This window comes from Micromonospora sp. AKA38 (assembly GCF_027925725.1).
In the GTDB taxonomy this organism is placed as follows: Bacteria; Actinomycetota; Actinomycetes; order Mycobacteriales; family Micromonosporaceae; genus Micromonospora.
Genome location: NZ_BNEI01000010.1, coordinates 57,672 through 115,342, shown reverse-complemented (window position 1 = coordinate 115,342; position 57,671 = coordinate 57,672). Strand labels below are relative to the sequence as shown.

Sequence of the window (57,671 nt, the reverse complement as noted above, 5' to 3'; positions counted from 1 at the left end):
AGCCGGACCATGTCCCGGAGCCGTTCCCGCACCGCCTCGGCGTAGCGGCCCTCGGCGGCCAGCCGGTCGGCCGTCGCCGGGCCGCCGACGGGTGCCGGCGGCGCGGCCCGGGGCGCGGGGACGCGCACCGGCGGGTCGGGCCGCCGCCGGCGGGCGGGACGGCGCAGGCGCATCCGCGGTCGTCGGAGCCGGGGCAGTCGGAGCCGGGGCAGTCGCAGCCGGGGCAGTCGCAGCCGGGGCAGTCGCAGCCGGGGCAGCCTGATCCGGGGCAGCCGGCGGGGCACCCAGGCCGGGAAGGAGTGCCAGGCCAGCGCCGTCAGCAGCGCGGCGGCCAGCAGGAGCAGCGCGACCAGCGGCAGCGGCACCACGTCGCCCAGCGCGGCGACCGTCTCGGTCCACCAGCGGCTCACCGCTCGACCGCCAGCAGCACCGGCTCCGGGACGCCGGCCGGCGCCCGGGAGAGTCGGATGTCCAGCCCTTCGGTGCGCATCCTGGTCTCCAGGTGCAGCACCGCGTCCAGGCAGGCCAGCGCCGGGTACGCGAGCGCGTTCACCGCCGCCTGCGCGACGACGGCGACCGGCAGCGCCCAGGCCGACACGTCGAACAGGTCGAGCAGCCCGAGACCATAGGGGACGCCCAGCCCGATGCCGACCCGGACCAGCCACCAGCCCAGGTAGCCGAGCAGCCGGACGGCGGCGGCCCGCCCGCCCACCCGGCCGGCCAGCCGGATCGCCCGTCCCGGTGCCCGGTGCGTCGGCACCCCGTCCAGCACGAGCACCGGCACCACGAGGCCGAGCAGCCCGTACGCGACGAACCAGGCGGGCCCGGCCAGCCCGGCGACGCCGACGGCGAGCCCGACCGCGCCCGCGGCCAGCAGGGTCGCGCCCGGACGGGCCTCGTGGAGCAGCTCCGACGGTGCGCGGCGGCGGCCGAGCAGCGCCGCCGCGCCGCCCCGCGCGGCCGGGTTGCCCAGCAGCGCGATGATCGCCGCCTCGGTGCCGGCGCCGGCCGCGAGCAGCAGCCAGTACCAGCCGAACGACTCACCGCCGGTGGGCCACCAGCCGGGCGGGTGCGCGCCGGCCAGCAGCCGTACCGGGTACAGCACGGCCTGCTCGGCGAGGGCCAGCGCGACGGCGAGCGGCAGCAGCACCCGGGCCTGGTCGCGCAGCAGCAGCACGGCGGCGTCGAGCAGCTCACCGACGGTCAGCGGACGGCGCGGGAGCACCGCGGTCGGGCCGACGTCGGACACGCGTACTCCTGGGCGGGCAGGGCAGCAGAGGTGGCGGGCGGCGGGGCACCCGGGGGATCATGGTTGCACGGCGGGTCCGCATCCGGTGGACCCGTCCGTCGCGGCGCGCCACGCTGGTGACCACGCCGTCAGCTGTGGTGCGGGGGCGCGCTCGGCGCTACCGTGCCGGGAAAGACTCCGACCCTCCAGATGAACGGGGATGGAACGATAAACCCCATGAGAGCCCGCGTACTCGTGGTCGACGACGACCCCGCCCTTGCCGAGATGCTCGGCATCGTGTTGCGCAGCGAGGGCTTCGTGCCGTCCTTCGTCGCCGACGGAGAACGGGCATTGGCCGCGTTCCGCGACAGCCGGCCCGACATCGTCCTGCTCGACCTGATGTTGCCGGGGATGAGCGGCATCGACGTGGCCCGGGCGATCCGCGCCGAGTCCGGGGTGCCGATCGTGATGCTGACCGCCAAGAGCGACACGGTCGACGTGGTGCTGGGGCTGGAGTCCGGCGCCGACGACTACGTGGTCAAGCCGTTCAAGCCCAAGGAGCTGGTGGCCCGGATGCGGGCCCGGCTGCGTCGCGGCGAGGACGTCGCGCCGGAGCTGCTCACCATCGGCCCGCCCGGCAACCAGATCACCATCGACGTGCCGGCGCACACGGTCAGCCGGGACGCCGAGGAGGTCAAGCTGACGCCGCTGGAGTTCGACCTGCTGGTCGCGCTCGCCCGCAAGCCCCGCCAGGTGTTCACCCGGGAGGTGCTGCTGGAGCAGGTGTGGGGCTACCGGCACGCCGCCGACACCCGGCTGGTCAACGTGCACGTGCAGCGGCTGCGGGCCAAGATCGAGCCGGATCCGGAGCGACCCGAAATCATCCTCACCGTCCGGGGCGTGGGCTACAAGGCGGGCACCGGATAACCTGGTCAGCACTGTGCTGACCGCCCCGCTGCCCGACCCGCCGACCGCCTCGCCCCGCCGGCTCCGTGCCGCGCGGGCGCTCTGGCGCGCGTTGGCCGGCCGGTCGACGCGGTTCGCCGCCGGCGTGCGCCAGGCCTGGCGGCGGTCGCTCCAGGTCCGCGTGGTCACCATCACACTTGTGGCGTCGAGTCTGCTGGTGGGCGGTTTCGCCTACCTGATCGCCGACAAGATCACCAACATCCTGCTGGAGAACGCCGAGACCGACGTACGGATGCGGCTGAGCAACGGCAGCGAGTACGCGGCGAAGCAGTTCAACCTCTACAGCCAGCCGCAGGAGGCCCAACTCCAGGACACCATCGACGGCACGGTCAACTACCTGGCCGGCGGGGACCCGGCGCAGACCAGCGGCGTGGTGGTGGCGATCACCGCCGACAACTTCGCCGAGTTCATCGAGCCCCGCGTCTCCCCGGACGTGCCGGTGCGCACGGTGATCGGCGACGAGCTGCGGGCCACCGTGGCGTCCGGCAAGGTGGCCCATCAGATCCGCACCGGCACGCTCGGCGGCGACCGCACGAAGTACCTGGTCTACGGCTCCCCGGTGCGCACCCGGTTCGGGCAGGTCGAGCTCTACTACCTCGTGCCCCTGGCCCGGCAGGACGCCACCGCGGCCGACGCCCGGGCCACCGTGGTCGCCACCGGCGTCGCGCTGGTGCTCCTGCTCGGCCTGCTGGCCGCGCTGGTGACCCGGCTGGTGGTGACGCCGGTCCGGGTGGCCGCGCGCACCGCCCAGCGGCTCTCCGCCGGCCTGCTCGACCAGCGCATGGTGGTCTCCGGTGAGGACGACCTGGCCCTGCTCGCCGCCTCGTTCAACCAGATGGCGACCAACCTGCAACGGCAGATCCTCCGGCTGGAGGAGATGTCCCGGCTGCAACGCCGGTTCACCTCGGACGTCTCGCACGAGCTGCGGACGCCGCTGACCACGGTCCGGATGGCGGCCGACCTGATCTTCGCGGAGCGGGACGAGTTCGATCCGGCGGTGGCGCGCAGCGCCGAGCTGCTCCAGGCCGAGCTGGACCGGTTCGAGGAGCTGCTCACCGACCTGTTGGAGATCAGCCGGTTCGACGCCGGTTTCGCCGTGCTGGACAGCGAGCCGACCGATCTGGTGCCGGTGGTGCACCGGGTGGTCGAGCGCCTGGCCGGGCTGGCCGAGCGGGTCGGGGTGACCATCGACCTGGATCTGCCGGACGCTCCGGTGATCGCCGAGGTGGACCCGCGCCGGGTCGAGCGGGTGCTGCGCAACCTGGTCGGCAACGCGGTCGAGCACGGCGAGGCCAAGCCGGTGCGGGTCACGCTGGGCGTCGACCAGAGCGCGGTGGCGATCACCGTGCGGGACCACGGCGTCGGGCTCAAGCCGGGGGAGGAGAAGTTGGTCTTCAACCGGTTCTGGCGGGCCGACCCGTCCCGGGCCCGGCAGACCGGCGGCACCGGCCTGGGCCTGTCGATCAGCGTGGAGGACGCCCGGTTGCACGGCGGCTGGCTGGAGGCGTGGGGAGCACCGGGGCAGGGCGCGCAGTTCCGGCTCACGCTGCCGGCGCGGGCCGGCGACCGACTGACCACCTCGCCGTTGCGGCTGGTGCCGGCCGACGCGGCCCTGCCGTTCGGCGGTCCCCGCGACGGTGGCCTGCTCGCCATCGGTCCGGGCAGCGGCGCCGGTGCGCTGGCCGTCGGCCCCGCCGACGACTCCGCGCGGATGGAGGTGGGGCCGTGAACGTGCCGCGGCGGCTGCTGGCCGTGCTGCTGGCCGGCGTCCTGCTGCCGGCCGGGTGCGGCATTCCGGCCCAGACGGACGTCCAGGTCGACGGTTCGGTGCCGGCCGGCGAGGCCGGCTCGCTCAACGGCCCGCCGGCCTCGCCGCCCGCGCCGACCGACAGCGACGAGCCGGTGCCGTTCATCGAGAACTACCTGAGCGCGGCCGCTGCCGGGGAGCGCGACCAGGCGTACACCCGGGCCCAGAAGTTCCTCGCCCCGGAGGCCCGGGAACTGCTGCCCGGCAAGCCGCAGACCAGCGAGGTCGAACTCACCGTGGTCCGGCTGCGGGCGAAGGAGAGCACCCCGCCGAACAACCAGGGCACCAGCCGGGTCACGATCAAGGTGCAGCAGGTCGGAGTGCTGCGGGCCGACGGCACCCTCGGCCCGCCGGGGGCCACCGAGACCGAGTACGTCTTCCAGTTGCGGCGGGCCGAGCCGGCCGGGACCGGGCTGCTGATCACCAGCCTGCCGAACGTGCTGCTGACCAGCGACACGGCGCTGCGCCAGTACTACCGCTCGCGCACCGTCTACTTCTGGAACTCCGACCTGACCCGGCTGGTGCCCGACCTGCGCTACCTGCCGTCGTCGGTGTCGGCGGAGCGGCGCGTCACCGAGGTGGTGAAGTGGCTGGCCGGTGGCCCGTCCGACTGGCTGGCGCCGGGTGTCACCGGGCTCCCGGACGGCACCCGCCCGATCAACAACGCCACCGGCGCGGACTCCCAGTGGGAGGTCAACCTGACCATGCCGGGCGCCAACGAGGGGCGGTTGGCCCGGCTCGGCACCCAGCTCGCCTGGTCGTTGCCGGAGTTGACCGGGCAGCTCGAGCTGAAGATCCAGAACCAGAAGCGGTTCAGCGTCGACCTGGAGCGGGAGCGCGACACCCATCTCGCGTACCCGAGGGGCGCGAATCCCACCCGGTTCAGCGTCTACGACGGGGTCCTCCATCCGCTCGCCATCGGCACCGAGCAGCGGGCCGTCGTCCCGTTGCCGGCCGCGGAGAACCGGAACGTGGTCTCGGCGACCCTCGCCCGCGCCGAGGACCAGGTGCTGGCCGCGCTGGTGGTGACCGGGGCGGACCGGCGGCTCCGGCTCAAGGTGGGCACCGGGCCGGAACCGGTGGCGGTGTTCAACACCAGCGACCCGAAGGCCGGGTTCCAGACGATGAGCCGGCCCACCTGGCTGCGCTCGCTGGCCACCGACCATCCGGCGGGTCTGGTGGCGGCCGACGGCAAGCTCTACCGGTTCGACGGGACGGCCACGCTGAGCCCCGTCCCGCTGAACGTCTCCGGAAGCGTCGTGGCGGTCGCCGCTTCCCTCGACGGCCACCGGATCGCGCTGGTCAGCGGCGGCGCGGTCTACGTGGCGCCGGTGAGCGTGGAGGGCGGCGTGGTCACCCTGGGCCAGCCCCGCCGGCTGCCCACGCTGCTCACCGGCGTGACGGCGGTCGACTGGATCGCGGAGGACCAACTGGTGATCGCCGGCAACGACCCGGACCGACGTTCGGCCATCCACCAGCTCAGCATCGACGGCGGCCTGGGCTCCACACTGAAGTCCGGGATCGGCGCCGCGGTGACCCAGTTGGCGGGATACCCGGGCGGCGGGGGAGGCGGGTTGCCCGCGCTCTCGTTCATGTTCGAGACCGCCGGCAGCGCCTGGCGGAACAACCCGTTCGACCTCGTCACGCCGGAGCAGGTGCTAGACCTGCCGGCGGGCGGCAAGACGGCCAACCCGACCGCACCGTTCTTCTTCTACTGAGATGCCGGTGCCGGACCTGGGCGGCCTCTGGTCGGACCTGACCGATCTGGTGCTGCCGACCGGGTGCGCCGGGTGCGCGGTCCGCTCCCCGGCGCTGCGGCAGGGCTTCTGCCCGCGCTGCGTGGCCGAGCTTCAGGCGCTGCGGCCCGCGTCGACCCGGCCCGATCCGGCCCCACCCGGCCTGCCGCCCTGCGTGGCCCTCGGCCCGTACGGCGGGGCGTTGCGTGAGGGGCTGCTGGCGTACAAGGAACGGGGCCGACACGGGTTGGCCCGGCCGTTGGGCGCGTTGCTGGCCGAGGTGGTGGCCGTGGCGGTGGGCCGGCCCGGCCCGGTGACGCTGGTGGCGGTGCCGGACACCACCCGCGCGGCCCGGGCCCGGTACGGCGACCACCTGGAGCGGCTGGCCCGGCCCGCCGCGGCCCGGCTGCGCGCGGCCGGCTGGCCGGTTCGCGTGCTGCGACCGCTGCGGGCGCTGCCCCGGCCGGACTCGGTGGTGCTGGACAGCGCCGGCCGGGCCGCGGCGGCGGAGGCGGCGTTCCGGTTGCGCCGGCCGGGGACGGCGGCGCCGGCCGGGACCGTGGTGCTGCTCGACGACATCGTCACCACCGGTGCCACGCTGGCGGCGGTGAGCCGGAAATTGCACCGCGCGGGAATGACGCCAAAGGTCGCGGCGGTGCTCGCCGCAACGCAAAAGCGGCGGCCTCGGTGACGCTTCGTGGTTCCGTTTCACCCCATGGTGTATGAGGTGTTAATTTTCGCGACCGCTCTCGACAACCGGGGGTGACTGGTGACCGAACAGGAGTTAGCGTTTCCGTGTCGGGGGTAGTGAGGATGCCAATCTTCCCCGGCACTGGAAGGAGGCGTAGCCGTACATCACCGGTCGACGCCGAGCGGGGCCGTCCCAGGCGCGTCGACCGGAAGATCCGGACCGAACGACCGTCCGAACAAGGGAGGTCACGTGGACATCGTGGTCAAGGGCCGTAACGTCGAAGTGCCGGACCATTACCGGGTGCACGTAGCCGAAAAACTCGCGAAGATCGAACGCTACGACCACAAACTCATTCGCGTGGATGTCGAGTTGTTCCACGAGCGCAATCCGCGCCAGGCCGACCACTGCCAGCGGGTGGAGATCACCTGCGTGTCGCGGGGCCCGGTGATCCGGGCCGAGGCCTGCACGAACGACTTCTACAGCGCGCTCGACGCCGCCATCGCCAAGCTGGACACCCGGTTCCGCCGCGCGGCCGACCGCCGCCGGGTGCACCGCGGGCGGCACGCGCCGCTCTCGGTGGCCGCCGCGACCGCCGGGCTGCCGGTGGCCGACCTCGACGGGCCCGGGTTGGCGTCGCTGAACGGGCACGCCACGGCCACCGCCGTGGCGGAACGCCCCGACACCGACGGCTACGCCGAACCCGACGACCAGCCGTGGCACATCGCCCGGGAGAAGGTCCACCCCGCCGAACCGATGACCGTCGACGACGCGCTGTTCCAGATGGAGCTGGTCGGCCACGACTTCTACCTGTTCCTGGACAAGGAGTCCGGCCGTCCGAGCGTGGTCTACCGTCGACGCGCGTACGACTACGGGATCATCTCGCTCGACACCTGACCCTCGGCCACGACCCGGAGCCCCCGCCCGCCGCGGGGGCTCCGCTCATTCCCCGTCCGACGCCAGCCGACCGAAGATCACCGTGTCGGTGCGGGTGCCGACCAGGCCGGGCAGCCGCCCCCGCAGCAGGCCCTCCCGCCGGAAGCCGGCCCGCTCCAGCACCCGCTGGGAGGCGACGTTCTCCGGTCGGGTGCCGGCCCAGAGGCGGGCCACCCCGACGCCGAAGGCCCAGCCGGCGACGAGCCGGACCGTCCCGCTGGCCAGGCCCCGGCCGCGGGCCTCGGGCAGCAGGCTGTAGCCCAGCATCGCCTGACCGGTGGCCGGCTCGTCGTACGCCAGCAGGCAACCGCCCACGGGCGTGCCGGTGGCCGCGTCGACGACGGCCAGGTCGGCGGCGTCGCCGGCCAGCCAGTGACTCGCCGCGAGCCGGCACCGGCGGGCGATCGACGCCCGCTCCGGCGGCATCGGCGGCACCCGGCTCGCCACCACCTCCGGCAGCGTGTGCAGCCGGTACATCATGTCCTCGTCCGCCGGTTCGACGCGGCGCAGCGTCACCACGCCGTCGGTGAGCCGGCCGCCGGGCAGGTCCGGCAGCAGCCGGGCGGTCGGCCCGGGCGGGTCGTCGGCCAGCCGCGCCCAGACGACCAGGTCGGGGCGGACGCCGTCGCGTGGCGTGCCGGCGCCCCGCCGCACGCCCTCACGCCGGTAGCCGCAGGTCAGCGCCGTTCGCTGACACGGCACGTTCTCCTGGTGGGTGAGCAGTTCCAGCCGGGCCGCGCCGGCGGCGAAGGCCCGCTCGGTCAGCAGCCGGGTGGCGGCGGTCGCCACGCCCCGGCCGCGCGCCGACGGCCCCACCCAGTAGCCGATCTCGTAGGTCGCCCGCTCGGCGCTGAGCCGGGTCAGGCCGATGCTGCCGAGCAGCCGGTCGGTGGCCGGGTCGGCGATCGTGTACGCGGCCCCGCCCGCCGCCCGGGCGGCCGGCGCCCCTTCGGTGATCCACCAGCGCGCGCTGTCCGCGTCGTACGGGTCGGGCAGCAGCGGGATGAACCGCCGGGTCTCCGGGTCGGCGCAGCCGGCCACCGTCCCGGGCACGTCCGCCGGGTCGCAGGGGCGCAGCCGGACCCCGTACCCCTCGATCGTCTCCGGGGTCACACCAGGTCCTGGGGCAGCAGGCCGCCGATCCACACGTCCTGCCGCTCGCCGCGGTGCTGGACCCCGCCGCGCAGCGTGCCCTCGACGGTGAATCCGGCCTTCTCGGCCGCCCGCCGGGACGCGGTGTTGCCCACGTTGGCCCGCCACTCGACCCGGGCCAGGCCGAGCGTGGTGAACCCCCAGGCGCAGAGCGCGGTGAGCGCGGCCGGCAGGTAGCCCCGCCCCCGGGCTTCCGGGGCGGTCATGAAGCCGACGTCGGCGACCAGCGGGTCGGTGGGCAGGATGCGCAGGTCGATCGAGGCGACGTAGTGGTCGTCCGGGTCGGCCACCGCGAACATCGCGGCGGTGCCCCGGGCCCAGGCCGGTCGCACCAGGTCCCGCAGGTAGCCCTCGGCGTCCTCCGGCCGGTAGGGGTGCGGCACCGTGGTCCAGCGCACCGTCTGCTCGTCCTGACAGGTGCGGGTGATGTCGGGGAGGTCGCGTTCCTCGAGCGGGCGCAGCCGCAGTTCGGTGCCGCCGGCGGTGGCGAACAGGACGGGCTGCGGCCGGCCGAAGACGGCCGCCCGGCGGGCCTGGAGCGTGGTCGGACCGTACGGGACCGGGTCGCCCGGCGCGGCCAGCCCGGCCGGGAGCAGCGAGCCGATCCACCCCTCCGGCCGGCCCCCGTCGGCCGGGTGGGCCAGCCGCAGCTCCCCCTCGACCCGGAATCCGGCCCGCAGCGCGACCAGCCGGGACGCGTGGTTGCCGATCTCGGCCTGCCAGGTCAGCCGGCGCAGGCCGAGCGCGTCGAACGCCCAGCGGGCGACCGCGCGGACGGCGCGGACCGCGACGCCCCGGCCCCGCGCCCAGGGCGCGGTCCAGTAGCCGATCTCGGCCGAGTCGAGCGCGCGGTCGACGGAGACCAGGCCGCACGAGGCGAGCAGCTCGCCGCTGTCGGCGTCGCAGACCGCGAACAGCGCGCCGGCACCCGTCGACCAGGCCGTCGCGGCGACCGTGGTCACGAACGCGAGGGCGTGTTCGGGCCGGTACGGGCGAGGTACGGTGGTCCAGCGCTGGATGTCCGGGTCCTGGCAGGCGCGGTGCACCGCTTCGGCGTCCGCCGCCCGCCAGGGGCGCAGCAACAGCCCGTCCTCGACGATCTCCACAGGCTCCATCCGAGCCATGGTGCCGGATCGTTCGCGGACGGCGTAACCCGATTAGCGGTTGCTGCCCGCGTGCCCGCGGCGTTATGTCGGGTTCCCGGGTTCGGACCGCCGCCACCAGTGACCATCGCCGCGTCGGAGCGCCTACGATGGTTCGAGACCGTCTAGGGGAGCGTTGATCCGTGTCGATTCTGGAAAAGGTCCTTCGCGCCGGCGAGGGCCGCATGGTGCGTCGGCTGAAGGCCATCGCGGCCGCCGTCAACTCGATCGAGGACGACTACGTCAACCTCGACGACGACGAGCTGCGCGGCATGACCGACCAGTTCAAGGAGCGGCTCGCCGACGGCGAGACCCTCGACGACCTGTTGCCCGAGGCGTTCGCGGTGTGCCGTGAGGCCGCCTCGCGGGTGCTCGGTCAGCGCCCCTACGACGTCCAGGTGATGGGCGGCGCGGCGCTGCACTTCGGCAACATCGCCGAGATGAAGACCGGTGAGGGCAAGACGCTGACCTCGGTCATGCCGGTCTACCTGAACGCGCTCGCCGGCAAGGGCGTGCACGTGATCACCGTGAACGACTACCTGGCCGAGCGCGACGCCGCGTGGATGGGCCGGGTGCACGAGTTCCTCGGGCTCACCGTCGGGGTGGTGCTGCCGAACCGGCCCTCCACCGAGCACCGCGCGGCCTACGAGTGCGACATCACCTACGGCACCAACAACGAGTTCGGCTTCGACTACCTGCGCGACAACATGGCCTGGTCGAAGGAGGAGCTGGTCCAGCGCGGCCACTTCTTCGCGGTGGTCGACGAGGTCGACTCGATCCTCATCGACGAGGCGCGCACCCCGCTGATCATCTCCGGGCCGGCCGAGCACTCCGCCCGGTGGTACCAGGAGTTCGCCGGGGTGGTGGCCCGGCTCCAGCCCGGCACCGACGGCGAGGGCGACTACGAGGTCGACCACGCCAAGCGCACCATCGCGGTCAGCGAGCGCGGGGTGGCCCGGGTGGAGGACCGGCTCGGCATCGACAACCTCTACGAGTCGGTCAACACGCCCCTGGTCGGCTACCTGAACAACGCCATCAAGGCCAAGGAGCTCTACAAGCGCGACAAGGACTACATCGTCAGCGACGGCGAGGTCCTGATCGTCGACGAGTTCACCGGCCGCATCCTGCACGGCCGCCGCTACAACGAGGGCATGCACCAGGCGATCGAGGCCAAGGAGGGGGTGGAGATCAAGCAGGAGAACCAGACCCTGGCCACCATCACCCTCCAGAACTACTTCCGCCTCTACGAGAAGCTGTCCGGCATGACCGGCACCGCGCAGACCGAGGCGGGCGAGTTCAACAAGGTCTACAAGGTCGGCGTCGTGACCATCCCGACGCACCGGCCGATGGTCCGGATGGACAAGCCCGACGTCATCTACAAGACCGAGAAGGCCAAGTTCAACGCCGTGGTGGAGGACATCGCCGAGCGGCACGAGCAGGGCCAGCCGGTGCTGGTCGGCACCGTCTCGGTGGAGAACTCCGAGATCCTGTCGCACATGCTGCGCCGCCGCGGCATCCCGCACTCGGTGTTGAACGCGAAGTTCCACGCCAAGGAGGCGGAGATCGTCGCCCAGGCCGGGCGCAAGGGCGCGGTGACGGTCGCCACCAACATGGCCGGTCGCGGCACCGACATCCTGCTCGGCGGCAACCCCGAGTTCCTCGCCGCCAACGACCTCCGCCAGCGCGGCCTCGACCCGGTCGAGCAGCCGGAGGAGTACGCCAAGGCGATGGAGGAGAGCCTCCCGACCTGGAAGCAGGCCTGCGACGCCGAGGCGGAGGAGGTCGCCGCCGCCGGTGGGCTCTACGTGCTGGGCACCGAGCGGCACGAGTCCCGCCGGATCGACAACCAGCTCCGGGGCCGGGCCGGCCGGCAGGGCGACCCGGGCGAGTCCCGGTTCTACCTGTCGCTCCAGGACGAGCTGATGAAGCGGTTCCGCGCGGGCGCGGTCGAGGCGGTGATGGACCGCTTCAACATCCCGGAGGACGTGCCCATCGAGTCGAAGATGGTCACCCGCCAGATCAAGAGCGCCCAGGCCCAGATCGAGGGCCAGAACGCCGAGATCCGCAAGAACGTCCTGAAGTACGACGAGGTGCTCAACAAGCAGCGCCAGGTGGTCTACGCCGAGCGCCTCCGGGTGCTCAACGGCGAGGACCTCTCCGACCAGGTCCGCAACATGATCGACGACACGGTCGGCGCGTACGTGGTGGGCGCCACCAGCGACGGCTACGCGGAGGACTGGGATCTCGACCAGCTCTGGTCCAGCCTGAAGCAGCTCTACCCGGTCGGCGTCACGGTCGACGAGCTGGAGGAGGAGGTGGGCTCCCGGGCCGGCCTCGACCAGGACTTCCTGCTCGCCCGCCTCAAGGAGGACGCGCACGCCGCGTACGACCGGCGCGAGGAGACCCTCGGCGAGGAGGCGGTCCGCCAGTTGGAGCGGATGGTCCTGCTCCAGGTGATCGACCGCAAGTGGCGCGAGCACCTCTACGAGATGGACTACCTCCAGGAGGGCATCAGCCTGCGGGCGTACGCCCAGCGTGACCCGGTCATCGAGTACCAGCGCGAGGGCTTCGACATGTTCGCCACCATGATGGACGGCATCAAGGAGGAGACGGTCGGCTTCCTCTACAACCTCGACGTTCAGGTCGAGGAGGCCGCGCCGGAGGCCGAGGAGGTGGAGCTGCTGGAGAAGCCGGTGGAGATCCGGGCCAAGGGTCTCAACCGCACGCCGCAGCAGCAGGGTCTGCAATACTCCGCGCCCGCCGTCGACGGCGAGGCCGGTCGCGGCGCCCCGGTGATCGAGCGGGTCGAGCAGCAGGCGCCGGCGCTGGGCATCGGCCAGCCCGCGCCGGAACGCCCGGCCGCCTCGACGCCGCGTCGGACCCCGGCCGGGGCGAGCGGTCAGGCGGCTGCCGCGAGCAGTGCCGCCCGGCGCTCCGCGTCCGCCCAGGTCGACGGCGGTGAGGGCCCGTCCCGGAACGCGCCCTGCCCGTGCGGCTCCGGCCGCAAGTACAAGCGCTGCCACGGCTCGCCCAACGGCGGCAACTGACCCCAGCACCAGCCCGACGGGCCCCGGCCATCGGCCGGGGCCCGTCGGCGTCCGGTGGGCCTGTCGGGGCTCCTGTGCGCGCTGGAGTGTGCGTGCGTCGACCTGCGAGCGGGGTCGTCAAGGCGTCCGCGATCTCGAGGCCCGGGCGTATCTCAGCGCGGTCAACTTGATGATCAACCGGCCGGGTGGAACCGGCCGGTTGATCAAGGAGTTCGCGTCGTCGCGGAGATCGACTCCGACACAAACTCCTTGATCAACCCCGAGGAAGGCGGGAGGGGGTGCCGGCCGCCCTTACCGCCGATCGACGAGGAGGGCGGGTCAGAGCACGTCCAGGACGAGGCAGAGCCAGTTGCCGCGGCGGTGTTCCAGGCGCACGGCGATGGCCCAACCGGTGCCGCCCATGCCGGCGAACACGGCAGTGGCCTCCACCGCGCCGGCCCGGGGTTCACAGACGCGCAGCCGGCGCAGGAGCAGGGCCGGCCGGGCGCTGCGGCGGCGGACCGGGGTGACCCGGCGGGCCGCCCGGGTCAGCTCGGCCGACACCTGGGCGGCGGCCTCGGGCAGGCAGAGCGGCCGGAGCTGCCCGGGCGGCCGGAAGCCGTTGACGATCTCCAGGAACATGCGGACGAACCGGTGCGCCGCCCGGGTCGCCTCGGGCGTGGCGGCGGCGATCCCGGAGGACGGCGGTTCGCCGGTGGGCCGCCCGGCGGCGATCCCGGCGGTGGACCAGCGCGGCCAGCCGGGAGCGCGGTCCGGGGCCCGGTTGGCAGGCCGGTCGGATTCCCGGCGACGCCTGTCGACCAGGTCGAGCGCGAGCTGGCCGACGTGGCTCCAGACGGCGTCCTCGTCGGTGCAGGGCGGGTCGAGCGGCGGGGCGGGGCGGAGACGGACCGGTGGACGCGGTGCCCGGGGACGGCGGGTGTCAACCATGTCAGCCCTCGAATCCTGCGTTTGCCTGCGTTTGCCTTCGATGACCCTCATCTTCAAGCATGAGAAGCGTACGCGTCAATGGCTCACGGTTCTCGGAAGGTCACTCCACGTCGCGCTCGCCCAGCGGGTTGCCACGTACCCACTCGGCGGTCTCGGCGTACTTGCGCTCGATGTACTCCTCCAGGCGCGCCCGTTCGACCCGCCACTGGCCCCGGCCGCCGATCTTGATCGCGGGCAGCTCGCCGCTCCGGACCATGTGGTAGACCTGCGAGTCCGAGACGTTCAGCTCGGCGGCGACGTCGGAGAGCAGCAGGAACCTCGACTCCACGATGACTCCCGGGGTTGGCTTCGTTTGCCTCAGTTTGCCACCAGCGAGCGACACCGTTCACGCCCGCTTCGGCGGACACACCGGTGGGACGCTTCTCCCCGGCGGGTGCCGGGTGTATGACGGTGTCGGCGTACGGCATGATCGGCGCCCGGAGCCGGCGTCCGCCGGCGAGCGGCGGAGAGTGCGGGGAGAGTGCGGTGACCGACGAGCTTGTCCGGGTGTACCTGCCGGCGACCGTCCCGATGCTGGCCCGGCTGCGGGACGAGGGCCTGGCCGCCGAGGTGGCACACGCGGTCACCCCGGAGCTGCGCGAGTGGTACGCCGAGGGCGACGAGGAGGAGCTGGAGTACGTCGCCTTCACCCGGGCCGCCCAGGACGCGTTGCTCCTGCTGCGGGCCGATCCCGGCGCTCCGCGGCGGCGGGTGGTGGTCTCGGCCGACCTGCCGGCCCGCGCGGTCGACCGGGTCGCCGGCGAGCTGGGCTCCAGCGTGGTCCGGCCGGCCGGACCGGTGCCGGTGAAGTCCGTCGCCGCGATCCACGTGGACGGCGCGGACGCGGCCGGGGACGTGGCCGCCGCCGCCGACGTGGCGGCGCAGGCGCAGGCCGGTGACCCCGACGCCCAGTTCACCGTCGACGGCGTCGAGGACCACGAGCTGGAGTGGTACGACGTCACGGAGCTGGACCTGCTGCTGCGCGACGCCGGCTGAGGGCCGCCGGACGGCTCAGGCCGCCGGCTCGTCCTCCTCGTCGTCGACGGCGCGCGGCCCGAGCGTGCGCCCGAAGACGATGAGCGTGGTGAGCGCGCCCACGAAGAGCACCCAGATCGCGTTGTCCACCCGGGAGGTGCCGAGCGCGGTCTGCGCCACCTGGTCGGCCTCGCTGAGCGCGGCGGCCAGGTCGAGCAGCCCGCGCCCGCCGATCCGGATGATCACCTCGGTGAGCAGCAGGAGCAGCCCGGCGCCGGCGCCGGCCACCAGGTACGCCGGCCAGCGCAGCGACGACGCCCCGCCGTCCCGGCCTTCCGCGCGCCGGCGCGACCAGGCGAGGTAGAGGTACGCCACCAGGCCGGCGATCAGCCCGGCGAGCAGCGACTCCGTCCGGGACACCCACTTGGCGGCGTCCAGCACCGACTGCTGCGTCTCCCCGGCGCCGTACAGGTCGGAGAGCGGGTCCCGGGCGCGGCTGAACAGCACCACGAAGATCTGCGCGGCGAGCGTGGCCGCGGCGAGACCGGCCACCACCCGCGCCTGGCGCGCGCCGGCCAGCGCCCCGCCGATGATCGCGGCGGCGGCCGTGGTGCCGGCGATGGTGTTGGTGGTGGCGTTGTCGGCGTACGTGAGGTTGATGCCCACCGCGGTGGCGAGCCCGACCAGCAGGCCGGCGCCGACGGTGGCCAGGAAGCGCAGCGAGGCGCGGTCCAGCCGGTTCGTGGCGGCCAGCGCGACGGTGGCGCCGGTGACCAGCGCCGCGGTGATCACGCCGGGGAGCGCGTACGCGGAGAGGCTGATCGCGGTGACCCCGGCCGCGGTCGAGGTGATCGCCTCCCGGGTGGACCAGAGCATGGCCACCAGCCAGGCGAGCGACAGCACGGCCAGCGGCAGCGCGCCCGGCGCGTACCCCGGCCGGCCGGCGGCGGTGCCGACCTGGCCGGCGACGGGCGGCGCGTCGGCCTCGGGCCGGTCCGGTTCCGCGGCCGTGGAGCTGCCGGGCTGGTTGCTCATCGTCTCCCTTTCGACGGCTGCCGGATCGCCCCGCGCGGGCCGGGCAGGTCACCGGCCATCCAGCGTACGCGTCCCGCGACGCCGCTCCGGCGGGCCCGCCGCGGTGGCCGACCGCCGGCGGTGACGGCCGGGCCGCCCCCGTTCGGCCCGACGTGGGCTCTGACGAATCTTCGACCAGAAGCTCTCTATTCTGACGTTTCGTCGGGTGGGAGCCACTCCTGCCGATGGTCCGGAGAGGGCGGGTGCGTCCGATCTCCCGGCCCGCACCCGGGGAGCCCGGGCCGACGGGAACGTCGCGTGAAAGAATCGGCGCAGGTCCCGCCGCCGCGACCGGTCCGCCGCGTGGTGTCCGGCACCCGGCCGCCCGGCCGGTGCCCGCGGGTCCGGTTTCGCCATCGCCGTCGAGATCGCACAGGAGCCTGTGATGGACGCCGTGTTCTCCGTCCCCGAGCCGCGCAACGAGCCGGTCCACACCTACGAGCCCGGCAGCGCCGACCGGGAGCGGCTCCAGCGGCGGCTGGCCGAGCTGGCCGCCGAGCGGATCGAGCTGCCGATGACCATCGCCGGCGAGCAGCGGATGGCCGGCGGCGAGTCGATCGACGTGGTCCAGCCGCACAAGCACGCGCACGTGCTGGGCGTCACCGGGCACGCCACCCACGACGACGCCCGCGCTGCCGTCAAGGCGGCCAAGGACGCCGCCCCGATGTGGCGGGCACTGCCGTTCGAGGAGCGGGCCGCGATCTTCCTGCGCGCCGCCGACCTGCTGGCCGGCCCCTGGCGGGACACGCTCAACGCGGCCACCATGCTGGGCCAGTCCAAGACCGCCGTCCAGGCCGAGATCGACGCCGCCTGCGAGCTGATCGACTTCCTCCGGTTCAACGTCCACTTCGCCCGCCGGCTCCTGGCCGAGCAGCCGATGTCCTCGCCGGGCGTGTGGAACCGCTTCGACCACCGGCCGCTGGAGGGCTTCGTCTACGCGGTCACGCCGTTCAACTTCACCGCCATCGCCGGCAACCTGCCGTCCGCGCCGGCCATGCTCGGCAACACCGTGGTCTGGAAGCCGGGCCCGACCCAGCAGTTCGCCGCGCACTTCACCATGCGGCTGTTCGAGGCGGCCGGCCTGCCGCCCGGTGTGATCAACATGGTCACCGGGCGCGGCGAGGAGGTCTCCGACGTGGTGCTCGCCGACCCCGACCTGGCCGGCATCCACTTCACCGGCTCCACCAAGGTCTTCCAGCAGCTCTGGCGCACGGTCGGCGAGAACATCGCCCGCTACCGGGGTTACCCGCGACTGGTCGGCGAGACCGGCGGCAAGGACTTCGTGGTGGCGCACACCAGCGCCGACGTGGACGCGCTGCACACCGCGCTGCTTCGGGGCGCCTACGAGTACCAGGGCCAGAAGTGCTCGGCCGCCTCGCGGGCGTACGTGCCGCGCTCGCTCTGGGAGGGCGGGCTGCGGGACCGGCTCGCCGCCTCCGCGGACGCGCTGACGTACGGCGACGTGACCGACTTCAGCAACTTCGGCGGCGCGGTCATCGACGACCGGGCGTTCGGCCGGCACACCGCCGCGCTGGAGCTGATCAAGGGCGACGACAGCTGCCGCGTGCTGGCCGGCGGCACCGCCGACGACTCGGTCGGATACTTCGTCCGGCCCACGCTCTTCGAGTGCTCGGACGCCGCGCACGAGACGTTCACCACCGAGTACTTCGGGCCGATCCTGGGCGTGCACGTCTTCGACGACGCCCGGTTCGACGACGTGGTCGCCCAGGCCGAGTCGATCGCGCCGTACGCGCTGACCGGGTCGATCTTCGCGACCGACCGCCGGGTGGTCGACCAGGTGGCGGAGAAGATGCGGTACGCGGCCGGCAACTTCTACATCAACGACAAGCCGACCGGCGCGGTGGTCGGGCAGCAGCCGTTCGGCGGCGCGCGGGCCAGCGGCACCAACGACAAGGCGGGCTCCTGGCACAACCTGGTCCGCTGGACGTCACCCCGGACGATCAAGGAGACGTTCGTCCCGCCGACCGACCACACCTACCCGCACATGGGCTGAGGTGTAAGGAGGGGCCCCTTCCTAACAGACGTCTGTTAGGAAGGGGCCCCTCCTTACTGTCGTCGGTCGACGGTGCACTCTGGACCGCCTACGAGTGGCGAAAACGGCAAATCCTGGACGCCAGAGCCGACAAAGTGGCAGCTTAGAGGGCATGGCGGAATCCGGAGTCAACCCGACGGCGGCGGCCCTGCTCGGCCTGCTGCACGACGGCCCGATGACTGGCGGCCAGTTGATGGCCGCCGCCGAGCGCCGGCTGGCGCCGTACTGGTCGATGACCCGTAGCCAGGTCTACCGGGAGCTGCCGGTGCTGGCCGAGAAGGGTCTGGTGCGGCTCGGCAAGCCCGGGCCGCGGATGAGCCAGCCGTACGCGCTCACGGCGGCCGGGAAACGGACATTCTCCCGCTGGCTCGCGGAGAATCCCGGCAAGGACACCATCCGCAACCCGGTGGCGCTGCGGATCGCGTTCGGCAACCTGCACTCGGCGAGCCAGCTCAAGAACCTGTACGCCTCGGCCAACGAGTACCACACCGAGGCGCTGGCGGCGGTGCGCGAGCAGGTCAAGAACGCGAAGAAGGAGGGCGACGGCTACGATGCCAGCGCGCTGGAGTTCGCGGTCGCCTACCATCGGGCGGCGCTGTCCTGGCTGAAGACCGCGCCGGCCGGCTGACCACCTGCGGCGAACGCGCTGGACTAGGCAGTACTGTTGTCTGTCGTGACCGCTGCCGATTATGCCGAACAGCTCAAGGAACTCGACGCCACGCTGCGCAACATCGAGGCCGTGCTCGACCTCGACAAGCTGCGCGAGCAGAAGGCCCGCCTGGAGCAGGAGGCCTCCGCGCCCGACCTGTGGGACGACCAGGCCAAGGCGCAGGCGGTGACGTCGCAGCTGTCGTACGTCAACGGCGAGATCACCAAGCTGGGGGACCTGCGCTCCCGGCTCGACGACGCCGGCGTGCTGCTGGAGTTGGCCCAGGCGGAGTCCGACCCGGCCGCGCTGACCGAGGTCGAGTCGGAGATCACCGGGCTGACCAAGGCCATCCAGGAGATGGAGGTCCGCACGCTGCTCTCCGGCGAGTACGACTCCCGGGAGGCGCTGGTCGCCATCCGGGCCGGGGCCGGTGGCGTGGACGCCGCGGACTTCGCCGAGATGCTGCTGCGGATGTACCTGCGCTGGGCGGAGCGCCACGGCTACCCGACCGAGGTCTACGAGACGTCCTACGCCGAGGAGGCGGGCCTGAAGTCGGCCACCTTCACGGTGAAGGTGCCCTACGCCTTCGGCACGCTCAGCGTGGAGTCCGGCACCCACCGGCTGGTGCGGATCAGCCCGTTCGACAACCAGGGCCGCCGGCAGACCAGCTTCGCCGGCGTCGAGGTGCTGCCCGTGGTGGAGCAGACCGACCACATCGACATCCCCGAGAACGAGATGCGGATCGACGTCTACCGGTCCTCCGGGCCGGGCGGGCAGAGCGTCAACACCACCGACTCGGCGGTCCGGATCACCCACATCCCGACCGGAATCGTGGTCACCTGCCAGAACGAGAAGTCCCAGCTCCAGAACAAGGCGTCCGCGCTGCGGGTGCTCCAGGCCCGGCTGCTGGAGCGCAAGCGGCAGGAGGAGCAGGCCAAGATGGCCGGTCTGAAGACCGACGCCGCAGGCTCCTGGGGCGACCAGATGCGGTCGTACGTCCTGCACCCGTATCAGATGGTGAAGGATCTGCGTACCGAGCAGGAGACGGGCAATCCGTCCGCGGTCTTCGACGGCGAACTGGACAGCTTCATCGAAGCGGGTATCCGCTGGCGGAAGCAGCAGCAGCTCACTGCTGACAGTGCGTGATCACACTCGGACGCAGCGCGTCATCGATCTCGGTCTGACCCGGTAAATCGATGACGCGCGCCGCATCTGAGGGGCGTGGGGCTTGGCTCTGCGGTTACACCGCGTAGACTACCGACCCGTGATTCAGCTTGAGCAAGTGACGAAGACGTACCCGAAGGCGTCCCGGCCTTCGCTCGACAACGTGTCCGTCTCGATCGAGAAGGGCGAGTTCGTCTTCTTCATCGGTCCATCCGGCTCCGGCAAGTCCACCATCATCAAGTTGCTGCTGCACGAGGTCACGCCCAACAAGGGTCGCGTCGTCGTCAACGGCAAGGACGTCACGTCGATGCGTTCCTGGAAGCGACCCCACTTCCGGCGTTCCATCGGCTGCGTCTTCCAGGACTTCCGGCTGCTGCCGAACCGCACCGCGTACGAGAACGTGGCGTTCGCGCTGGAGGTGATCGGCAAGACGAAGGCGGTCGCCCGTCGGGTCGTACCGGAGGTGCTGGAGCTGGTGGGTCTCGGTGGAAAGGAGCACCGCTACCCGCACGAGCTCTCCGGTGGTGAGCAGCAGCGTGTGGCGGTGGCCCGGGCGTTCGTGAACCGGCCGCTGATCCTGCTGGCGGACGAGCCGACCGGAAACCTGGACCCGGACACCTCGATCGAGATCATGCGCCTGCTGGACCGGATCAACCGCACCGGCACGACCGTCGTGATGGTCACGCACGACTCCAACATCGTGAACCAGATGCGGCGCCGGGTGATCGAGATCGAGAGCGGCCGCATCGTGCGCGACCAGGCCCGCGGCGTCTACGGCTGAGCCGACAAGGCAGCCCGAAGACCCCGACGACGAACACCTCACGCCGGAGAGCCGGAGGAATATCCCGATGCGGATGAAGTACGTCCTGTCCGAGGTACTGGTCGGACTGTGGCGCAACGTCACCATGACGGTCGCCATGATCATCACCATGGCGGTGTCGCTGTTCATGCTGGGCGGCAGCGGCCTTCTGTACCAGAAGGTCGGCGACATGAAGGATCTCTACTACGAGAACGTCCAGGTGTCGATCTTCCTGAAGACCGACGTCCAGGAGCAGCAGCGGACCGACCTGGAGACCAAGCTCAAGGCCGACCCGCTGGTCAAGGACGTCACGTACGTCAACAAGGACGAGGCGTACAAGCGCTTCCAGCAGATGTACGCGGACGCGCCGGACCTGGTGAACGCGGTCAAGGCGGACCAGCTGCCCGAGTCGTTCCGGATCACGCTGAACGACCCGCAGCAGTACAAGCAGATCTACGACCAGTACAAGGCCGCCGAGGGCATCGACACCATCGTCGACCAGTCCAAGCTGCTCGACAAGGTCTTCGGCGTGCTCACCGGCATCCAGAACGGCGCGTTGGCGCTGGCCATCGTGATGGCCGCCGCCGCCCTGCTGCTGGTCGCGAACACCATCCAGGTGGCCGCCTACAGCAAGCGCCGTGAGGTCGCGGTCATGAAGCTGGTCGGCGCCTCCAACTGGTTCATCCAGGCGCCGTTCGTGCTGGAGGCGGTGGTGGCCGGCCTGATCGGCTCCATCCTCGGTCTGCTCGCGCTGATCGGCGTGAAGACACTCGCGGCCGGCAGCTCGATGGCGGCGCTGGAGGGCCTGATCACTCCGATCTCCTGGTCCGAGATCTTCCTGACCTTCCCGCTGATGGCCGCCGTCGGTGGCCTGGTCAGCGCCATCACCGCCTGGGTCACGCTCCGCTTCTACCTGCGGGTCTAGTTACCCGTACGGCTCTGGCCAAGAGCCCTCCCGTGCCGGAATAAACGGCGCGGGAGGGCTCTTGTGGTTCCGGTAGCATGATCTTCGCTCGTCGGCCGCCGGCCGGGGAGCCGGCGGAAAGGGGGTGGCGCCGATGCCACGGGAAAAGGGTCGCAAGGTGGTCGCCTCCAACAAGAAGGCGCGGCACGACTACGCCATCCTCGACACGTACGAGGCGGGCATGGCGTTGACCGGCACCGAGGTGAAGTCGCTGCGGGCCGGTCGGGCGTCGCTGGTCGACGCGTTCGCCCAGGAGCGCGACGGCGAGCTGTACCTGCACGGCATGCACATCCCGGAGTACACGCAGGGCACCTGGACCAACCACGAGCCCCGGCGGACCCGCAAGCTGCTGCTCAACCGGTTGGAGATCGACCGGCTGATCGGCAAGACCCGTGAGGGCGGCCTCACCATGGTCCCGTTGCAGGTCTACTTCTCGGACGGCTGGGCCAAGGTCGAGATCGCCCTGGCCAAGGGCAAGAAGTCGTACGACAAGCGGCAGGATCTGGCCAAGCGGGACGCCGACCGGGAGATCCAGCGGGTGGCGGGCCGGCGCGGCAAGGGCATGGACGATTGATTTGTCACGTTCGTCCGGTTCGGCGCGTCCGACGCGGGGCTCGGGATGAAACCCGTTGCGGGAGGCGTTAGGCTTGTCAGTGCCACCACGTGGGTGGCCTGTCGAGGGGGTGACTGGTTTCGACTTCGTACGCAGCGACAGGGGAAGCGAGCCGAGGAAGCCGACGTCGTCTCGAGAATCGGTCGTCGGAAACCAATAAGCGCCAAGAACAATCGCGCTGACTTCGCTCTCGCCGCCTGAGGCGAGTAGCAAGTCTGTCGGCCTGGGAGCGCCTTCGACCCAGTTAGCCGGCATCAGCTAGAAGGCTGGCCAATCGGACCCGGTCGCGGGGTCCGTGCGGCGAGATTAATCAGCGACTGGGCCCGTCACACCAACTTGCTCGCGTGAGCGGTGGGGCCGAGTAGAGGCACAGCGAGCTGCGCTCGGAGAAGCCCTGACAAACCGGCGAAGGACCCGGGTTCGATTCCCGGCACCTCCACCACCTTGACCTGTGCGCCCCGGTCCACCGGACCGGGGCGCACAGTCGTCTGTGCCGCCCGCACGAGCGGTGTTAAGCGGGGGCCCCTGCTATGCGGAATGCGTTAAGCGGGGGCCCCTCCTTACTCCTGGGGAACCGGGCGGGGCGGATCGGCGTCTGATCCGTATGCGCCGATCGATCGCCCTGCTCGGGCTGCCGCTGCTGGTCCTCTCCGGATGCGCCGCGCCCGGCGTCGGGTCGGGCGCGCCGCCGCCCGCCGACCCGGACCAGCGCCCCGCGTTCACCAAACGGGCCGACGAGGTGGCCGCGCGGTGGCAGCCCGATCCGCGGTGGCGCGACGGATACGTCCCGCTCCAGGACGCCACCGTGCTCGCCGGCGATCCGGCCTTCACCGAGGAGACCAAGGTGGCGTTCGCCGCCGGCTGGTACCGGGACCAGATCGCGATGCCGACCCGCGTTCCGCCGCAGGGCTCGATCCGCTTCCCCGACGGTGTGCTGCGGGTGCCGCTGGTCAGCGCCGCGGACGCGTACGCCCAACTGGACCGGGGCGATCCGCCGTCCTGCGACGGTCGCCCCCGTGGACCGGAGCCGGCCGCCTCGACCGCCGCGCCGGGCCCGGACGACCCGGTGTCGACAAGCGCGCCCACCCCGTGCATCCCGCTCACCGTCACCTCGGTGCGGCTGGGCAGCGCGCCGGTGTGGACCAGCCGGGGCCGGGCCGACGTGCCGGCCTGGCTGTTCACCGTGGCGGAACTGGCCGCGCCGGTGGCCCGGCTGGCGGTCGCGCCGCGCGCGGTCGGCACGGTGCCCGGCGGCGCGGCGGACACCGGCCCGCTGCCGGCCGGCCTGGTCGCCGCGCAGGAACTGCGGACGGTGGCGGCCGACCGGCTCGACTACCTGGTCGGCGTCGGCGCCTGCGACGGCGCGCCGACCCCGCTGGTGCGGGAAGGACCGGACGTGGTGGTGGTCGGCGCCGCCGTGGTCACCGCCACCGGCCCCTGCACCATGCAACTCGCGATGAAGCCGGTCAGCGTCACGCTCGCCGCCCCGCTGGGCGACCGCACGGTCCTGGACGTCGGCAGCGGCGCGCCGCTGATCGTCCGCACCGGCGGGTGAGGGTCACAGGATCCGGGGTACCTCGGTGCTGATCGGCACCGGCAGCACCGTGGGCCGGTCCGCGTTCAGCGCCCGGGCCAGCGCCGGGCCGAGCGCGTCCGGCGACGTCACCACCTCGGCCGCGCAGCCGTAGCCGCGGGCCACCGCCGTGAGATCCAGTCCGGGCAGGTCCAGCGCCGGTACGCCCGGGGTGTGCTTCAGCTCGGCGAACGCCTTCAGGATCGCGTACTGCTGGTTCACCGGGACCACGATGGGCAGCGCCAGGCCCAGCCGCGCCGCGGTCCACAACGCCTGCACAGAGTAGTGGATTGAGCCGTCACCGATCACCGCGACCACCGGTCGGCCCCGCCCGGTGTCCCGCTCGGCCAGCGCCAGGCCCACCGCTGCCGGCAGCCCGAACCCCAGTCCGCCGCTGGCCATGGTGAAGTACGAGCGCGGCCGGTCGATCCGCAGCCGGCGGCGCAGTGCGGCCAGGTTGGACGGTGACTCCTGCACCAGCACCCCGTCCGCCGGCCAGGCGGCGGCCAGCGCCGCGAAGAGCGCGTCCGCGCTGGGCGGCTCGGCCGGCTCGGGCGGGGCGGGCGGATCCCGGGGCGGCGGCGCGGGCCGCTCGGTCGGCGGGAGCAGCTCCCGCAGCGCGGCCAGCACCAGCTTGGCGTCGCCGAGCAGGCTCTCCCCGACCGGGGCCCGGCCCGCCTCGTCCGGGTCGTCGGTGACGTGCAGCAGCCGGGCGTCGCCGGGCAGGTAGTCGCCCGGCACGTGCGGGTAGTAGCGGAACACCGGGGCGCCCACCACCAGCACCACGTCGTGGCCGCGCAGCGCCGCCGACAGCGGCCCGATCGCGTACGGCAGCACGCCCCGGAACTGCGGGTGATCCTCGGGGAAGACGGCCCGTTCCGGTGCCGGGGCGGCCCAGACCGGGGTGGCCAGCCGTTCGGCCAGCGCGACCGCCTCCGGCCAGCCGTCGGCCCGGTCCACGGCCGCGCCCAGCACCAGCACCGGGGCGCGGGCGGTGGCCAGCGTGGTGGCGAAGTCGCGCAGCCGATCCGGGTCCGGCCCGATCCGGGTGGCCACGGTACGCACCGGCGGTGGCGGGTCGGCGGGCCGGTCCCAGTCGTCCATCGGCAGGGACAGGAAGACCGGCCCGGTGGGCGGCTGCGCCGCCGTGGCGTACGCCCGCATGAACGCCGCCGGGACGTCCTGCGCGCGGGCCGGCTCGTGCGCCCACTTGACGTACGGCTGGGCCAGCTCGACCGCCCGGGGGCTGGCCAGGCGCGGCTCGATCAGCAGCATCTCGCGGGTCTGCTGGCCGGCGCTGACGATCAGCGGGGTCCGGTTGTGCCAGGCGGTGACCAGGTTGCCCATGCCGTTGCCGGTGCCCGGCGCGGTGTGCAGGTTGACGTGCGCGGGCCGCCCGGTGCCCTGCGCGTAGCCGTCGGCCATGGCCACCGCGGACGCCTCCTGGAGCGCGTGCACGTAGTGGAAGTCGGCCGGGAAGCCGGCGAGGAACGGCTCCTCGGTGGAGCCGGGGTTGCCGAAGACGGTGGTCAACCCGAGCGCGCGCAGCAGGTCGTGGGTCGCCTCGCGCACCGTCGCCATCGCCGGCTGCCTCCGTCCCTGGCCGAGAGCGTCGGAGACGGCCCGGTGCACAGCCCCGACCCACCGAATCTAGCGGGCCGGGCGCGGCTTTTCGGGCGCTTCGCCCCGGCTCAGGGCAGCGGGAACGGCAGCGTGATGTCGTCCAGCGTGCTCCCGCAGGGGCAGTCCCGCGTGGTGGGCAGCGCGGCGACCGCGTCCAGCAGCAGCTCGCGCAGCCGGTCGGTGTTCTCCGCGAAGACCCGGAACACCTCCTCCTGGGTGACCGACTCGCCCGCCTCGACGCCCGCGTCCAGGTCGGTGACAAGCGCGATGGACGTGTAGCAGAGCGCCAACTCGCGGGCCAGCACCGCCTCCGGGTGCCCGGTCATGTTGACCACCGCGCCGCCCATCGAGGTGAACCAGCGAGACTCCGCACGGGAGGAGAAACGCGGGCCCTCGACCACCACCACCGTCCCGCCGTCCACCGCCGGCACGTCCCGCCGGGCCGCCGCGTCCAGCAGCGTCCGTCGCCCGGCCGGGCAGTACGGATCGGCGAACGAGACGTGCACCGCCCCCTGGTCGTAGTAGGTCTGCGCCCGCCCGCTGGTGCGGTCGATGAGCTGGTCCGGCACCACGAACGTGCCCGGACCCAGCTCCGGCCGGAGCCCGCCGACCGCACAGGGCGCCAGCACCTGGCGTACGCCGAGGGAGCGCAACGCCCACAGGTTGGCCCGGTAGGGGATCAGGTGCGGGGGGTGCCGGTGGTCCCGACCGTGTCGCGGCAGGAACGCCACCCGCCGGCCGCCCACCTCGGCGACCGTGATCGGGTCCGACGGCGCCCCGTACGGGGTGTCCACCACGTGCTCCACGCCGTCGAGCAGGGCGTAGAGACCCGACCCGCCGATCACCGCCAGTTCCGCCTGCGCCGCCATCCGGTCCTCCCTCGATCCGTCGCGATCACCCGACGGTCAGACCTTAGCCAGCGGGCGGGACGCAAGCTATGGTGCGTGACATGGCGTTGACAGCGTGGACGGTCGACGACGGAGGGCCCGCGCGGGCGCACGGCTGACGGGTGTCGGACATGCAGGGTGAGGGGCAGGCGATCGGTGGCCGAGCCATGGAGTCGATGACCGGACGGCTGCTGGTCGCGACACCCGTGCTCAAGGACCCGAACTTCGACCGTACGGTCGTGCTGCTGGTCGCCCACGAGCCCGGCGGTGCGCTCGGCGTGGTGCTGAACCGGGCCACCGAGGTCCCGGTGGCCGATGTGCTCGGTGACTGGAGCGACCTGGCCCGCGAGCCGGCGGTGCTCTTCGAGGGCGGCCCGGTGCAGCCCGACTCGGCCATCTGCCTGGCCCGGATGCGCCACCCCGTCCAGCCGGTCAAGGGCTTCCATCGGGTCTCCGGCGCGGTCGGCACCATCGACCTCTCGGTCGACCCGGAGAAGCTGCGCGACGCGGTCGGCGGCATCCGGGTCTTCGCCGGCTACTCCGGCTGGGGCGCCGGTCAGTTGGAGCGGGAGATCGAGGAGGGGTCCTGGTTCGTGCTTGACGCGCTGCCCGGTGACGCCTTCGTCGACCGGCCGGACGATCTCTGGCCGATGGTGCTGCGCCGGCAGGGCGGCATGATGGCGGCGGTGGCCCACTTCCCGCCGGACGTGGCGCTCAACTGACCGCCCGGGGGGACCCCGCGAGATGACCATGGCGGGCGGCGTGTGTATAGTTCTTCCCGTGCCCGGGCGACCGGGGACGACCGCAAGGGGCCGTGGCGCAGCTGGTAGCGCACCACACTGGCAGTGTGGGGGTCAGGGGTTCGAGTCCCCTCGGCTCCACCCGAGCGAAAAACCCTGGTGAGGGATCGATCCCTCACCAGGGTTTTTGTCATGTCACTCCGGGCTGCGTCGCGGGGGCGAGCAGCGCCGGCGGTATGTCCTGTTGGTGACCGGTGTTCCGGTTCGCCGAGACTGGGCAACTGTCACGACGGCAGGCGGCGGGCCCGGCCGGTTGGTCGCCGGCCGGGCCCTCCGATCAGGACTGGAGTGTCCGGCGACGCCTGGCGAGGAAGAACATGATCCCGCCGGAGGCGATCAGGACAGTTCCCACCCCGGCCAGGGCCGGGACCGTGTCGCCACCGGTCACCGGCAGCATTCCGCCGTGCTTGCCGGGACCGCCCGGCCGGCCGGGAGAGCCGGGGCTGCCGGCTGGGCCCGAAGGTCCGGGTGGGCCCGAAGGGCCGGGTGCGCCGGGGCTGCCCGGAGCGCCGGGGCTACCGGGTGCGCCAGGGCTGCCGGGGGCACCAGGGCTGCCGGGTGCGCCGGGGCTGCCGGGTGCGCCGGGGCTGCCCGGTACGCCGGGTGCGCCGGGGCTGCCGGGCGGGCCCGAGGGGCCCGGAGGGCCGGACGGTCCGGGGGGGCCGGTCGGTCCGGGCGGACCGGTCGGTCCGGCGCACACCGGGGCGGTGATGACGTTGGTGTCGAGCGTGACGGCCGCGGTTCGGGCCAGCGCGCGGCCCTGAAGGTTCGCGCCCGTGGCCATCGTGATCGACGCTTGGGCCATGATGGTGCCCAGGAACGTGGTGCCCGTACCGAGCGTCGCCGAACTGCCGATCTTCCAGAACACGTTGCAGGCCGAAGCGCCGTTGATCAGGACGACGCTGCTGTTCGACGCCGTCGTCAGCGCGGAGTCGACCTGGAAGATGAACACCGCCTGGGGGTCGCCCTGCCCGTTGAGCGTCAGGGTCCCGGTCAACTGCGCCGCCCCGATCCGGTAGACGCCGGGGTTGAGGGTGTTGCCGCCGAGTTCGGCGGGCAGGATGGTGAACGGGGTCCGGCCGGCGGCGTCGTTGAAGGCCGTGGTCAGGTCGCTCTGGGCCTGAAGGGCGACCGCGTCGCCGAGGTGGACCTCACCGCCGATGGTCGCCGTCCCGAAGCCCGATGCGGTGTTCCCCGGAAATCTACCGAGGCTCTGCGCCAGGAAGCTCGGGCCGGTGTTGGTGGGCTCGGCGCCGGCCAGGACGGAGAAGTTGCCGGCCGTGCCGAGGTTGACCGGGGCATCCGCCGCGCTGGCCGCCGTCGAGTTGAAGATCAGCATGGCGACGGCCACGGCGGTACCCGCGGATGCGGCGAGTACTGACGGCCTTGCCCGCCTCAGACGATGAATGGTGGGAACTTTCACAGAACACCCTCCGTGGGTACTACTCGCAGGGGTGTCACGTGACCCACCCTGCTAACAGGTGACACAAGTAGCACAAAAGCGTGCAGTAGCTACCAAATCACCCAGCAGTGGTGTTCGTAGCGTAAAACGAATAAATTGGCTATAGTGAGCCGCGCTCGTGTGAGGGGGCGGAGTCGTCCGCTGCCCGCCGATCCGGCCGGGTTGCGGCCAGCGTCCACGGACGTACGTCGTCGTCACCCCGCACCAGCGTCGGCGCGGCGGCCCGTCAGGTCGGGTGTGGCGGCTCGTTCGCCCTGAGCGCCGCCTTCGAACGCCGGACGGCGTGAGCCCTCGCCAACGCACCCGTCGATAGGTGGACCCGTGGACCCGTACCCCGGGAATCGGCATGATATCCACGTCTGTCGAAGGAAGGGGCCGGGATGACGGAGAGCGGGCAGCGCGGATGCTGCGGGGTCGATCGGCGTACGGTGCTGCGTGTCGCCACGCTCGGTGCGGGCGCGCTGGCGGTGGGCGGGGTGATGCCGCCCGGTGCCGCGTCCGCCGCGCCGGTCATCTACAACCCGTTCAGCGCCTACCCGATCACCGACACTTGGGAGGGGCACCTCAGCCGGGGCTCACGCGGCGGCATCGACTTCGGGATGGGGGTGGGGACGCCGCTGCCTGCCTGCGGCGCCGGCACCGTCCAGAACATCCCCTACAACGGTGACGGCGGGCACACCGTCACGATCCACCACGGTGACGGCTACCGCAGCCAGTACCTGCACCTGTCGCAGTTCCTGCTCGCCGACGGCGCCGGCGTGGGCGCGGGCACCATCGTGGGCCGCTCCGGCGGCGCGCAGGGCGCGCCCGGGTCGGGCAGCTCGACCGGCCCGCACCTGCACTGGCACATGATCGACCCGGCGGGGACGTACATCAGTCCGCTCGAATACATCGCCCGGAATCCCGCCGCCCAGCCGCGTCAGGTGTTCGAGGCGGCCAGCAACGCCGGGTGGCGGGCGCTGCCGGTCTCCGGCAGCGGCGGCGCGGTGACGGGCTCCGCGGTGGCGTCGATCGGATCGGGCGGCACGAAGATCATTTACTCGCTGAACGGTGGACGGGTCTTCGAGGCGGCCAGCAACGCGGGGTGGCGGAACCTGTGGACCGGGATCTCCGGCGCGCAGGGCACCGCGTTGGCGGCGTTGAGCCTCGGTGGAGAGAAGCTGATCTACAGCGTGGTGGGCGGATACGTGCACGAGGCGAGCAGCTACAACGGCTGGCGCAACCTCAACAGCGGCATCGGCGGCGTCGCGTCCTCCTCGATCTCGGTGATCGCGCTGGCCGGCGTGAAGTACGTCTACAGCATCGTCGGCGGCTACGTGCACGAGGCGCACAGCGCCAACGGCTGGCGCAACCTCAACACGGGTATCGCGGCGTCGGCGGTGGCGGCGATCACGCTCGGCGACACGAAGATCATTTACTCGCTGAACGGCGGGCGGGTCTTCGAGGCGGCCAGCAACGCGGGGTGGCGGAACCTGTGGACCGGGATCTCCGGCGCGCAGGGCACCGCGTTGGCGGCGTTGAGCCTCGGCGGCGAGAAGCTGATCTACAGCGTCGTCGGTGGTTACGTGCACGAGGCGAGCAGCTACAACGGCTGGCGCAACCTGAACAGCGGCGTCCGTGGTGACACGGCGGCCGTGCTGGCGTTCGGCGGCGTCAAGCACATCTACGCCGCCTGACCCGCCGGGTGGACGGTCGGGCCGCCGGCAGGGGCGGCCCGACCGGTGGCGTCAGCGGGGACGCCGGGTCTTCGGCAGGTCGAACTGGTCCGCCCGGCGGCAGTCCTTCGGGCCGCCGACCGCGCCCGGGCCGACCCGGTCGAGGGCTTGGCGGGCCCGGTGCCGGCCCAGGTTCCAGGCGTACCAGGGGTCGGGCTGGTCGAGGTCGTCGGCGATCCAGCTCAGCGTGCAGCGGCGTACCGGGTCGGGGAGCCGGGTGAGGGCGGGCGTGGCGTCGGCGGACAGCGCGCGCAGGTACCAGGCGTCGATCTTGCCGGTCTGCTCGTACCGGAGGGTGTTGCGCCGGGCCGCGTAGTCCTCCGGGTTGAGCACCGCGAGGCCGAGCAGCATCGCCACCGCCAGCGCCACGGTGGTGCCGGGGATCCACCTGCCCTGCCACCGCACGCCGGCCGCCAGGATCATCAGGAAGACCGCGCCGAGCAGCAGCTCGAACGCCATCACGAAGATCCGCTCGCCGGTGAAGCTGTAGACCTTCTGGTAGGTCCACATCCGGGACAGCGCCGACACCACGATGACCACGCTCAGTGCGCTGAGCAGGCCGAGCAGGACGCGCAGCAGGTTGCGTTCGACCGGCCGCTCCCGGCCGGCCCAGCGGCTCACCCCGCCGAGCACCGCCACGGTCAGCAGCGTGACGAAGAGCAACTGCCAGAAGCCGCTGCGGGCGTACTCCGCGTAGCTGAGCCCGGCGACCTTCTGCACGTGCCGTTCGCCGCCGAAGAGCACGGTGAACTGCACCACCACGAAGCCGGCGAAGAGCAGCGTCAGCGCCGCGATGGCCGGCGCCCACTCCAGCAGGCCGAGCCGCCGCCCGCCCGACTGGTCCACGGTGGACAGGTCCGGCGGGGCGGCCAGCGTGTAGACGGCGGCGACCGCGATCAGCCCGCCCACCGCGGCCAGGAACAGCCCGCGGAACACCGTGCCGAGGTCGACCTCGGGCACGACCGTGGCGAGCGCCTCGGAGAACGCCGCGTCGGCCGAGGCGAGCAGGCTGCCGAAGACCACCAGCACCACCACGGTGGCGACCACCGAGACGGTGACCTTGCGGACCGTCGCCGCCCCGGGCGAGGCGGTGACGTGGCCGCGGACCCAGGGCAGCCCCCGGAACGCCGCGAACGGCGTGGCGACCAGACCGAACAGGATCGAGCGGACCAGCCGGCCGCCGACGATCGCCAACGTGGCGCAGCCCAGCGCGCCGAGCACGCAGAACGTCACCAGCCACCAGGCGTTGCGGAACGCCGGCACGGCGAGCAGGGCCAGGGCCGCCGCCGCCCAGCCGGCCCGGATCAGCCGGTCGGCGCGGGACAGTTCGGCGGTGCGGGTCCGGACCGCGAACAGCACCCCGAGCGTGAGCGTGAGCCAGCCGAGGAACCAGCCGATGCCGACCCGGCTCAGCGGTACGAATATCGCACTGCCGAGCGCGCCGGCGAGCACCGCGAACGGCGCCGCCCGACCGGTGGCCGGTTTCGGGCCGGGCCAGCGCGCACCCAGGAACGAGGTGCGGGGCGTCCGCGGCCGGGGCGCCCATCCCGGTGCCGGCGGGTAGCTGGTCCACGGTCGTGGGTCCTGGTGCCCCCGCCCGGGCACCAACGGTGCCGCTCCACCGTGGACCGGAGGAAAGACATGCCCTACGGTCGCCGTCGGGGCGCCATGAGGGCCGGCCGTACCGTCCGGGGCCGCCGGCAAGCCCGGAGCGGACGGCGTGGCGACCGGCGCGGCGGTGCCCACCGGGGCGGGCGCGCCGGCGACCGGAGCCGGGGCCGGCCCCGCGGTGGTCGACGTCGACGAGGTGACCGGGGCGGCATCCGGCGGCGCTGCGACCGGCTCGTCGCCGACCGGTCGGCCGACGGAGCCGGCCGCAGCCGCGCCGCTGTCGTCCCGGTGCGACCCGACCGGCGGCGCGGCGCCCGGTCGCGTCGGACCGTCCGTCGGCGGCATGGCGTCCGGGGGCCCGGCCGGGGCGGTGGTGGTCGGGGTCTCGACGGCCGGCGGCGCGGCCTGGGCGGGCACGCCGGTCGGCGTCGGCTGGCCGGCGGCCGGGACCAGCGGCACGAACAGCGCGTAGCCCTGGGTGCCGGGCGGCACGACGACCGGTATCGCCCACGCCGGTTGGCCCTCCCCGCCGGGCCACGGCACCGGGGGCGGCGCGCCCCCCGCCGTGGGCAGCACCAGCAGGTACGGCTGTGCGGTGGGCGGCAGGTCGCCCGTCGGAGAGCCGTCCGTGGGGGCGGGACGGGGCGGCTCGGAATGCTGTGCCGGCTCGGGCAAGACGCGCTCCTCGATCACAGGGTGTCGTCACTGTAGGGCCCGCCCCGACCGCTCCGCCGCCCCGGTTGTCCGTTCGGCCAGCCGAGCCTGACCGGTCGTGGCACCGGTGCGGATCGAACCTTTGCCGCTTCCGGCCCGTACCAGTGCGCGGGAGGTCGATCACATGGGCACACGTCGCGCGCTCGTCGCGTTCGCCGTCATCGGCACGACGCTGCTGCTCACCGCCGTGCCGGCGAGCGCCCACGGCGCGCCGACCAGCCCGCTGAGCCGCGCGGCGGCGTGCGGTCCGGAGGGTGGGCGGGCGGAGACACCGGCCTGCCGGGCCGCGATCGCGGCCGGCGCGGCGGTACGGGAGTGGGACAACATCCGGGTGGCCCGGATCGACGGGCGGGACCGGGAGCGCATTCCGGACGGCGAGCTGTGCAGCGGCGGGCTCTCCGCGTACCGCGGGCTGGACCTGCCCCGGACCGACTGGCCGGCCACCACGCTCACCGCCGGCGCCCGGCACACCTTCCGCTACCGCACCACGATCCCGCACCGGGGCACGTTCCGGTTCTACGTCACCACCGCCTCGTACGCCCCGGACGCGCGGCTGACCTGGGCCGACGTGGAGCGCAAGCCGTTCCTGTCGGTGACCGACCCGCCAATCCGCGACGGCGCGTACGAAATGCCGGGACGACTGCCGGCCGGGCGCACGGGCCGGCACCTCATCTACGTGATCTGGCAGAACTCGAACACCCAGGACACCTACTACTCCTGCTCCGACGTGATCTTCCGTGCGGCCTCGCGCGCCACCCGGCCGGCCGCACCGGCGGCGAGCGCGGCGGTGCCGCGTACCCGCTCGGAGTCGGCGACCGCGGACGCGCCGGGAGTGCCGGTCGCGGCGGTGACCGGGACCGGCCCGTTCTCCCGGCCGCTGGTCGTCGGGGCGGCGGCGGTGGCGGTCGCCGCGCTGCTCGCGGCCGTGCTCGGCCGGCGGATGCGGCGGGCCGGCGGCCCACCGCCCGGGCGCCCGTGCGGGGTCCGTAACCATCGCGCCGGGCGGCGCCGGATCTGGTGAGGCGACGGCCCCGGCGCGGCCCGGGTCGTCGCGCGCGCCGGTGACCGGCCGCGCAGTCACCCGACCGGTCGCTTCCGCGTTGCCCCGGTGTCGGACCCGCCAGGGCAACGCAGAGGAGTGTCGATGTTCCTACGTCTCGCAGTGGTACTCACGGTGCTGGCCGCCGCCGTTCCGGTCGGCCCGTCCGCGTCGGCGGCGCCACCCGTCGCCGCCGACGACTTCTCGCTGACCGTCGCGCCCGTCGCCGTCACGGCGGTGGCCGGACATCCGGCCCGGGCGACCGTCGACACGGCCACCACCAGCGGGGCGCCGCAGCCGGTGGCGCTGCGGGTGACGAACCTGCCCGCGGGCGTCTTCGCCGCCGTCACGCCGGCCACGGTGACGAGCGGGGCCTCGGCCACGGTGTCCGTCCAGACCTCCGTCTCCGCCCGCGCCGGCACCTTCACGCTCGTCGTCGAGGGCGTCGGCGCGACGCTGCGGCGCCAGGCGGCGCTGCGGCTGGTGGTGCGGACGCCGACCGCCGTCCGGGCCGCCTTCTACTACCCGTGGTTCCCGGAGGCGTGGCGTCAGGGCGGGCTGGACCCGTACACCAACTACCGGCCGAGCCGGGGAAGCTACACGGTGGACGCGACGGTGGTCCGGGAGCAGGTGGCGGACATGCGGTACGGCGGCATCACGGTCGGGCTGGCCTCCTGGTTCGGCCAGGGCACCACCACCGACCGGCACTGGCCGGCGCTCTTCCAGGGGGCCCGGGACACCGGGTTCGCCTGGGCGCCCTACTACGAGCCGGAGGGGAGGGGCCGGCCCACCCCCGACCAGATCGCCGCCGACCTGCACTACCTGCGCAGCACGTACGGCGGGGACCGCTCGGCGCTGGCCGTGCTGCCCGGTCGGGGCATGGTGGTCTTCGTCTACAACGCCCTCGACCTGACCATGGCCGAGGGTTGCGGGACCGTCGACCGCTGGGTCCGCGCCCGGTCGTTGCTCCAGCGGCTCTGGGGCGAGTCCATCTATCTCAACCTGAAGGTGTTCTCCGGCTACCGCCACTGCGCCAACAGCGTCACCGTGGACGGCTGGCACCAGTACGCCCCGGCCCACGCCGAGTCCGACTTCAGCGGGGTGCCGGGCGGCGCGTACTCCGTCTCGCCGGGTTTCTGGAAGGCCGGGCTGCCGTACGGGCGCTCGCCGTTCCTGGCCCGGAGCCTGGACCGGTGGCGGGCCGGGGTGGCCCGGATGACCGCCTCCGGGGCGTTCTGGCAGCTCGTCACCACCTACAACGAGTGGGGCGAGGGCACGGCGATCGAGAGTTCCGTGGGGTGCCGGGGCGTCGCGCCGGCGGGCGCGCTCTGCGACTGGAGCGGTGGTGGCCGGTCCGAGTTCGTCACCGTGCTGCACGACCACCCGCCGGTCGTGACGTCCGGCTGACGTCGGCGCGCGGCGTCGACCACGTGCCGCCGCCGCGCGACCGTCGCGTTCCGCTGTCCAAATAACGCATTGCCGCCCCGATCCGGGGCGTCTCCATTCACAACTGCGCCATTGTTGCGACGCGGCGCGTCGCGGCGGTGGCGCAGTTTTTTCGTGGTGCCCGACGCGCGTCGCGCGGCAACGTGAAAGCCCTACCTTTGCCGCCCCTGAGCTGGCAATGTGCCTCGTCTATCTATGAACCACTGCGGTCCGGTTCGTTTATTGCACGTGTCGTGGTGCTGACGTTTCAGGAACTGGAAGTCCTCTGTTAACCCTCCGTACTCTTTGCGTATCCGAGCCGCCACCCCGTGCTGCGGGTTCGTCCCTTACTGGGCTCCGGGAAATCGATTCATTTCTCCGGCGGACGGTTCTGCATCCAGTGCCCGTCATCAACGTGGCTCACGCCGCTCGTGCCGACCATGGGGGTTGACATGAACAGAGTCGGATCCGGAGTTCGCGACCGGCGAACCGAACCGGAGGCGCAGCTCCAGGCGCTGCACGAGGCGGACGAGGGCCGCCCGCCCCGACTGACCGTCATCGTGCCCACCCGGAACGAGGCGGAGAACGTCCCGATCCTGCTGGCGCGGCTCGGCCCGCTGCTGGCGCCGCTCGACGCCGAACTCCTCGTGGTCGACGACAGCGACGACGGCACGCCGGGGGTGCTCGCCCGGGTGGCCGCGGCGGCGTCGATCGACGTACGGCTGCTGCACCGGCCGCCGCACGCCCGCGCCGGCGGACTGGGCGGCGCGGTCCTGCTCGGCACCGCGCACGCCCGCGGCGAGTGGGTGCTGGTGATGGACGCCGACCTCCAGCACCCGCCGGCCGCGGCGGCGACGCTCGCGCGGATCGCCATGCGCCACGACGTCGACGTCGTCATCGGCACCCGGTACGCCGGCAACGGCTCCCCGGGCGGGCTCGACGGGGCCCTCCGGACGGCGACCTCGTCCTGGGCGACCCGACTGGTGAAGGGCATGTTCCCGCGTCGGCTGGCGACGGTGAGCGACCCGATGAGCGGGCTGTTCGCCTTCCGCCGGGCCGCGGTACGCCTGGACAGGATGAACCCGATCGGCTTCAAGGTGCTGCTGGAGTTGCTGGTGCGCCATCCCGGCGCCCGGGTCGCCGAGGTGGCGTACGACATGGCGCCTCGGCACGGCGGCCGGTCGAAGGCGTCCCTGCGGGAGGGCGTGACGTTCCTGCGACACCTGGCCCGGCTGCGGGGCCGCCGCCTCGTCGGGCAGATCCGGCGGAGCCCGCGTACCCACGTCGAGCGGCTGCGTGAACTGGGCCGGATGATCGCGTTCGGCATGGTCGGGCTCTCCGGCATGGTGGTGAACACCGCCGTGCTCTGGTTCTGCTACGAACCCGCCCGGATGCACCACCTGATCGGTGCGGCGCTGGCCACCCAGGTCTCCACCTCGTGGAACTTCCTGCTGATCGACAGCCTGATCTACCGGCGGAACCGGCACGGCTCGTTCGCCGCCCGGGCGGCCCGGTTCTTCCTGCTCAACAACGCGTTGCTGCTGTTGCGGCTGCCCGTGCTCCAGGCTCTGGTGTGGGCGGGGGTCGGCATCCTGGTGGCCAACGCGGTCACCCTGGTGGCGCTCTTCCTGGTCCGGTTCCTGGTCAACGACCGGGTCATCTACACCGCCGTCGACAAGGCCCGACGCGACCCGGTGCGGTTGCTCGTCGCCGGCGCCTCCGAGGCGCCCAGCACCCCGTCGCGCCGGCGCTACCAGTACCTCAAGTACCGCTACGACGTCGCCGGCGTGGTGACCATCGGCTCGCAGATCATGCTGCCGGAGCTGGAGTTCTTCCGGGCCCAGTGGGTGCCCGACTCCGAGGTGGACATCGCGGTGCGGGTCAGCGACATCGGCGGTCGTGGGCCGCAGCGCCGCGCGGCCATGACCCAGTACGCCGACCAGTCCGTGCTGCGCTACGAGGAGCAGCTCGGCCGGTGGGGCGCGAACTTCCGCATCCAGCTCGGACCGCCGATCGAGATCCAGGTCGGCCCGCTGCTGGCCCACTCGCCGCACGTGGTCTACACCAACATCATCGAGGCGCTGCTCCGGTTCGTCATGGTGGCCCGGGGCCACATGCTGCTGCACTCCGCGTGCGTCACGCTCGACGGGGTCGGGGTGATGCTCTCGGCGCTCACCGACACCGGCAAGACCGCCACCGTGCTGCGGCTGCTCCGCGACCACGGCGGTCTCTTCCTCTCCGACGACATGACGATCGTCCGGCCGGACGGGGTGGCGACCTGCTTCCCCAAGCCGCTCACCATCAGCGCGCACACGCTCCGTGCGGTGCAGGCGCAGGACCTGACGCCCGCCGAGTGGCGGCGGCTGCAACTCCAGAGCCGCCTGCACTCCAAGGGTGGCCGGTCCCTGGCGCTGACGCTCAGCCGCTTCAACCTGCCGATCATGGGGATCAACGCGGTCACCCAGCTGCTGATCCCGCCGCCGAAGTACAGCGTCGACCGGCTGGTGCCGTGCCGGATCGGCACCACCACCCGGGTGGAGGAGCTGTTCGTCATCGAGCGCGGCAAACCCGACATCACCGAGCTGGGCGCCGCCGACACGCTCGACCGCATGATCGACAACACCGACGACGCGTACGGGTTCCCGCCGTTCCGGTACCTCGCGCCGTCCATCACGATCGACGGCCAGGGGTACGTCCAGCTCCGGGCACGGGAGCGGGACATCCTCGCCGGTTTCCTGTCCCACGTCCGCAGCCGGGTCGTCGTCTCGGACACCTTCGGCTGGGCCGACGACATCCCCCGGCTGCTGCGGGAGGAACGCGCCGGCCGGGGCGCCCCGGTGGTGCCCGCCCAGCCGTGGCCGAGTTGGAGCGGTGACCTGACGGTGGCGGGAGGGCCGGCGTGAGCGTGAGCCATCCGGCCACCACCGACACGCTGCCCGAGCAGCGGCGGGGCGAGGCGCAGCGACCGGTGAGGTCCGCGCCGCCGTCCTGGCTGCCGGCGCTGCGGCGGCCACGGTGGAAGGTGGCCGGTGGACTGACCGGGGTCGCCGTGCTGGCGCTGTTCGTCCGGACGTGGCAGATCGACGCGTTCGGCTTCAACAGCGACGAGGCGGTGTACGCCGGGCAGGCCGCCTCGCTCGCCGGCAACCCCCGCTACACCGAGTACTTCCCCGTCTTCCGGGCCCACCCGATGCTCGTCCAGGCGCTTCTCTCGCCGTTCTTCCGGGCCGGCGAGGTGGACGTGGCCGGCCGGCTGGTCGTGGTGGCGCTCGGCGTGCTGACCGTGCTCGCGGTGTACCCGCTGGGCGCGCGGCTCTACACCCGGCGGGTCGGGCTCATCGCCGCGCTGTTGCTGGCCGTGATGCCGTACCACGTGGTGGTGACCCGGCAGGTGCTGCTGGACGGGCCGATGGTGCTGCTGGCCACGCTCACGCTGTACTGCATGGTCCGGTTCGTCCAACGGCAGGACGCGCTCTGGTACGTGGCCACCGCCGCCATGCTCGGCGTCACGATGCTGGCCAAGGAGACCAGCATCGTGCTGGCCGGCAGCGTCTACGCGTTCCTGGCGCTCACCCCGGGCGTACGCCGGCCGGTGCGGGCCACGCTGCTGGCGCTGCCGGTGCTGGCGCTGGTCTTCGCCACCCATCCGATCTCCCAGGCGTTGGCCGGCCGCACCGAGACCGGGCGCAACTACCTCGTCTGGCAGTTGTTCCGGCGCCCCAACCACCCGATGTCGTTCTACCTGGAGAACGTGCCCTCGTCGATCGGGCTGCTGGTGCTGCTCGCCGCGTTCGGGGGCCTGTGGTGGGCCCGCCGGCAGCGGAGCTGGCGGGAGACGCTGCTGCTGTCCTGGATCGCCGTGCCGGTGGTCTTCTTCCAGCTCTGGCCGGTCAAGGGTTTCCAGTACCTGCTGCCGGTCGTCGTGCCGGTGGCGGTGCTCGCCGCGCGGGCGTTGGTCGTCCTGCCGGTGCCGGCCCGGGTCGCCGCCGTCCCCCGGCGGGTGATGCCCCGGGCCCGCGTCCACCTGGTGGTCCGGCTGGTGGCCGTCGCCACGGTCGCGCTGAGCCTCCTCGGACCGTGTTGGCGGGCGGTGAGCCAGCAGGGTGGGGCGCACTTCCTGGCCGGCTCCGGCGGCGTGCCGGGCGGCCGGGAGGCCGGGAGGTGGTTGACCGACCACACGCCGGACGGGTCGGTGATCCTCACCCTCGGCCCGTCCATGTCGAACATCATCCGCTACTACGGCCAGCGGCAGAGCTACGGGCTGTCGGTCAGCCCGAACCCGTTGCACCGCAACCCGTCCTACGTGGCGCTCAACAACCCGGACGGGTGGCTGCGCAACAACAACCTGCACTACATCGTCTGGGACTCGTTCTCCGCGCGTCGCTCGACGTTCTTCGCCGACCGGCTGGCGACCCTCGTCCGGCGCTACCACGGCCGGATCGTGCACACCGAGTACGTCGGCGGCGCCGACGCCTCCGGCCGCGCCGTTCCCGTCCCCGTGATCATCATCTATGAGGTGCGTCCATGACCCGTCGGAACGATTCCGTGCTCCGGCGCCGCGCCGGGCGGCTGTCGGCCGTCGCCGTGCTGCTGGCCCTGGCCGTGGTGACGGCGACGCCGGCCGCCGCGTCGGGCGCCCCGGCGACGCCGACCTCACCGACCACGCCGATCGAGAACCTGGTCTTCCTGATGCAGGAGAACCACACGTTCGACAACTACTTCGGCACCCGGCCCGGGGTGGACGGCATCCCTAAGGGCGTCTGCATGCCGATGCGGGCGGACCTGCCGGAACCCTGCGTCAAGCCGTTCCACATCGGCAAGCTGGGCGCGATCGACCTCGACCACTCCGCCGACGCGTTCGCCCAGCAGTACAACGGCGGCCGGATGAACGGCTTCGTGGAGGGGGTGAGCAAGGCGGGCAAGGACGGCCGGATGGCGATGGCCTACTACGACGACCGCGACCTGCCGTACTACTGGAACCTGGCCGACGAGTACGTGCTCTTCGACCGCTTCTTCAGCTCGTCGCACTCCGGCAGCATCCGCAACCACATGTACCGGGTCACCGGTGGCCCGGGCGCGGCCGGCAAGGCGGAGACCATCCCGGCGACCGGCTGGGGGAACATCCCGACCATCTTCGACCGGCTGGAGGCGGCCGGGATCAGTTGGAAGTTCTACGTGCAGAACTACGACCCGACCATCACCTTCCGGTCCCGGGTCGAGGAGGAGGACATCGACCGGGGCGCGCAGGTCATCTGGGTGCCGCTGCTGGGGTACGCCCGCTACGTCGACGACCCACGCCTGTTCTCCAAGATCGTGGATCTCGACGAGTACTACGCGGACGCGGCCAGGGGCGACCTGCCGGCGGTCTCCTTCATCGCGCCGGCCGGCAACAGCGAGCACCCGCCGGGCAACATCGGCGCCGGCCAGAACCTGGTCCGGGCGCTGCTGACGCAGCTCATGCGGTCCCCCGAGTGGTCCTCCTCGGCCTTCATCTGGTCGTACGACGACTGGGGCGGCTGGTACGACCACGTCAAACCGCCGAGGGTCGACCAGTACGGCTACGGGTTCCGGGTGCCGGCGCTGCTGGTCAGCCCGTACGCCCGGCGCGGACGGGTCGACTCCACCACGCTCGACTTCACCTCGGTGCTCAAGTTCATCGAGATCAACTGGCGGCTGAGACCGCTCGCCAGCCGGGACGCCAAGGCGAACACGTTCCTCGACGCGTTCGACTTCGACGCGCCGCCCCGTCCCGGCGTCCTGCTCAGCGCCGAACGCACCAGTGTCGCGTTGAAGCGGCCCGACCCCCGGCCGGTCTACGGCTCGTACGCCACCGCGCTGCTGCTGGTCGGCGCGTTGGTCGGCGCCGCGGCCGTCCGGGGTCGGCGGCGGTCGCGGTGAGCGCCGCCCGCCGGCTGCTGCCGCCGCTGCTCCTGGTGCTCCTGGTCGTCCTGCTCACCCCGGTCGCCGCCACCGCGGCACCCCGCTCCGCGCTGCCCGGCACGCTGCACCTGCAGATGGTGCCGCCGATCCGGGGCGTGCCGGTCGCGGTGGACGGCAACACCGGCCGCTCGGACGCCAAGGGCCGGGTGAACATCCGGGTGAAGAACTTCCTCGGGCTCGACAACCGGCTCACGGTCGGGTCGGCGACGGTCGGCGCCGACCGGAAGGCGGTGCTCGACCGCATCCGGGGCAGCGTGGACCACGGCGTCCGGGACCGGATCGTCGAGGTGGGCCTGCGCACGATCCGGCGGGTGAGCTGGCGCTACACCGACCGGTTCGGGTCACCGGTGCCGGCCCGGCGGGCGACCGCGATGCGGCTGCGCAGCAACACCGGCGAGATCATCGAGCTGACCGGCGACCAGTTGACGAGGCCGCTCTGGGTCGCCGAGAGCCGCACCCAGCAGGGGCCCCGGGGGCTCGTCTCGAAACGTCTCTACTACGTGGTGGACGCCGTGGTGGTGGACGGCACCTCGGTGGTCAACCGGGCCGGCCAGAAGTTCGTGCCCTGGGACCGGCAGGCCTGGGTGGTGCAGCTGCTCTTCTTCAAGGTGTCGTTCACCGCCTCGGACATGCTCTTCCCCCGGCGGGCCGGCAGCGGGATCCAGCTCACCCGGGCCGACGGGCGGGTGCAGCGGCTGGGGTTCGGCCCGGACGGCACCGTGCTGGTCCCCGACCTGCCCCGGGGCACCTACACCCTGACCGTCCGCGGCGGCGGCCTCTCCTTCGGCCGACCGGTGACCATCAGCCGGGACCAGGAGGTGACGCTCACCGTGATCAGCATCGTCGACCTGACCCTGGTGGCGGTGGGCGTGCTCGGGGTGGCCGTCGGGTTGGTCCTGCTGGGCCGCCCGCACCTGCGCCGCCCGTTCCGGGCGCTCCGCCGCGCCGCGCGACGGTCCGGCCGGCGTCGCTGGCGGCCACGCGCCGCCGCCGGCCTGGTGCTGGTGCTGGTGGCGGTCGCCGCGGCGAGCCTGCCGGCGGGCCGGGCCCAGGCCGCGTGCGCCCGATCCGGGCCCGCGGCGACCCCGACCTCGTCGCCGGTTCCGGTGCTGGCCTACTACTACATCTGGTTCAACCCCAGCTCGTGGAACCGGGCGAAGACCGACTATCCGGTGCTCGGCCGCTACTCCAGCGACGACCAGGAGATCATGCGGCGGCACGTCCGGATGGCCAAGGCCGCCGGGGTCACCGGCTTCCTGGTCTCCTGGAAACACACCGAGCAGCTCGACGAACGACTCGCCGCGCTGGTCGAGGTCGCCCACGCGGAGAGCTTCCGGCTCGGCATCGTCTACCAGGGCATCGACTTCAGTCGTAAGCCGTTGCCGCTGGCCACGGTCCGGACCGACCTGGCCCTCTTCGCCGAACGCTACGCCGCCGACCCGGTCTTCGGGATCTTCGACCAGCCGGTGGTGATCTGGAACGGCAGCGACAGGTACTCCGCCACCGAGGTCGCGGACACCGTCCGCCAGGCCCAGGAGAAGCTCCAGGTTCTCGGCACCGCCAAGAGCGTCTCGGTGGTGAACAGCCAGTCGACCCTGGACGGGCAGGCGTACTACTGGTCGTCCGCCGACCCGCTCGTCGACAAGAGCCGGGACAAGCTCACCGCGATGTCCCGGGCCGTCCATCTCCGGGGCGGGCTGTGGATCGCCCCGGTCTCGCCCGGCTTCGACGCTCGCCAGATCGGCGGGAGAAGGGAGGTGCCCCGCCGGGACGGCGAGACCCTGCGCGCGTCCTTCGCCGCCGCCCGGCTCTCCCAGCCCGACGCCCTCGGCGTCATCAGCTGGAACGAGTTCACCGAGAACACCTACGTGGAACCGAGCGAACAGTGGGGCAGCAGGTACCTGGAGGTCCTGGCCGACCTGCTCGGCGTCGCCCCGCACCCGGACGCGCAACTGGACAGCAGCGCCGAGGGCGACAACTGGGGCCTGCCCGCCTGGGCCGCGCTGATCCTGGCGGTCGGCGCGGTGGTCCTGGTGCCGCTCTGGCTGTACCGCCGTCGACGGCGTGCGCGAGCCGCCGCCACACCGTCGACCCCATCCGGCGCCACGCGGTCCGAGGAGGCGCCGCTCCACCACTGACCGGGCGACCCGATGTCGCGGCCGGCCCGGACCACCCTCCACACCGTTCTGGAGGAGCAATGACAACTCAATCCCGATCCCCGCTCCGTCTCCTGGCGCCGGCCCTGGTCCTGGTCCTGGTCCTGGTCGGCCTTGCTCCGCCCGCCACCGCGGCACCCGCCGGCACCCCGGCGAAGCCGCACGCCACCACCGCGGCCCAGGTGGCCCGGGCCGCCGCGGCCGTGACGCTCAACCCGGTCGCCGACGCCTGGGTGGACGCCGCCCACCCGACGGTCAACGCGGGGCGGACCGCCTCGCTCCGCGTCGACGCCGTGCCCCGGCAGGTCGCCTACCTGCGCTTCGAGGTCACCGACGTGGCCACGGACCCGACCGCGGTGCTGCGTCTCTACGTGGAGACCGCCAGCAGCACCGGGGTGGACGTCCACCCCGTCGCCGACGACACCTGGGACGAGAACACCATCACCTACGACAGCGCCCCACCGATCGGCGCGACGGTCGTCCGCAGCGGACCGGTGGGCGCGGACACCTGGGTGTCGGTGAACGTCTCGTCGCTGGTCACCGGCAACGGGCCGGTGACCGTGGCGCTCACCACCACCAACGACACCGGCCTGCGGGTGACCAGCCGGGAGGGCGTCAACAAGCCGCAACTGTTGAGCCCGGCACCGCCCAACCCGTCGCCGTACGTGGTGACCCGGACCGGGGCGACGACCTACCGGGCGGCCTCCGACGTCACCGGTGAGACCTACACCGGCAGTCTCAAGACCGTGCTGGAGAGCGCCGTGGTCGAGCTGAACCGGCTGGGCGGCGGCACGGTCCGGTTCGAGGCCGGCACGTTCGACTTCGGCGCGGAGTACATGAAACTGGAGGGCATCCGCAAGGTGACCTTCGTCGGCGCCGGCATGTACGACACGCTGATCCGCAACGACAACTCGTCGGCAGGGGACACCGAGCCGTTCAACACCAAGGGCTGGGACGGGGTGATCGTCCGGGACCTCGCGGTCTCGGCCGGCGGGGCGTTCCGGAGCACAAGCGACGCGCTCGACTTCGACGACGGCAACAACATGGTCGTGGAGCGGGTGCGGGTGACCGCGTCCCGGGGGCGGGGCATCGTGTTCGACGGCAAGAACCAGACCTGGACGTCGATGGGCAACACGGTCCGGGACTGCGTCATCAGCGGCGCCCAGAGCGACGGCGTCGAACTGCTGGCGACCAGCGGTGACACGGTCACCGGTTGCACCATCACCAACGTGGGCGGGCACGGCATCCAGGTCAACCGCGCCTCGTCCACGGCCGACCAGCCGAACAAGACGGCCGACCACAACCTGATCAGCGACAACGTCGTCGACCAGGCCGGGCAGGACGGCATCAACATCAACAGCGGCACCGGCAACCAGATCATCGACAACCACGTCACCGACAGCGCCGACGACACGCCCAACCGGGACGGCATCCGGGTCACCACCGCGACCGGGATCACCTGCGTCGACACCGTGGTCAGCGGGGACGTGGCCGTCGACGACCAGACCGTCAAGACGCAGCGTTACGGGCTCTACGTCACCGAGGGCTGCAACGCGACTGTGGTCGGGCCCGGCAACACGTTCACCCCGAACCGGGTGAGCGCGGTCCGGGACGCCGGCAACGGCACCATCTTCCAGTAGCGTCGCGCGTCCTCAGGCACCGGCGAGGATCTGGTCGATCTCGGCCAGGTCCTCGCCCGCGAGGTCCAGGTCGTCCAGCGCGGCGACGTTGCCGGCCAACTGCTCGACACTGCTCGCGCCGATGATCAGGCTGGTCATCCGCGGATCACGCAACGCCCAGACCAGGGCGAGCTGGGCCAGGCTCTGCCCCCGCCGCCGGGCCACCTCGGCGAGCGCGCGGACAGTGGCCATCCGCGACTCGTCCAGGTCGCTCTCGTTGAGGAAGACGCTGGTCCGCACGCGCGAGTCGGCCGGGATGCCGCCCAGGTAACGGTCGGTGAGCAGGCCCTGGGCCAGCGGGCTGAACGCGATGCACCCGGCGCCGACCTGGTCCAGCGTGTCCAGCAGGCCGTCGGACTCGGTCCAGCGGTTGAGCATCGAGTACGACGGCTGGTTGATCAGCAGCGGGGTGCCCAGGTCCCGGAGGATCTCGGCGGCCCGGGCGGTCTGCTCCGAGTCGTAGTTGGAGATGCCCACGTAGAGCGCCTTGCCCGAGCGGACGATCGCGTCCAACGCGCCCATCGTCTCCTCGAGCGGGGTGTCCGGGTCGAACCGGTGCGAGTAGAAGATGTCCACGTGATCCAGGCCCAACCGGCGCAGCGACTGGTCCAGCGACGAGATCAGGTACTTCCGGGAGCCCCACTCGCCGTACGGGCCGGGCCACATCAGGTAGCCGGCCTTGCTCGACACCACCAGCTCGTCCCGGTACGGCTTCAGGTCGGTGGCGAGCAGCCGGCCGAACACCTCCTCCGCCGCGCCCGGCGGCGGGCCGTAGTTGTTGGCCAGGTCGAAGTGGGTGATGCCGAGGTCGAAGGCGCGGCGGACGATGTCGCGCTGCCGTTCGAAGGGTCGGTCCGGCCCGAAGTTGTGCCACAGGCCGAGGGAGATGACGGGCAGCTTCAGCCCGCTGCGGCCGCTGCGCCGGTAGAGCATCGAGTCGTAACGGTCGTCGCTGGCGAGGTAGGTCACCCGATCATTCTGCGCCCACCGGCGAACCGGTGTGCGGCCACCGGGGCGCGGGTAGCGTCGGAGCCATGCGTTTCGTGCGGCTCGACACTCCCAAGCCCATTTCCAAGATCGGCCTCGGCACGTGGCAGTTCGGCTCCCGCGAGTGGGGCTACGGCGCCGACTACGAGCGGCGGGCGGCCGAGATCGTGCGGCGGGCGCTCGACCTCGGGGTCACCCTCTTCGACACCGCCGAGCTGTACGGCTTCGGCCGCAGCGAACGCATCCTCGGCGCCGCGCTCGGTGCCGACCGGGCGAAGGTGGTGGTGGCCAGCAAGATCTTCCCGCTGTTGCCGGTCGCCCCGGTGGTGCAGCAGCGGGCGGTGGCCTCCGCCGCCCGGCTCGGCGTCGACCACGTCGACCTCTACCAGGTGCACCAGGCCAACCCGGTGGTCGCCGACACCACCACCATGCGCGGCATGCGCTCGTTGCAGGACGTCGGGCTGGTCGGCGAGGTCGGGGTCAGCAACTACGACCTGCGCCGGTGGCGGTTCGCCGAGGCCGCGCTGGGCCGCCGGGTGCTGAGCAACCAGGTCCGCTACAGCATGATCGACCGCGGCCCGGAGGAGGACCTGATCCCGTACGCGGAGCAGGCCGGCCGGATCGTCATCGCGTACAGCCCGCTGGCGCAGGGGTTCCTCTCCGGCCGCTACGACGCCACCAACCCGCCGTCCGGGGCGGTGCGCCGGGCCAACCCGTACTTCCTGCCGGAGAACCTGGCCCGCGGCACCGAACTGATCGCCACGCTGCGCGAGGTGGCCGACGCACACGACGCCACGCCGAGTCAGATCGCGCTCGCGTACGTGCTGCGGCACCCGAACGTGGTGGCCATCCCCGGCGCGTCCGGGGTGGAGCAGATGGAACGCAACGCGGCCGCCGCCGACATCGACCTGGCCGACGACGAGTACGCCGCGCTGGTCGCCGCCGCGCACGCGTTCCGGCCGGTCACCGGCCTGGCCGCGATGCCCCGGCTGATCCGCGCCCGACTGGGGAAGTGACCGCATGGACGACGTCACCGCACTGATCCTGGACGACCACGCCGCCTTCCGGCGCGGCTTCGCCCGACTCGACGACGCCCGCGACCCGGCCGAGATGCTGGCGATCTGGGAGGCGCTCGCCCTGCACCTGGACATCCACGCCGAGGCGGAGGAGGCCATCCTCTATCCGCACCTGGTGAAGCACGGCGACGACGGCGAGGACGAGACCGCCGACGCGATCGGCGACCACAACAAGATCCGCGACGCGATCGCCGAGGCCAAGCTGCACGAGGTCGGCTCGGACGCCTGGTGGGCGGCGGTCGGCACGGCCCGCCGGGAGAACAGCGAGCACCTGGCCGAGGAGGAGGACGAGGCGCTGCCCGACTTCCGCCGGCACGCGAGCGTGGAGCTGCGGGCCGAGCTGGGGGCGCGTTGGCTCACCTTCTACGGCGAGCACAAGAGCGGCCGGGACCTGCCGTTCCGCGACAAGGACCCGCAGGGCTACGTGCGCGACCACCGCTGACGGGCCGGTCTCCCCGGCGCGGGGGAGTCGCCCGGCGACCGGCGACGGGACAATGACCGGACGACGGTCCGGGGCGCGCTCGCGCCGCTGGTGCGCGGCAGCACCTGGCGGCGTGCCGTGTTCCTGCTGCTCGGCGGCGTGCTCGCACTGCCGTACGCGCTGCTGGTGGTGGCGTTCGCGCAGCTCCTGACCAGCACCGAGGTGCCGCGCCCGCTCGGGCTCGGGCTGCTCACCGCCCCACGGTTCTGGGCGTTGACCGGCGGGTTCAGCCTCACCACGCTGCCGATGCTGCTCTGGCCGCTGCGGGCGCTGACCGCCCCCGGTGGTCGGTCCCGGTCACGGGCCGGGACCGACCACCGGGCGACGCGGGAAAACTGAGCTAGCGTGGTGCGGGTGAGCGCTCACTCCCAGGTTTCCCCGGCTCCGCCGGCCGAGCTGCCCGCCACGCTCGGCGCGCTGCGCGCGACCGGCCACCACTACCGCACCGTCAAGCAGGAACTCCGCGACAACCTCCTCGCCCGGATGCGGTCCGGCGAGGAGCGCTTCCCCGGCATCGTCGGCTACCAGGACACGGTGCTGCCCGAGGTCGAGCGGGCGCTGCTCGCCGGCCACGACATGGTGCTGCTCGGCGAGCGGGGGCAGGGCAAGACCCGACTGATCCGCGCGCTCGGCGGCCTGCTCGACGAGTGGACCCCGGTGATCCCCGGCTCGGTGCTCAACGAGCACCCGATGCACCCGCTCACCCCGGCCAGCCGGGCCCGGGTGGCCGAGGCCGGCGACGACCTGTCGATCGGCTGGCTGCACCGCTCGATGCGCTACGGCGAGAAGCTCGCCACGCCGGACACCAGCGTGGGCGACCTGATCGGCGACGTCGATCCGGTCCGGCTCGCCCAGGGGCGTACGCTCGGCGACCCGGAGACCATCCACTTCGGCCTCGTCCCGCGCACCAACCGGGGCGTGTTCGCCGTCAACGAGCTGCCCGACCTGGCCGAACGGATCCAGGTGGCGCTGCTCAACGTGCTGGAGGAGCGGGACATCCAGGTCCGCGGCTACCAGCTCCGGCTGCCGCTGGACCTGCTGCTGGTGGCCAGCGCCAACCCGGAGGACTACACCAACCGGGGCCGGATCATCACTCCGCTCAAGGACCGCTTCGGCGCCGAGATCCGCACCCACTACCCGCTCGACCTGGAGCTGGAGCTGGCGTTGATCCGGCAGGAGGCCGACCTGGTCGCAGGCGTGCCGGAGCACGTGCTGGAGGTGCTCGCCCGGTTCGCCCGCGGGGTGCGCGAGTCGCCGTCGGTGGACCCGCGCTCCGGGGTGTCCGCCCGGTTCGCCATCGCCGCCGCGGAGACCGTGGCCGCCGCCGCGCTGCGCCGCTCCGGCCTGCTCGCCGCCGGCGACACCGCCGGCACCGCCGACGCCGGGTCCCGCCGCGCGCCGGAGGAGGCGGTGGCGCGCGTCGGCGACGCGGTCTCGGTGACGTCGACGCTGCGCGGGAAGGTCGAGTTCGAGAGCGGCGAGGAGGGGCGCGAGATCGAGGTGCTCGCACACCTGCTGCGTACCGCCACGGCGGAGACGTTCCGGGCCCGGCTGTCCGGGCTGGACCTGTCCGGCTTCACCGGGCTGGTCGCCGAGGGCGGCGCCGTCGAGACCGGTGAGCTGGTCTCCGCCGCGGAGCTGCTGCGCCAGGTCGGCACCGTGCCGGGGCTGGCCAAGGTGCTCGACCGGCTCGGTCTGGGTGACGCGCCCAGCCCGGCGGAGGCCGCCGCCGGCGTCGAGTTCGTCCTCGAAGGGCTGCACCTGACCCGCCGGCTCGGCAAGGACGTCACCGACTCCGGGCGCACCGTCTACGGCGGCCGGGGCTGACCGTGGCCGGCAACCGGTTCCGGTACGGGCAGTGGCGCGGCGGGCCCGACCCGCTCGCCCCGCCGTACGACGTGCGTGCCGCCGTGGACGCGGTCGGCGCGGAGGTGCTCGGCGGGGGCAGCCTCCGGGAGGCGCTGCGGGACCTGCTGCGGCGCGGCCCGGACGGGCGCGGCGGCCTCCAGGACCTGGCCGCCCGGGCCCGCCGGCTGCGCCGGGAGGCGCTGCGCCGGGGCGACCTGGACGGCGCGGTGACCCGGGCCCGCGCGCTGCTCGACCAGGCGCTCGCCGCCGAGCGGGACGAGCTGCGGGGCCGCGACGGCGACGACGCCCGGTTCGCCGAGGCGGTGCTGGACAATCTGCCCCGGTCCACCGCGCGCGCGGTCTCCGAGCTGTCCGGGTACGACTGGGCCAGCGCCGAGGCCCGCCAGACGTACCAGCGGATTCTCGACGGGCTGCGTGGCGACGTGCTGGAGCAGCGCTTCGCCGGGCTGCGGGACGCGGCGCGGGCCGCCGGTGACCCGGACGCCCAGCGCCAGCTCGGCGACATGATGCGCGACCTCAACGAGTTGCTCGCCCGGCACGCCCGCTCGGAGGACACCACCGACGCGTTCGCCGAGTTCATGCGCCGGCACGGCGAGTTCTTCCCGGAACGGCCCCGCAACGTCGACGAGCTGATCGACGTGCTGGCCCGCCGGTCGGCGGCCGGGGAACGACTGATGCGGTCGCTGTCGGACCGGCAGCGCGAGGAACTGGCCGGGCTGATGCGCCAGTCGCTCGGCGACCGGCTCGCCGGGGAGCTGTCCCAACTCGACGCGCACCTGCGTTCGCTGCGCCCCGACCTGAACTGGCAGCGCGGCGAACGGGTCCGCGGCGACCAGCCGCTCGGCTACGGCGAGGCGACCGGCGCACTCGACGAGATCGCCGAACTCGACGAGCTGCTGGACTCGCTCGACCAGGACCAGGCCGGCGCCACGCTTGACGACGTCGACGTCGACGCGGTGGCCCGGACGCTGGGCCGGGACGCCGCCGACGACGTACGCCGCCTGCGCGACCTGGAGCGGGAGTTGCGCCGCCAGGGCTGGGTGACCCGGGACGCGGACGGGCTCACGCTCAGCCCGAAGGCGCTGCGCCGGCTCGCCGGCACCGCGCTGCGGCGGGTCTTCGCCGACCTGACGGCCGGTCCCCGGGGCCAGCACGACCTGCGCTCCGCCGGTGCGGCCGGCGAGGTCAGCGGCGCCTCCCGCCCCTGGGAGTACGGCGACGAGCAGCCGCTGGACGTGGTGCGCACGCTGACCCGGGCGGTCCGCCGGGCCGGCCCCGGCGTGCCGGTGCCGCTCGCGGTCGAGGACTTCGAGGTGATGGAGACCGAGCGTCGGGCGTCCGCGGCGGTGGTGCTCTGCGTCGACCTGTCGTACTCGATGATCTCGCAGGGGCGGTGGGGCCCGATGAAGCAGACGGCGCTGGCGCTGTCGCACCTGATGGCCACCCGGTTCCCGCAGGACGCGTTGCAGATCGTCGGCTTCGGGCGGGAGGCGATGCCGCTGACCCAGCAGGAGCTGGCGGCGGCGGAGCCGGACATGGAGCAGGGCACCAACCTCCAGCACGCGTTGCGGCTGGCGGGCCGGCACCTGCGCCGCCACCCGGGCGCCGAGCCGGTGGTGCTGGTGGTGACCGACGGCGAGCCCACCGCCCATCTGGATCCGGACGACGGCGAGGCGTACTTCAACTGGCCCCCGCTGCCGGAGACGATCGAGGCGACCATCCGCGAGGTGGACAAGCTGACCCGGTACGGCGCCACGCTCAACCTGTTCATGCTCGGCGACGACCCGGGGCTGCGCCGGTTCGTCGACGCGGTGGCCCGCCGTTCCGGTGGCCGGATGTTCACCCCCGACCTGAACGACCTCGGCGAGTACGTCGTCTCCGACTACCTCCGCGCCCGCCACGGCCGCCGCTGACGATCTCATCCGGGTGAACCGCACCGGGTAGCCGTGGTGCGGGCGGTCGCTCCGAGGGTTGGATGCGGGCATGGACGAGGTGGACGCCGGAGCGCTGCGGCGGGCCTATGACGAGCTGCTCGCCGAGGTGGACGCGGGCGGGTTCGGGCCGCCGCCGGAGGGGGAGCTGAGCGCCGAGCAGATCGTCGCGCACCTCGCCGCCAACGACGAGCTGATGAGCGAGGCGACCGAGGCGGTGCTGGCCGGGTCGCCGTTCGCCTACTACGACCTGGACACCGTGCACCGCCCGCAGCTCGACGCGCTGGTCTCCGAGTGCGGCGGGCTGGACGGGCTGGCCGCCCTGCTGCGGGCCACCAGCCTGAAGCTCTGCGCGCTGGCCGAGCGGCTCGGCCCGGCCGCCGAGACACCCGTCGAGACCGTGCTGCGCGAGGGCTTCGACCTCGACGTGGACGACGCGCTGCCCTGGGGGCGTGCGCTCGACCTGCACATCCGGGTGCACCTGCCGCTGCACCTGACCCAGCTCCGCGCGCTACGCCGGCAGCCCCACCTGGCCTGACCCCGAGGGCGCGCGGAAGGCGCGGCGGTAGGCGGTGGGGGCCACGCCCACCCGGGCGTGGAAGTGCTGGCGCAGGGCGGCGGTGGTGCCGAAGCCGGCGTCCCGGGCGATCCGGTCGACGCTCAGGTCGGTGGTCTCCAGCAGCACCCGGGCGTGCTCGGTGCGTTGCCGCAGCAGCCACTGCGCCGGGCTGAGCCCGGTCTCCGAGCGGAAGTGCCGGGTGAACGTGCGGACGCTCATCCGCGCGTGCGCGGCCATCTCGCGCAACGCGACCGGTTCGTGCAGCCGGTGCCGGGCCCACTCGCGGGTGGCCGCGGTGCCGGTGGTCGTGGCCCGGGGCACCGGCCGCTCGATGTACTGGGCCTGGCCGCCGTCGCGCCACGGCGGCACCACGCAGCGGCGGGCCGCCCGGTTGGCCACCGCGCTGCCGTGGTCGGTGCGGATCACGTGCAGGCAGAGGTCGATGCCGGCGGCCACCCCGGCCGAGGTGAGCACCGGCCCGTCGTCGACGAAGAGCACCTCGGGGTCGAGCCGTACGCCGGGGTACAGCCGCCGGAAGCGGGCCGCGTACGCCCAGTGGGTGGTGGCCGGCCGGCCGTCGAGCAGGCCGGCGGCGGCGAGCACGAACGCGCCGGTGCAGATGGACATGATCCGGGCGCCCCGCTCGTGGGCGGCGCGCAGCGCGTCCGCCACGTCGTCGTCCACCGTGCCGGCGGTGAGCGGTGGGCCCTCGTGGATGCCGGGGACGATCACCGTGTCGGCGGTGGCCAGCGCGTCGAGGCCGTGGTCGGGGAGCACCCGGAAGCCGCCCGTGCTGCGGACCGGACGGGCCCCGGCGGTGCAGGTGGTGACCGCGTACAGCCGGGTCCGGTCCGTGACGCGGGCGGCGCCGAAGAGCTGGGCGGGGGTGCCGAGGTCGAGGGCGACCACGCCGTCCAGGGCGAGGACGACGACGCGGTGCGGCGGCAGGGCGGGCATGGCCCGATTATTGCGCACGATGGCTTTCCGGCCACTCGTCCCCGGCGCCCGCCGAGGCGAGACTCGGAGGGTGAGAAGACTGCACCCGGCCTGGCTGGTCGCCGGCGTCGCGTTCGTGGCCCTGGTCGGCGCCGCCGGCTTCCGGGCCACCCCGGGCGTCCTGCTGCATCCGTTGCACGCCGAGTTCGGCTGGCCGCTCGCCACCATCTCCGCCGCCGTCTCGGTCAACCTGCTGCTCTACGGCGTCACCGCCCCGTTCGCCGCGGCGCTGATGGACCGGTTCGGCATCCGCCGGGTGGTGGCCGTCGCGCTGCTGCTGGTGGCCGCCGGCAGCGGGCTGACCGTGGCGATGACCGAGAGCTGGCAGCTCATCCTCTGCTGGGGCGTGCTGGTCGGGCTGGGTACCGGCTCGATGGCGCTCGCGTTCGTGGCGACCGTCACCGGGCGCTGGTTCGTCCGCCGCCGGGGCCTGGTCACCGGCGTGCTCACCGCCGGCGGGGCGGCCGGGCAACTGGTGTTCCTCCCGCTGCTCGCGGTGCTGGTGCGCGACCACGGATGGCGGACGGCGGCACTCGTCGTGGCCGGGGCCGCGCTCGCCGTCGTACCCCTGGTGGGGTGGTTGCTGCGCGAGCACCCGGCGGATCTCGGCCGACCCGCCTACGGCGCCACCGAGGTCGTGCCGCCGGCCCGGCCGGCCGGCGGCGCGGCGGGCCGCGCGGTCGGCGCGCTGGCCGCCGCCGCGCGGACCCGGCCGTTCTGGTTGCTGGCCGGCGGCTTCGCGATCTGCGGCGCGACCACGAACGGGCTGGTCGGCACGCACTTCGTGCCGGCCGCGCACGACCACGGCATGCCGGAGACCACCGCCGCCGGCCTGCTCGCCCTGGTCGGGATCTTCGACATCGCCGGGTCGGTGGCGTCCGGCTGGCTCACCGACCGGGTCGACAGCCGGCTGCTGCTCGGCGCCTACTACACGTTGCGCGGCGGATCGCTGCTGGTGCTGCCGAGCCTGTTCACCGGCCGGGCCGAGCCGAGCATGCTGGTCTTCGTCGTCTTCTACGGGCTGGACTGGGTGGCCACCGTGCCGCCGACGGTGGCGCTGTGCCGGGAGTGGTTCGGCGCGTCCGGCGCGGTGGTGTTCGGCTGGGTGTTCGCCGCGCACCAGGTGGGCGCCGCGCTGGCCGCCACCGGCGCCGGCCTGGTCCGGGACCGCCTCGGCGACTACGCGATGGCCTGGTACGTGGCCGGTGCGCTCTCGATCGGCGCGGCCGGGCTCTCCCTGCTGCTGCGCCGACGCTCCGTCGGTGAGCCGGCGTTCGCGCCGCCGCCGGTGGCGGCCGGCCGGCGGGCGTGGAGCTACCGGGGCTGAGTCAGCCGAGCGCCCACTGCTGCTCGGCGGCGCCGCCGCACGGCGCCTGTTCCAGCTCCCGACCGGCCTCGGTGCCCGCGTCGTCGACCTGCGCGCACTTTCCGCTGTGCACGGCGACCAGCAGCACCGGCCCGCCGCCTGTCGGCTGGAGCTTCCACTGCTGGTTGGCCTGCCCGTTGCAGGACCACTGCTGCACGTCGGCGCCGTCGTCGGTGCTCGCCTCGTTGACGTCGAGGCACTTGCCGCTGGCGGCGTTGACCAGCAGGTAGGTGTCCGGGGCGACCGGCGTGACCACCCACTGCTGCTCCGGCCCGCCGGTGCAGTCGGCGAGCGCGGCCTGCGCGCCCTCCGGGTCGTCACCGGTGACGCCGACGCAGCGCCCGGACGGCACGCCCCGGATCACCCGGGGCGTGGCCACCGGCGCGGCCGGTGTCTCCGGCGTCGCGCTCGGCGTGGGCGACGGCGCGGCCCTGGTCGTCGGCGGGGCCGAACTCGGCTCGCTCTCCGCCGGGGTCGGCACGGCCGCCGCCGGCACCACCGGCCGGTCGGCCCCGCCCCCCAGCACGCCGGTCGCGAAGAACACCCCCAGGAGTACGCCGACCAGGCCGATGCCCAGCGCGGTCCGCATCAGCGGGTCCCGGGGCAGCCGGCTCCCGCCGCGGGCGGGGCGGGCACCGTAGACGGTGCCGGACGGGTCGGGACGCGGGTCGGCCATGGGGGCATCCTGACCCACCGGAGCCGCCGAGGGCCAGTCGCCCCGGCGGCCGGTGACTCAGTCGACGACCCGGACGTCCTTCCAGAACGCCACCCGGTCCCGCACCATCTCGGCCCCGGACTTCGGGTCGGGGTAGTACCAGACCGCGTCCGGGCTGGTGGCCCCGTCGTGCTCCAGCGTGTAGTAGGAGGCGGTGCCCTTCCACGGGCAGACCGTGTGCGTGTCGGAGGAGCGGATCAGGTCGTCGCGCAGGGCCGTACGCGGGAAGTAGTGGTTGCCCTCGACCAGCACGGTGTCGTCGCTCTCCGCGACGACCAGGTCGTTCCAGACGGCTTTCGGCATGTCCTTCACGCTATGCCGCGACCCGCCCGTCGGCCACCGTCGAGGGTGCCACGAATTGTCGGACCGGGGCGTAAGGTGATCTCATGCGAGCTGTCCGTGATCATGAACGGGCGGTGGACGCGTTGCGGCGGTCCTACGCCGCGGTGCCCGCCGGTGAGACGGTGCGGCTGGCCAAGCAGACGTCGAACCTGTTCCGTCCCCGTTCCGCGCCCCGGGTGCCGGGGCTGGACGTGCGCGGGCTGACCGGGGTGCTCGACGTCGACGCGACGGCCCGCACCGCCGACGTGCAGGGCATGTGCACCTACGAGGACCTGGTCGACGCGACACTGCCGCACGGCCTGATGCCGCTGGTCGTGCCGCAGTTGCGCACCATCACGCTGGGCGGCGCGGTGACCGGCCTGGGCATCGAGTCGACGTCCTTCCGCAACGGCCTGCCGCACGAGTCGGTGACCGAGATGGACGTGCTCACCGGCGCGGGGGAGCTGATCACCACCCGTCCCCGGGGCGAGCACGCCGAGCTGCACCGGGCGTTCCCCAACTCGCTGGGCAGCCTCGGTTACGCCACCCGGCTGCGCATCGAGCTGCAACCGGTCGGCCGGCACGTGGCGCTGCGCAACATCCGGTTCACCCGGCTGGAGGAGCTGGTCGACGCGATCGGCGAGGTGGTCGACAAGGGCGCGTTCGGGGGCGAGCCGGTCGACGCCATGGACGGCGTGATGTTCAGCCCCGGCGAGTCCTACCTGGTGCTCGCCACGTTCACCGACCAGGCCGACGGCCGTCCGTCCGACTACACCGGCCAGGAGATCTACTACCGCTCCCTGCGTCGGCGCACCCGCGACGTGCTGACCGCGCACGACTATCTCTGGCGGTGGGACACCGACTGGTTCTGGTGCTCGTCCGCGTTCGGCGTGCAGCACCCGGTGCTCCGGCGGCTCTGGCCGCAGCGCTACCGGCGCAGCGACTTCTATCACAAGATCGTGCGCTTCGAGCACCGGCACCAGGTGGCCGCCCGGGTCGACAGGTGGCGGGGCCGGCCGGCGCGCGAGCGGGTGGTGCAGGACGTGGAGATCCCGCTGGCGCGTACGCCGGAGTTCCTGCGCTGGTTCGCGGCGAACGTGGGAATGGATCCGGTGTGGCTCTGCCCGCTGCGGTTGCGGGAGCCGGCCGGCCCGGGATCGGCCCGGGCGTGGCCGCTGTATCCGCTCCAACCGGGCGAGACCTATGTGAACATCGGCTTCTGGGGCAGCGTCCCGATCGCGCCGGGCGCCGCCGACGGCGACGTCAACCGGCGGATCGAGCACATGGTGTCGGAGACGGGCGGCCACAAGTCGCTCTACTCCGACGCGTACTACGACCGGGCCGCGTTCGACCGGCTCTACGGCGGGGAGACCTGGCGCGCCGTGAAGGACCGCTACGACCCGGATCATCGACTCACCGGACTGTACGAGAAGGCGGTATCCCGAGCATGAGTCTGACCGACCGAACACCGGGGGCGGCGAGCGCCCCGGCCGGGCCGCCCACGGGCGGCCGGCGCACCGTACCGACCGTCGCGGACGTGATCCGCGCGGTGACCACCGGCGACCTGCCCGTCCGGGTCACCGGGTACGACGGCAGCGCGGTGGGCCCGGCCGACGCCGGGATCACCCTGGCGATCCGCACCGAGCGGGGTCTGTCGTACCTCCTCACCGCGCCGGGTGACCTGGGCATGGCCCGGGCCTACGTCAGCGGTGACCTGGGGCTCGACGGCGTGCACCCCGGTGACCCGTACGAGGCGTTGCGGGTGCTCAAGGACGAGATGCCGCTGCGGATGCCACCGGTGGCCGACGCGCTGGCCCTGGTCAAGGGGCTGGGCTGGGAGCGGCTGCGGCCCCCGCCGGCCCCGCCGCAGGAGGCGGCGCCGCGCTGGAAGCGGGTGGTGAACGGGCTTCGTCACTCGCGGGCGCGGGACAGCACCGCGATCTCCCACCACTACGACGTGTCGAACGCCTTCTACGAGAAGGTGCTCGGCGAGTCCATGACGTACACCTGCGCGGTCTTCCGCAGCCCCGGCGACACGCTGGAGGAGGCGCAGCGGGCCAAGTACGACCTGGTCGCCGGCAAGCTGGCGCTCACGCCGGGGATGCGGCTGCTGGACGTCGGCTGCGGCTGGGGCGGCATGGTCCGGCACGCGGCCCGGGAGTACGGCGTCAAGGCGCTGGGCGTGACGCTGTCCAGGGCGCAGGCCGAGTGGGCACAGGCCGCGATCGAGCGGGAGGGGCTGGGCGACCTGGCCGAGGTGCGGCACCTCGACTACCGGGACGCGCCGCGCGAGCAGTTCGACGCGATCTCCTCGATCGGGCTGACCGAGCACATCGGCGTGCGCAACTACCCGGCCTACTTCGGCGCGTTGCGGTCCCGGCTCAAGCCCGGTGGTCGGCTGCTCAACCACTGCATCACCCGGGCCGACAACCGGGCGCCGCACCGCTCCGGCGCGTTCATCGACAGGTACGTCTTCCCGGACGGTGAGCTGGCCGGCCCGGGGCGGCTGATCAGCGAGATCCACGACGCCGGGTTCGAGGTGCACCACGAGGAGAACCTGCGCCAGCACTACGCGCTGACGCTGGCCGGCTGGTGCCGCAACCTGGTCGAGCACTGGGACTTCTGCGTCAACGAGGTCGGTCCGGGCACCGCCCGGGTGTGGGGCCTCTACATGGCCGGCTCCCGGATGGCGTTCGAACGCAACGGCATCCAACTGCACCAGGTGCTCGCCACGCACAACGGCCCGCAGGGGGTGAACGGCTACCCGCTGCGTCCGGACTGGAC

General features: G+C 73.0%; 47 protein-coding genes, 1 tRNA gene and 1 other RNA gene (2 of these 49 cut by a window edge). 34 read left to right on the top strand and 15 right to left on the bottom strand.

Features of this window, described 5'->3' with window-relative positions:
* Together TPA0908_RS30980 and TPA0908_RS30975 are read right to left on the bottom strand one after the other, a co-directional pair.
* Window positions 1-410, bottom strand: the 5' portion of a protein-coding gene (locus TPA0908_RS30980; protein WP_281943986.1) for a DUF4129 domain-containing protein. The gene continues 232 nt to the left of window position 1, outside the view; 410 of the gene's 642 nt are visible here — the first part of the coding sequence; the start codon lies at window positions 408-410; the stop codon falls past the left edge of the window.
* Window positions 407-1,249 carry a hypothetical protein gene (locus tag TPA0908_RS30975; protein WP_281943984.1) on the bottom strand — a complete coding sequence of 281 codons (843 nt, stop codon included), beginning with the start codon at window positions 1,247-1,249 and terminating at the stop codon, window positions 407-409. The genes TPA0908_RS30980 and TPA0908_RS30975 overlap by 4 nt, the downstream gene beginning before the upstream one ends.
* A 216-nt stretch (window positions 1,250-1,465) precedes the next feature.
* Between TPA0908_RS30975 and mtrA the strand changes: the two genes are divergently transcribed.
* From mtrA to hpf, 5 genes are all read left to right on the top strand, one after another.
* Window positions 1,466-2,155, top strand: a complete 690-nt coding sequence (mtrA, locus tag TPA0908_RS30970; protein WP_091060316.1) for an MtrAB system response regulator MtrA — start codon at window positions 1,466-1,468, stop codon at window positions 2,153-2,155.
* Between the two features lie 13 nt (window positions 2,156-2,168).
* A complete protein-coding gene (gene mtrB, locus TPA0908_RS30965; RefSeq protein ID WP_281943979.1) occupies window positions 2,169-3,923 on the top strand; it encodes an MtrAB system histidine kinase MtrB in 1,755 nt (584 codons plus the stop codon).
* Window positions 3,920-5,719 carry an LpqB family beta-propeller domain-containing protein gene (locus tag TPA0908_RS30960; protein WP_281943977.1) on the top strand — a complete coding sequence of 600 codons (1,800 nt, stop codon included), beginning with the start codon at window positions 3,920-3,922 and terminating at the stop codon, window positions 5,717-5,719. Before mtrB ends, TPA0908_RS30960 begins: the two co-directional genes overlap by 4 nt.
* Before the next feature lies 1 nt (window position 5,720).
* Complete coding sequence (locus tag TPA0908_RS30955; protein ID WP_374709281.1) at window positions 5,721-6,428, top strand: ComF family protein; 708 nt, start codon at window positions 5,721-5,723, stop codon at window positions 6,426-6,428.
* A 249-nt stretch (window positions 6,429-6,677) separates the two neighbouring features.
* Window positions 6,678-7,322 (top strand): ribosome hibernation-promoting factor, HPF/YfiA family, encoded by a 645-nt coding sequence (gene hpf / locus TPA0908_RS30950; protein ID WP_281943975.1) that lies wholly within the window; start codon window positions 6,678-6,680, stop codon window positions 7,320-7,322.
* A gap of 45 nt (window positions 7,323-7,367) precedes the next feature.
* On the opposite strand, the gene TPA0908_RS30945 is transcribed toward hpf, so the two are convergent.
* Both TPA0908_RS30945 and TPA0908_RS30940 read right to left on the bottom strand, forming a co-directional pair.
* Window positions 7,368-8,474, bottom strand: coding sequence for a GNAT family N-acetyltransferase (locus tag TPA0908_RS30945; protein ID WP_281943974.1), 1,107 nt, complete (start codon window positions 8,472-8,474; stop codon window positions 7,368-7,370).
* Entirely contained in the window at window positions 8,471-9,628 is a 1,158-nt protein-coding gene (locus tag TPA0908_RS30940) for a GNAT family N-acetyltransferase (protein ID WP_281943973.1), read from the bottom strand. The genes TPA0908_RS30945 and TPA0908_RS30940 overlap by 4 nt, the downstream gene beginning before the upstream one ends.
* A gap of 170 nt (window positions 9,629-9,798) precedes the next feature.
* Between TPA0908_RS30940 and secA the strand changes: the two genes are divergently transcribed.
* Window positions 9,799-12,702 carry a preprotein translocase subunit SecA gene (secA, locus tag TPA0908_RS30935; RefSeq protein WP_281943972.1) on the top strand — a complete coding sequence of 968 codons (2,904 nt, stop codon included), beginning with the start codon at window positions 9,799-9,801 and terminating at the stop codon, window positions 12,700-12,702.
* Window positions 12,703-13,020: 318 nt separating this feature from the next.
* Here secA and TPA0908_RS30930 read toward each other — a convergent pair whose 3' ends face one another.
* Both TPA0908_RS30930 and TPA0908_RS30925 read right to left on the bottom strand, forming a co-directional pair.
* Window positions 13,021-13,632, bottom strand: a complete 612-nt coding sequence (locus TPA0908_RS30930) for an Rv3235 family protein (protein ID WP_281943971.1) — start codon at window positions 13,630-13,632, stop codon at window positions 13,021-13,023.
* Window positions 13,633-13,732: 100 nt separating this feature from the next.
* Window positions 13,733-13,963, bottom strand: coding sequence for a helix-turn-helix domain-containing protein (locus TPA0908_RS30925; RefSeq protein WP_281944189.1), 231 nt, complete (start codon window positions 13,961-13,963; stop codon window positions 13,733-13,735).
* Window positions 13,964-14,157: 194 nt separating this feature from the next.
* Here TPA0908_RS30925 and TPA0908_RS30920 point away from each other — a divergent pair, with 194 nt between their 5' ends.
* The gene (locus tag TPA0908_RS30920; RefSeq protein ID WP_281943969.1) at window positions 14,158-14,667 is read left to right on the top strand and encodes a DUF6912 family protein; all 510 of its coding nucleotides are present in this window, start codon (window positions 14,158-14,160) and stop codon (window positions 14,665-14,667) included.
* 15 nt (window positions 14,668-14,682) lie between these two features.
* Here TPA0908_RS30920 and TPA0908_RS30915 read toward each other — a convergent pair whose 3' ends face one another.
* Window positions 14,683-15,681: a hypothetical protein gene (locus tag TPA0908_RS30915; protein WP_281943967.1), complete on the bottom strand. Its 999-nt coding sequence runs from the start codon at window positions 15,679-15,681 to the stop codon at window positions 14,683-14,685.
* 424 nt (window positions 15,682-16,105) lie between these two features.
* Between TPA0908_RS30915 and pruA the strand changes: the two genes are divergently transcribed.
* The 8 genes from pruA (at window position 16,106) to TPA0908_RS30875 (ending at window position 23,517) form a co-directional block, all read left to right on the top strand.
* On the top strand, window positions 16,106-17,734 hold the full coding sequence (gene pruA, locus TPA0908_RS30910) for an L-glutamate gamma-semialdehyde dehydrogenase (protein WP_281943966.1): 1,629 nt from the start codon (window positions 16,106-16,108) through the stop codon (window positions 17,732-17,734).
* 151 nt (window positions 17,735-17,885) lie between these two features.
* Complete coding sequence (locus TPA0908_RS30905) at window positions 17,886-18,401, top strand: PadR family transcriptional regulator (protein ID WP_107157710.1); 516 nt, start codon at window positions 17,886-17,888, stop codon at window positions 18,399-18,401.
* Between the two features lie 45 nt (window positions 18,402-18,446).
* Window positions 18,447-19,568 (top strand): peptide chain release factor 2, encoded by a 1,122-nt coding sequence (prfB, locus tag TPA0908_RS30900; RefSeq protein WP_107157709.1) that lies wholly within the window; start codon window positions 18,447-18,449, stop codon window positions 19,566-19,568.
* A gap of 118 nt (window positions 19,569-19,686) precedes the next feature.
* Window positions 19,687-20,367, top strand: coding sequence for a cell division ATP-binding protein FtsE (gene ftsE, locus TPA0908_RS30895; RefSeq protein WP_013284225.1), 681 nt, complete (start codon window positions 19,687-19,689; stop codon window positions 20,365-20,367).
* Between the two features lie 67 nt (window positions 20,368-20,434).
* The gene (gene ftsX, locus TPA0908_RS30890; RefSeq protein WP_281943960.1) at window positions 20,435-21,310 is read left to right on the top strand and encodes a permease-like cell division protein FtsX; all 876 of its coding nucleotides are present in this window, start codon (window positions 20,435-20,437) and stop codon (window positions 21,308-21,310) included.
* A gap of 133 nt (window positions 21,311-21,443) precedes the next feature.
* Window positions 21,444-21,923, top strand: a complete 480-nt coding sequence (smpB, locus tag TPA0908_RS30885) for an SsrA-binding protein SmpB (protein WP_281943959.1) — start codon at window positions 21,444-21,446, stop codon at window positions 21,921-21,923.
* A 105-nt stretch (window positions 21,924-22,028) separates the two neighbouring features.
* Window positions 22,029-22,404: a transfer-messenger RNA gene (ssrA, locus tag TPA0908_RS30880) on the top strand.
* A 162-nt stretch (window positions 22,405-22,566) separates the two neighbouring features.
* Window positions 22,567-23,517 (top strand): hypothetical protein, encoded by a 951-nt coding sequence (locus TPA0908_RS30875; RefSeq protein WP_281943957.1) that lies wholly within the window; start codon window positions 22,567-22,569, stop codon window positions 23,515-23,517.
* 3 nt (window positions 23,518-23,520) lie between these two features.
* Here TPA0908_RS30875 and mdlC read toward each other — a convergent pair whose 3' ends face one another.
* Both mdlC and TPA0908_RS30865 read right to left on the bottom strand, forming a co-directional pair.
* Window positions 23,521-25,116, bottom strand: coding sequence for a benzoylformate decarboxylase (gene mdlC / locus TPA0908_RS30870; RefSeq protein ID WP_281943956.1), 1,596 nt, complete (start codon window positions 25,114-25,116; stop codon window positions 23,521-23,523).
* 110 nt (window positions 25,117-25,226) lie between these two features.
* Window positions 25,227-26,027, bottom strand: a complete 801-nt coding sequence (locus TPA0908_RS30865; protein WP_281943955.1) for an S-methyl-5'-thioadenosine phosphorylase — start codon at window positions 26,025-26,027, stop codon at window positions 25,227-25,229.
* A gap of 149 nt (window positions 26,028-26,176) precedes the next feature.
* Between TPA0908_RS30865 and TPA0908_RS30860 the strand changes: the two genes are divergently transcribed.
* Together TPA0908_RS30860 and TPA0908_RS30855 are read left to right on the top strand one after the other, a co-directional pair.
* A complete protein-coding gene (locus tag TPA0908_RS30860) occupies window positions 26,177-26,767 on the top strand; it encodes a YqgE/AlgH family protein (protein ID WP_107157788.1) in 591 nt (196 codons plus the stop codon).
* Window positions 26,768-26,853: 86 nt separating this feature from the next.
* Window positions 26,854-26,926, top strand: a tRNA-Ala gene (locus tag TPA0908_RS30855).
* Window positions 26,927-27,122: 196 nt separating this feature from the next.
* On the opposite strand, the gene TPA0908_RS30850 is transcribed toward TPA0908_RS30855, so the two are convergent.
* A complete protein-coding gene (locus TPA0908_RS30850; RefSeq protein WP_281943953.1) occupies window positions 27,123-28,196 on the bottom strand; it encodes an ice-binding family protein in 1,074 nt (357 codons plus the stop codon).
* 491 nt (window positions 28,197-28,687) lie between these two features.
* On the opposite strand from TPA0908_RS30850, the gene TPA0908_RS30845 reads away from it, so the two are divergent.
* Window positions 28,688-29,983, top strand: a complete 1,296-nt coding sequence (locus tag TPA0908_RS30845; protein ID WP_281943951.1) for a M23 family metallopeptidase — start codon at window positions 28,688-28,690, stop codon at window positions 29,981-29,983.
* A gap of 51 nt (window positions 29,984-30,034) precedes the next feature.
* Here TPA0908_RS30845 and TPA0908_RS30840 read toward each other — a convergent pair whose 3' ends face one another.
* Window positions 30,035-32,308: a DUF4153 domain-containing protein gene (locus tag TPA0908_RS30840; protein WP_281943949.1), complete on the bottom strand. Its 2,274-nt coding sequence runs from the start codon at window positions 32,306-32,308 to the stop codon at window positions 30,035-30,037.
* Window positions 32,309-32,471: 163 nt separating this feature from the next.
* Here TPA0908_RS30840 and TPA0908_RS30835 point away from each other — a divergent pair, with 163 nt between their 5' ends.
* The 7 genes from TPA0908_RS30835 to TPA0908_RS30805 all read left to right on the top strand — a co-directional run bounded on the left by TPA0908_RS30835 (window position 32,472) and on the right by TPA0908_RS30805 (window position 44,547).
* The gene (locus tag TPA0908_RS30835; RefSeq protein WP_281943947.1) at window positions 32,472-33,368 is read left to right on the top strand and encodes a lytic polysaccharide monooxygenase auxiliary activity family 9 protein; all 897 of its coding nucleotides are present in this window, start codon (window positions 32,472-32,474) and stop codon (window positions 33,366-33,368) included.
* A 123-nt stretch (window positions 33,369-33,491) separates the two neighbouring features.
* Entirely contained in the window at window positions 33,492-34,793 is a 1,302-nt protein-coding gene (locus TPA0908_RS30830; RefSeq protein WP_281943946.1) for a glycoside hydrolase family 71/99 protein, read from the top strand.
* A 470-nt stretch (window positions 34,794-35,263) separates the two neighbouring features.
* Complete coding sequence (locus TPA0908_RS30825; protein WP_281943944.1) at window positions 35,264-37,714, top strand: glycosyltransferase; 2,451 nt, start codon at window positions 35,264-35,266, stop codon at window positions 37,712-37,714.
* Window positions 37,711-39,339 (top strand): glycosyltransferase family 39 protein, encoded by a 1,629-nt coding sequence (locus tag TPA0908_RS30820; protein WP_281943942.1) that lies wholly within the window; start codon window positions 37,711-37,713, stop codon window positions 39,337-39,339. Before TPA0908_RS30825 ends, TPA0908_RS30820 begins: the two co-directional genes overlap by 4 nt.
* Complete coding sequence (locus TPA0908_RS30815) at window positions 39,336-40,709, top strand: alkaline phosphatase family protein (protein ID WP_281943940.1); 1,374 nt, start codon at window positions 39,336-39,338, stop codon at window positions 40,707-40,709. Before TPA0908_RS30820 ends, TPA0908_RS30815 begins: the two co-directional genes overlap by 4 nt.
* Complete coding sequence (locus tag TPA0908_RS30810) at window positions 40,706-42,889, top strand: glycoside hydrolase family 71/99 protein (RefSeq protein ID WP_281943938.1); 2,184 nt, start codon at window positions 40,706-40,708, stop codon at window positions 42,887-42,889. Before TPA0908_RS30815 ends, TPA0908_RS30810 begins: the two co-directional genes overlap by 4 nt.
* A gap of 59 nt (window positions 42,890-42,948) precedes the next feature.
* Window positions 42,949-44,547, top strand: coding sequence for a CBM96 family carbohydrate-binding protein (locus TPA0908_RS30805; protein WP_281943937.1), 1,599 nt, complete (start codon window positions 42,949-42,951; stop codon window positions 44,545-44,547).
* A 12-nt stretch (window positions 44,548-44,559) separates the two neighbouring features.
* Here TPA0908_RS30805 and mgrA read toward each other — a convergent pair whose 3' ends face one another.
* On the bottom strand, window positions 44,560-45,555 hold the full coding sequence (gene mgrA / locus TPA0908_RS30800) for an L-glyceraldehyde 3-phosphate reductase (protein ID WP_281943935.1): 996 nt from the start codon (window positions 45,553-45,555) through the stop codon (window positions 44,560-44,562).
* Between the two features lie 65 nt (window positions 45,556-45,620).
* Here mgrA and TPA0908_RS30795 point away from each other — a divergent pair, with 65 nt between their 5' ends.
* From TPA0908_RS30795 to TPA0908_RS30770, 6 genes are all read left to right on the top strand, one after another.
* Complete coding sequence (locus tag TPA0908_RS30795; protein ID WP_281943933.1) at window positions 45,621-46,589, top strand: aldo/keto reductase; 969 nt, start codon at window positions 45,621-45,623, stop codon at window positions 46,587-46,589.
* A gap of 4 nt (window positions 46,590-46,593) precedes the next feature.
* Entirely contained in the window at window positions 46,594-47,091 is a 498-nt protein-coding gene (locus tag TPA0908_RS30790) for a hemerythrin domain-containing protein (protein ID WP_281943931.1), read from the top strand.
* Window positions 47,092-47,181: 90 nt separating this feature from the next.
* Window positions 47,182-47,469: a hypothetical protein gene (locus tag TPA0908_RS30785; protein ID WP_281943929.1), complete on the top strand. Its 288-nt coding sequence runs from the start codon at window positions 47,182-47,184 to the stop codon at window positions 47,467-47,469.
* A 6-nt stretch (window positions 47,470-47,475) separates the two neighbouring features.
* The gene (locus TPA0908_RS30780) at window positions 47,476-48,957 is read left to right on the top strand and encodes a magnesium chelatase (RefSeq protein ID WP_281943927.1); all 1,482 of its coding nucleotides are present in this window, start codon (window positions 47,476-47,478) and stop codon (window positions 48,955-48,957) included.
* 2 nt (window positions 48,958-48,959) lie between these two features.
* Entirely contained in the window at window positions 48,960-50,912 is a 1,953-nt protein-coding gene (locus TPA0908_RS30775) for a VWA domain-containing protein (RefSeq protein ID WP_281943925.1), read from the top strand.
* Between the two features lie 70 nt (window positions 50,913-50,982).
* The gene (locus tag TPA0908_RS30770) at window positions 50,983-51,468 is read left to right on the top strand and encodes a hypothetical protein (protein ID WP_374709280.1); all 486 of its coding nucleotides are present in this window, start codon (window positions 50,983-50,985) and stop codon (window positions 51,466-51,468) included.
* Here the strand turns inward: TPA0908_RS30770 and TPA0908_RS30765 are convergent.
* Complete coding sequence (locus TPA0908_RS30765) at window positions 51,442-52,446, bottom strand: GlxA family transcriptional regulator (protein WP_281943923.1); 1,005 nt, start codon at window positions 52,444-52,446, stop codon at window positions 51,442-51,444. The genes TPA0908_RS30770 and TPA0908_RS30765 overlap by 27 nt on opposite strands.
* Before the next feature lie 19 nt (window positions 52,447-52,465).
* Here TPA0908_RS30765 and TPA0908_RS30760 point away from each other — a divergent pair, with 19 nt between their 5' ends.
* The gene (locus TPA0908_RS30760; protein ID WP_281943921.1) at window positions 52,466-53,812 is read left to right on the top strand and encodes an MFS transporter; all 1,347 of its coding nucleotides are present in this window, start codon (window positions 52,466-52,468) and stop codon (window positions 53,810-53,812) included.
* Window position 53,813: 1 nt separating this feature from the next.
* On the opposite strand, the gene TPA0908_RS30755 is transcribed toward TPA0908_RS30760, so the two are convergent.
* Complete coding sequence (locus TPA0908_RS30755) at window positions 53,814-54,527, bottom strand: RICIN domain-containing protein (RefSeq protein WP_281943919.1); 714 nt, start codon at window positions 54,525-54,527, stop codon at window positions 53,814-53,816.
* Between the two features lie 57 nt (window positions 54,528-54,584).
* The gene (locus TPA0908_RS30750) at window positions 54,585-54,869 is read right to left on the bottom strand and encodes a DUF427 domain-containing protein (protein ID WP_281943917.1); all 285 of its coding nucleotides are present in this window, start codon (window positions 54,867-54,869) and stop codon (window positions 54,585-54,587) included.
* An 83-nt stretch (window positions 54,870-54,952) separates the two neighbouring features.
* On the opposite strand from TPA0908_RS30750, the gene TPA0908_RS30745 reads away from it, so the two are divergent.
* Both TPA0908_RS30745 and TPA0908_RS30740 read left to right on the top strand, forming a co-directional pair.
* Window positions 54,953-56,338 carry an FAD-binding oxidoreductase gene (locus TPA0908_RS30745; RefSeq protein ID WP_281943915.1) on the top strand — a complete coding sequence of 462 codons (1,386 nt, stop codon included), beginning with the start codon at window positions 54,953-54,955 and terminating at the stop codon, window positions 56,336-56,338.
* On the top strand, window positions 56,335-57,671 hold the 5' portion of the coding sequence (locus tag TPA0908_RS30740) for a class I SAM-dependent methyltransferase (RefSeq protein ID WP_281943913.1). It continues 7 nt past the right edge of the window; only the first 1,337 of its 1,344 coding nucleotides appear in the window; its start codon is at window positions 56,335-56,337; its stop codon lies off the right edge, out of view. Before TPA0908_RS30745 ends, TPA0908_RS30740 begins: the two co-directional genes overlap by 4 nt.

Excerpts from the sequence above, each read along its gene's own strand:
- TPA0908_RS30875 (WP_281943957.1), top strand. The coding sequence starts at position 22,567 with ATGCGCCGATCGATCGCCCTGCTCGGGCTGCCGCTGCTGGTCCTCTCC.
- pruA (WP_281943966.1), top strand. The coding sequence starts at position 16,106 with ATGGACGCCGTGTTCTCCGTCCCCGAGCCGCGCAACGAGCCGGTCCAC.
- ftsX (WP_281943960.1), top strand. The coding sequence starts at position 20,435 with ATGCGGATGAAGTACGTCCTGTCCGAGGTACTGGTCGGACTGTGGCGC.
- TPA0908_RS30790 (WP_281943931.1), top strand. The coding sequence starts at position 46,594 with ATGGACGACGTCACCGCACTGATCCTGGACGACCACGCCGCCTTCCGG.
- TPA0908_RS30750 (WP_281943917.1), bottom strand. The coding sequence starts at position 54,869 with ATGCCGAAAGCCGTCTGGAACGACCTGGTCGTCGCGGAGAGCGACGAC.
- TPA0908_RS30805 (WP_281943937.1), top strand. The coding sequence starts at position 42,949 with ATGACAACTCAATCCCGATCCCCGCTCCGTCTCCTGGCGCCGGCCCTG.
- smpB (WP_281943959.1), top strand. The coding sequence starts at position 21,444 with ATGCCACGGGAAAAGGGTCGCAAGGTGGTCGCCTCCAACAAGAAGGCG.
- mdlC (WP_281943956.1), bottom strand. The coding sequence starts at position 25,116 with ATGGCGACGGTGCGCGAGGCGACCCACGACCTGCTGCGCGCGCTCGGG.
- TPA0908_RS30940 (WP_281943973.1), bottom strand. The coding sequence starts at position 9,628 with ATGGAGCCTGTGGAGATCGTCGAGGACGGGCTGTTGCTGCGCCCCTGG.
- TPA0908_RS30860 (WP_107157788.1), top strand. The coding sequence starts at position 26,177 with ATGCAGGGTGAGGGGCAGGCGATCGGTGGCCGAGCCATGGAGTCGATG.
- TPA0908_RS30770 (WP_374709280.1), top strand. The coding sequence starts at position 50,983 with ATGGACGAGGTGGACGCCGGAGCGCTGCGGCGGGCCTATGACGAGCTG.
- TPA0908_RS30815 (WP_281943940.1), top strand. The coding sequence starts at position 39,336 with ATGACCCGTCGGAACGATTCCGTGCTCCGGCGCCGCGCCGGGCGGCTG.
- TPA0908_RS30825 (WP_281943944.1), top strand. The coding sequence starts at position 35,264 with ATGAACAGAGTCGGATCCGGAGTTCGCGACCGGCGAACCGAACCGGAG.
- mtrA (WP_091060316.1), top strand. The coding sequence starts at position 1,466 with ATGAGAGCCCGCGTACTCGTGGTCGACGACGACCCCGCCCTTGCCGAG.
- TPA0908_RS30915 (WP_281943967.1), bottom strand. The coding sequence starts at position 15,681 with ATGAGCAACCAGCCCGGCAGCTCCACGGCCGCGGAACCGGACCGGCCC.
- TPA0908_RS30930 (WP_281943971.1), bottom strand. The coding sequence starts at position 13,632 with ATGGTTGACACCCGCCGTCCCCGGGCACCGCGTCCACCGGTCCGTCTC.
- TPA0908_RS30760 (WP_281943921.1), top strand. The coding sequence starts at position 52,466 with ATGGCTTTCCGGCCACTCGTCCCCGGCGCCCGCCGAGGCGAGACTCGG.
- TPA0908_RS30955 (WP_374709281.1), top strand. The coding sequence starts at position 5,721 with ATGCCGGTGCCGGACCTGGGCGGCCTCTGGTCGGACCTGACCGATCTG.
- TPA0908_RS30835 (WP_281943947.1), top strand. The coding sequence starts at position 32,472 with ATGGGCACACGTCGCGCGCTCGTCGCGTTCGCCGTCATCGGCACGACG.
- TPA0908_RS30795 (WP_281943933.1), top strand. The coding sequence starts at position 45,621 with ATGCGTTTCGTGCGGCTCGACACTCCCAAGCCCATTTCCAAGATCGGC.
- TPA0908_RS30755 (WP_281943919.1), bottom strand. The coding sequence starts at position 54,527 with ATGGCCGACCCGCGTCCCGACCCGTCCGGCACCGTCTACGGTGCCCGC.
- TPA0908_RS30830 (WP_281943946.1), top strand. The coding sequence starts at position 33,492 with ATGTTCCTACGTCTCGCAGTGGTACTCACGGTGCTGGCCGCCGCCGTT.
- TPA0908_RS30765 (WP_281943923.1), bottom strand. The coding sequence starts at position 52,446 with ATGCCCGCCCTGCCGCCGCACCGCGTCGTCGTCCTCGCCCTGGACGGC.
- TPA0908_RS30745 (WP_281943915.1), top strand. The coding sequence starts at position 54,953 with ATGCGAGCTGTCCGTGATCATGAACGGGCGGTGGACGCGTTGCGGCGG.
- TPA0908_RS30845 (WP_281943951.1), top strand. The coding sequence starts at position 28,688 with ATGACGGAGAGCGGGCAGCGCGGATGCTGCGGGGTCGATCGGCGTACG.
- TPA0908_RS30905 (WP_107157710.1), top strand. The coding sequence starts at position 17,886 with ATGGCGGAATCCGGAGTCAACCCGACGGCGGCGGCCCTGCTCGGCCTG.
- TPA0908_RS30865 (WP_281943955.1), bottom strand. The coding sequence starts at position 26,027 with ATGGCGGCGCAGGCGGAACTGGCGGTGATCGGCGGGTCGGGTCTCTAC.